48 protein-coding genes (2 of these 48 only partly in view) are annotated in these 57,671 nt (G+C 47.1%); 43 read left to right on the forward strand and 5 right to left on the reverse strand.

All coding sequences use genetic code 11. The annotated features are described in order from the left end of the window. The 14 genes from infB to U1I11_RS04010 all read left to right on the forward strand — a co-directional run. Nucleotides 1-39 carry the end of a translation initiation factor IF-2 gene (infB, locus tag U1I11_RS03945; protein ID WP_322903986.1) on the forward strand. The gene continues 2,535 nt to the left of window position 1, outside the view, so 39 of the gene's 2,574 nt are visible here — the last part of the coding sequence; its start codon lies beyond the left edge, outside the window; it ends in the stop codon at nucleotides 37-39. Between the two features lie 14 nt (nucleotides 40-53). After that, nucleotides 54-416, forward strand: coding sequence for a 30S ribosome-binding factor RbfA (gene rbfA / locus U1I11_RS03950; RefSeq protein ID WP_322903987.1), 363 nt, complete (start codon nucleotides 54-56; stop codon nucleotides 414-416). A gap of 18 nt (nucleotides 417-434) precedes the next feature. Beyond that, the gene (locus U1I11_RS03955; RefSeq protein WP_322903988.1) at nucleotides 435-1,412 is read left to right on the forward strand and encodes a DHH family phosphoesterase; all 978 of its coding nucleotides are present in this window, start codon (nucleotides 435-437) and stop codon (nucleotides 1,410-1,412) included. After that, a complete protein-coding gene (gene truB, locus U1I11_RS03960) occupies nucleotides 1,409-2,398 on the forward strand; it encodes a tRNA pseudouridine(55) synthase TruB (RefSeq protein WP_322903989.1) in 990 nt (329 codons plus the stop codon). Before U1I11_RS03955 ends, truB begins: the two co-directional genes overlap by 4 nt. 127 nt (nucleotides 2,399-2,525) lie before the next feature. After that, nucleotides 2,526-3,464: a bifunctional riboflavin kinase/FAD synthetase gene (locus tag U1I11_RS03965; protein WP_322903990.1), complete on the forward strand. Its 939-nt coding sequence runs from the start codon at nucleotides 2,526-2,528 to the stop codon at nucleotides 3,462-3,464. Nucleotides 3,465-3,616: 152 nt separating this feature from the next. Continuing rightward, nucleotides 3,617-3,886: a 30S ribosomal protein S15 gene (gene rpsO / locus U1I11_RS03970; RefSeq protein WP_322903991.1), complete on the forward strand. Its 270-nt coding sequence runs from the start codon at nucleotides 3,617-3,619 to the stop codon at nucleotides 3,884-3,886. A gap of 173 nt (nucleotides 3,887-4,059) precedes the next feature. Then, nucleotides 4,060-6,168 (forward strand): polyribonucleotide nucleotidyltransferase, encoded by a 2,109-nt coding sequence (gene pnp, locus U1I11_RS03975; RefSeq protein ID WP_322903993.1) that lies wholly within the window; start codon nucleotides 4,060-4,062, stop codon nucleotides 6,166-6,168. A 483-nt stretch (nucleotides 6,169-6,651) separates the two neighbouring features. Continuing rightward, a complete protein-coding gene (locus U1I11_RS03980) occupies nucleotides 6,652-7,908 on the forward strand; it encodes a M16 family metallopeptidase (protein WP_322903995.1) in 1,257 nt (418 codons plus the stop codon). Beyond that, nucleotides 7,895-8,353, forward strand: a complete 459-nt coding sequence (dut, locus tag U1I11_RS03985) for a dUTP diphosphatase (RefSeq protein WP_322903997.1) — start codon at nucleotides 7,895-7,897, stop codon at nucleotides 8,351-8,353. The genes U1I11_RS03980 and dut overlap by 14 nt, the downstream gene beginning before the upstream one ends. A gap of 306 nt (nucleotides 8,354-8,659) precedes the next feature. Beyond that, nucleotides 8,660-9,706 carry an aspartate-semialdehyde dehydrogenase gene (locus U1I11_RS03990; RefSeq protein ID WP_322903998.1) on the forward strand — a complete coding sequence of 349 codons (1,047 nt, stop codon included), beginning with the start codon at nucleotides 8,660-8,662 and terminating at the stop codon, nucleotides 9,704-9,706. Between the two features lie 15 nt (nucleotides 9,707-9,721). Next, a complete protein-coding gene (gene dapG, locus U1I11_RS03995) occupies nucleotides 9,722-10,963 on the forward strand; it encodes an aspartate kinase (RefSeq protein WP_322904000.1) in 1,242 nt (413 codons plus the stop codon). Between the two features lie 48 nt (nucleotides 10,964-11,011). Continuing rightward, entirely contained in the window at nucleotides 11,012-11,887 is an 876-nt protein-coding gene (gene dapA, locus U1I11_RS04000) for a 4-hydroxy-tetrahydrodipicolinate synthase (protein WP_322904002.1), read from the forward strand. Nucleotides 11,888-12,478: 591 nt separating this feature from the next. Beyond that, nucleotides 12,479-14,161 carry a ribonuclease J gene (locus U1I11_RS04005; protein ID WP_322904003.1) on the forward strand — a complete coding sequence of 561 codons (1,683 nt, stop codon included), beginning with the start codon at nucleotides 12,479-12,481 and terminating at the stop codon, nucleotides 14,159-14,161. 213 nt (nucleotides 14,162-14,374) lie between these two features. Beyond that, nucleotides 14,375-17,290, forward strand: a complete 2,916-nt coding sequence (locus U1I11_RS04010) for an FtsK/SpoIIIE family DNA translocase (RefSeq protein ID WP_322904004.1) — start codon at nucleotides 14,375-14,377, stop codon at nucleotides 17,288-17,290. Nucleotides 17,291-17,693: 403 nt separating this feature from the next. Here U1I11_RS04010 and U1I11_RS04015 read toward each other — a convergent pair whose 3' ends face one another. Beyond that, complete coding sequence (locus tag U1I11_RS04015; RefSeq protein WP_322904006.1) at nucleotides 17,694-18,779, reverse strand: stalk domain-containing protein; 1,086 nt, start codon at nucleotides 18,777-18,779, stop codon at nucleotides 17,694-17,696. Nucleotides 18,780-19,402: 623 nt separating this feature from the next. On the opposite strand from U1I11_RS04015, the gene yfmF reads away from it, so the two are divergent. The 24 genes from yfmF to U1I11_RS04135 all read left to right on the forward strand — a co-directional run bounded on the left by yfmF (nucleotide 19,403) and on the right by U1I11_RS04135 (nucleotide 44,596). Continuing rightward, nucleotides 19,403-20,683, forward strand: coding sequence for an EF-P 5-aminopentanol modification-associated protein YfmF (gene yfmF, locus U1I11_RS04020; protein WP_416235582.1), 1,281 nt, complete (start codon nucleotides 19,403-19,405; stop codon nucleotides 20,681-20,683). Nucleotides 20,684-20,686: 3 nt separating this feature from the next. Continuing rightward, nucleotides 20,687-21,970: an EF-P 5-aminopentanol modification-associated protein YfmH gene (gene yfmH, locus U1I11_RS04025; RefSeq protein ID WP_322904008.1), complete on the forward strand. Its 1,284-nt coding sequence runs from the start codon at nucleotides 20,687-20,689 to the stop codon at nucleotides 21,968-21,970. Further along, a complete protein-coding gene (gene ymfI, locus U1I11_RS04030) occupies nucleotides 21,967-22,740 on the forward strand; it encodes an elongation factor P 5-aminopentanone reductase (RefSeq protein WP_322904010.1) in 774 nt (257 codons plus the stop codon). The genes yfmH and ymfI overlap by 4 nt, the downstream gene beginning before the upstream one ends. Nucleotides 22,741-23,112: 372 nt before the next feature. Further along, nucleotides 23,113-23,886, forward strand: coding sequence for a DUF3388 domain-containing protein (locus tag U1I11_RS04035; RefSeq protein WP_322904497.1), 774 nt, complete (start codon nucleotides 23,113-23,115; stop codon nucleotides 23,884-23,886). Nucleotides 23,887-23,944: 58 nt separating this feature from the next. Beyond that, complete coding sequence (locus U1I11_RS04040) at nucleotides 23,945-25,060, forward strand: helix-turn-helix domain-containing protein (RefSeq protein ID WP_322904012.1); 1,116 nt, start codon at nucleotides 23,945-23,947, stop codon at nucleotides 25,058-25,060. 320 nt (nucleotides 25,061-25,380) lie between these two features. Continuing rightward, on the forward strand, nucleotides 25,381-25,872 hold the full coding sequence (locus U1I11_RS04045; RefSeq protein ID WP_322904014.1) for a YajQ family cyclic di-GMP-binding protein: 492 nt from the start codon (nucleotides 25,381-25,383) through the stop codon (nucleotides 25,870-25,872). A 132-nt stretch (nucleotides 25,873-26,004) separates the two neighbouring features. Next, nucleotides 26,005-26,595 carry a CDP-diacylglycerol--glycerol-3-phosphate 3-phosphatidyltransferase gene (gene pgsA / locus U1I11_RS04050; protein WP_322904016.1) on the forward strand — a complete coding sequence of 197 codons (591 nt, stop codon included), beginning with the start codon at nucleotides 26,005-26,007 and terminating at the stop codon, nucleotides 26,593-26,595. A gap of 161 nt (nucleotides 26,596-26,756) precedes the next feature. Then, complete coding sequence (locus U1I11_RS04055; protein WP_322904018.1) at nucleotides 26,757-28,049, forward strand: competence/damage-inducible protein A; 1,293 nt, start codon at nucleotides 26,757-26,759, stop codon at nucleotides 28,047-28,049. A 553-nt stretch (nucleotides 28,050-28,602) separates the two neighbouring features. Then, nucleotides 28,603-29,670, forward strand: a complete 1,068-nt coding sequence (gene recA, locus U1I11_RS04060; RefSeq protein WP_322904020.1) for a recombinase RecA — start codon at nucleotides 28,603-28,605, stop codon at nucleotides 29,668-29,670. Between the two features lie 321 nt (nucleotides 29,671-29,991). After that, nucleotides 29,992-30,798 (forward strand): regulatory protein RecX, encoded by an 807-nt coding sequence (locus tag U1I11_RS04065; protein ID WP_322904022.1) that lies wholly within the window; start codon nucleotides 29,992-29,994, stop codon nucleotides 30,796-30,798. 602 nt (nucleotides 30,799-31,400) lie between these two features. Then, nucleotides 31,401-32,942 carry a ribonuclease Y gene (gene rny / locus U1I11_RS04070; RefSeq protein ID WP_322904024.1) on the forward strand — a complete coding sequence of 514 codons (1,542 nt, stop codon included), beginning with the start codon at nucleotides 31,401-31,403 and terminating at the stop codon, nucleotides 32,940-32,942. A gap of 64 nt (nucleotides 32,943-33,006) precedes the next feature. Then, complete coding sequence (locus U1I11_RS04075) at nucleotides 33,007-33,801, forward strand: TIGR00282 family metallophosphoesterase (protein WP_322904499.1); 795 nt, start codon at nucleotides 33,007-33,009, stop codon at nucleotides 33,799-33,801. 299 nt (nucleotides 33,802-34,100) lie between these two features. Beyond that, nucleotides 34,101-34,361, forward strand: a complete 261-nt coding sequence (locus U1I11_RS04080; protein ID WP_017813748.1) for a stage V sporulation protein S — start codon at nucleotides 34,101-34,103, stop codon at nucleotides 34,359-34,361. A 299-nt stretch (nucleotides 34,362-34,660) separates the two neighbouring features. Then, nucleotides 34,661-35,233 carry a phosphate propanoyltransferase gene (pduL, locus tag U1I11_RS04085; protein ID WP_322904030.1) on the forward strand — a complete coding sequence of 191 codons (573 nt, stop codon included), beginning with the start codon at nucleotides 34,661-34,663 and terminating at the stop codon, nucleotides 35,231-35,233. A gap of 312 nt (nucleotides 35,234-35,545) precedes the next feature. Further along, nucleotides 35,546-36,250 carry a L,D-transpeptidase family protein gene (locus tag U1I11_RS04090; protein ID WP_322904032.1) on the forward strand — a complete coding sequence of 235 codons (705 nt, stop codon included), beginning with the start codon at nucleotides 35,546-35,548 and terminating at the stop codon, nucleotides 36,248-36,250. 225 nt (nucleotides 36,251-36,475) lie between these two features. Then, the gene (locus U1I11_RS04095) at nucleotides 36,476-36,610 is read left to right on the forward strand and encodes a hypothetical protein (RefSeq protein WP_322904034.1); all 135 of its coding nucleotides are present in this window, start codon (nucleotides 36,476-36,478) and stop codon (nucleotides 36,608-36,610) included. Nucleotides 36,611-36,659: 49 nt separating this feature from the next. After that, nucleotides 36,660-38,210 carry a tRNA (N6-isopentenyl adenosine(37)-C2)-methylthiotransferase MiaB gene (gene miaB / locus U1I11_RS04100; protein ID WP_322904036.1) on the forward strand — a complete coding sequence of 517 codons (1,551 nt, stop codon included), beginning with the start codon at nucleotides 36,660-36,662 and terminating at the stop codon, nucleotides 38,208-38,210. 41 nt (nucleotides 38,211-38,251) lie between these two features. Then, on the forward strand, nucleotides 38,252-38,719 hold the full coding sequence (locus U1I11_RS04105; RefSeq protein ID WP_416235444.1) for a YlbF/YmcA family competence regulator: 468 nt from the start codon (nucleotides 38,252-38,254) through the stop codon (nucleotides 38,717-38,719). A gap of 171 nt (nucleotides 38,720-38,890) precedes the next feature. Beyond that, complete coding sequence (locus U1I11_RS04110; protein ID WP_322904038.1) at nucleotides 38,891-39,928, forward strand: GNAT family N-acetyltransferase; 1,038 nt, start codon at nucleotides 38,891-38,893, stop codon at nucleotides 39,926-39,928. A gap of 106 nt (nucleotides 39,929-40,034) precedes the next feature. Then, nucleotides 40,035-40,445, forward strand: coding sequence for a PaaI family thioesterase (locus U1I11_RS04115; RefSeq protein WP_322904040.1), 411 nt, complete (start codon nucleotides 40,035-40,037; stop codon nucleotides 40,443-40,445). 126 nt (nucleotides 40,446-40,571) lie between these two features. Further along, nucleotides 40,572-41,345, forward strand: coding sequence for an NUDIX domain-containing protein (locus U1I11_RS04120; RefSeq protein WP_322904042.1), 774 nt, complete (start codon nucleotides 40,572-40,574; stop codon nucleotides 41,343-41,345). Nucleotides 41,346-41,405: 60 nt separating this feature from the next. Then, the gene (locus U1I11_RS04125) at nucleotides 41,406-41,948 is read left to right on the forward strand and encodes a cysteine hydrolase family protein (RefSeq protein ID WP_322904045.1); all 543 of its coding nucleotides are present in this window, start codon (nucleotides 41,406-41,408) and stop codon (nucleotides 41,946-41,948) included. 99 nt (nucleotides 41,949-42,047) lie between these two features. Then, a complete protein-coding gene (locus U1I11_RS04130) occupies nucleotides 42,048-43,502 on the forward strand; it encodes a nicotinate phosphoribosyltransferase (RefSeq protein WP_322904047.1) in 1,455 nt (484 codons plus the stop codon). 89 nt (nucleotides 43,503-43,591) lie between these two features. Continuing rightward, nucleotides 43,592-44,596 carry an acrylyl-CoA reductase family protein gene (locus tag U1I11_RS04135; RefSeq protein WP_322904049.1) on the forward strand — a complete coding sequence of 335 codons (1,005 nt, stop codon included), beginning with the start codon at nucleotides 43,592-43,594 and terminating at the stop codon, nucleotides 44,594-44,596. Between the two features lie 320 nt (nucleotides 44,597-44,916). Here the strand turns inward: U1I11_RS04135 and U1I11_RS04140 are convergent, their stop codons facing one another. Continuing rightward, nucleotides 44,917-45,429, reverse strand: a complete 513-nt coding sequence (locus U1I11_RS04140; protein WP_416235594.1) for a MogA/MoaB family molybdenum cofactor biosynthesis protein — start codon at nucleotides 45,427-45,429, stop codon at nucleotides 44,917-44,919. Between the two features lie 400 nt (nucleotides 45,430-45,829). On the opposite strand from U1I11_RS04140, the gene U1I11_RS04145 reads away from it, so the two are divergent. The 4 genes from U1I11_RS04145 (at nucleotide 45,830) to U1I11_RS04160 (ending at nucleotide 51,541) form a co-directional block, all read left to right on the forward strand. Beyond that, nucleotides 45,830-47,038, forward strand: a complete 1,209-nt coding sequence (locus U1I11_RS04145) for a CobW family GTP-binding protein (RefSeq protein ID WP_416235583.1) — start codon at nucleotides 45,830-45,832, stop codon at nucleotides 47,036-47,038. Nucleotides 47,039-47,189: 151 nt separating this feature from the next. Next, nucleotides 47,190-47,537 (forward strand): four-helix bundle copper-binding protein, encoded by a 348-nt coding sequence (locus U1I11_RS04150; RefSeq protein ID WP_322904053.1) that lies wholly within the window; start codon nucleotides 47,190-47,192, stop codon nucleotides 47,535-47,537. Nucleotides 47,538-48,682: 1,145 nt separating this feature from the next. Next, nucleotides 48,683-50,407: an arginine--tRNA ligase gene (gene argS / locus U1I11_RS04155; RefSeq protein ID WP_416235595.1), complete on the forward strand. Its 1,725-nt coding sequence runs from the start codon at nucleotides 48,683-48,685 to the stop codon at nucleotides 50,405-50,407. Between the two features lie 207 nt (nucleotides 50,408-50,614). Next, complete coding sequence (locus U1I11_RS04160; RefSeq protein ID WP_322904056.1) at nucleotides 50,615-51,541, forward strand: S-layer homology domain-containing protein; 927 nt, start codon at nucleotides 50,615-50,617, stop codon at nucleotides 51,539-51,541. Between the two features lie 167 nt (nucleotides 51,542-51,708). Here the strand turns inward: U1I11_RS04160 and U1I11_RS04165 are convergent, their stop codons facing one another. Beyond that, nucleotides 51,709-52,908, reverse strand: a complete 1,200-nt coding sequence (locus tag U1I11_RS04165; protein ID WP_322904058.1) for an AI-2E family transporter — start codon at nucleotides 52,906-52,908, stop codon at nucleotides 51,709-51,711. Between the two features lie 384 nt (nucleotides 52,909-53,292). On the opposite strand from U1I11_RS04165, the gene U1I11_RS04170 reads away from it, so the two are divergent. Further along, a complete protein-coding gene (locus tag U1I11_RS04170) occupies nucleotides 53,293-54,564 on the forward strand; it encodes a methyl-accepting chemotaxis protein (protein ID WP_322904059.1) in 1,272 nt (423 codons plus the stop codon). A 542-nt stretch (nucleotides 54,565-55,106) separates the two neighbouring features. Here the strand turns inward: U1I11_RS04170 and U1I11_RS04175 are convergent. Beyond that, nucleotides 55,107-57,218 (reverse strand): ABC transporter ATP-binding protein, encoded by a 2,112-nt coding sequence (locus tag U1I11_RS04175; RefSeq protein ID WP_322904503.1) that lies wholly within the window; start codon nucleotides 57,216-57,218, stop codon nucleotides 55,107-55,109. A 32-nt stretch (nucleotides 57,219-57,250) separates the two neighbouring features. Next, nucleotides 57,251-57,671, reverse strand: partial view of an ABC transporter ATP-binding protein gene (locus U1I11_RS04180; RefSeq protein WP_322904505.1) — the 3' portion only. Its footprint extends 1,334 nt past the window's final position; only the last 421 of its 1,755 coding nucleotides appear in the window; its start codon lies off the right edge, out of view — the gene reads right to left on this strand; it ends in the stop codon at nucleotides 57,251-57,253.

A 57,671-nucleotide genomic window follows, 5' to 3' on the forward strand; every position in this document is an offset into this window, starting at 1 on the left:
ATCGAAGCCTTCATTATGGAAGCTGTAGAGCGCAAATAACGAGGTGAAAAACAATGGCTAAGATCAGAACCGGACGGGTAGGCGAACAGATCAAAAAAGAGCTGAGCTTGCTCATCCAAAATGAACTTAAAGACCCACGTATCGGTTTCGTGACCGTTACCGGTGTGGATGTAACAAATGACCTGTCACAAGCTGAGGTATACTTGAGCGTGCTAGGTGATGAAGAACAAAAAACAGGTTCACTCAAAGGGATTGAAAAAGCAAGCGGATTTTTGCGCTCCGAGCTCGGCAAGCGCATCCGATTGCGTCATACGCCTGAACTGTTGTTCAAGATTGACGAATCGATTGCTTACGGCAACCGGATCGATCAACTGATTAACCAGATTCATCGTGAAGATTCCGACAAAAACGAGTAAGCCTTAAAGGAGACGGCAATGCAGACCTATGAACAGGCGCTTCTGGATGCAAAAGCATTTATAGAGGAGCATGATAATTTTCTGGTGGTTTCGCATATTCAGCCGGACGGAGACGCAGTCAGTTCCACGGTAGCCGTGGGCTGGCTGCTGTCTTGTCTCGGCAAGCAATTTACACTCGTAAACGAAGGCCCCATTCCGAAGCGGATGAGCTATCTTACGCTATCCGGCGACATTATTAATATGGTGGAAGATGGCGGCAAGCGTCAATATGAATACGTAATCTGTGTCGACTGTGCGGATTTCAAACGTGTCGGTCTCGTCAAAGACTGGATGTCCGAAACGGCAGCGATTTTGAATATCGATCATCATCCAACCAATGACCGCTATGGTGCGGTAAATGTGGTGAAAGACGATGCAGCAGCGACTGCGGAAGTGTTGTATGACTGGATCAATCGGTTTGACGTGAACTGGACGTGTGCAGCGGCGGAAGCGATCTATACCGGTCTATTAACCGATACAGGCGGGTTCCGTTATTCAAGCACATCGCCAAAGGTGATGGAAATTTCCTCACGTTTGCTGGAACTGGGCGTGAACGGGCCTGAGCTGGCGGAAACGCTGCTGGAAGAAGTAACATTGCCGCAAGTGAAAGTGCTGGCGCTCGCATTGTCCACGCTAGAGCTGGAAGCCGCAGGCAAAATCGCCCATGTATACGTCACACCCGAGCATATGATTCAAACCGCAGCGGAAAATGAAGACCTGGAAGGCATTGTTAATTATCCGCGCAATATTCAAGGCGTGGAGGTCGGTATCTTTTTCAAAGTGATCGACGACAATGCGGTCAAAGCAAGCCTTCGTTCTGCAGGACGCATTGATGTTGCCGCCGTTGCCCAGCATTTTGGTGGCGGCGGACATATCAAAGCGGCAGGCTGTCGTCTGGAAGGCAGTCTGGCAGAGGTAAAACAACAAGTCGTGTCGTATATAAAGGAGCTTTTATGAACGAATTTGACGGTGTGCTGGCGGTACATAAGCCAGCAGGCTTCACTTCCCACGATGTAGTTGCCAAAATCCGGCGCATCGTGCGGATGAAGCGGATTGGGCATACCGGTACGCTTGATCCGGCGGTTACTGGTGTGCTGCCGCTTTGTTTAGGTCGCTCCACACGCATCGTGGAATATTTACAAGAAATGCCGAAGGAATATGTCGCTGTGCTGCGTTTTGGCATTGCGACCGATACCGAGGATTTGACTGGCGAGGTGACCGAGCAGATCGAGCGCGCCGACATTGCACGTGAGCAGGTGGAAATGGTACTACGCACGATGACCGGAACGATCTCACAAGTGCCGCCGATGTATTCGGCAGTCAAAGTAGATGGTAAACGTCTGTATGAGCTAGCGCGTGAAGGCAAAACAGTAGAGCGCAAAGCGCGTGAAGTGACGATTCATGAGCTGGAAATGAGTGGCTGGAAGCCTGGCGATCATCCGGAAGTGACATTTCGGGTGCTCTGCTCCAAAGGAACGTATATCCGTACATTGTGCGTCGATATCGGGCGTGCGCTAGGCGTGCCATCGACGATGGTACAACTCGTGCGTACTGAATCGGCAGGTATCCGTCTGCAACAATGCCTGACATTTGAGCAAATCGAGCAACTAGTCGAACAGGGCGAGCTGGAAGCACATCTGCTTCCAGCAGATCAAGCGATGTCGAATATGCCTTCTTTTACCGTCGATGCCGCAGTGTACAAACATACGCTGCAAGGCAAATCTATCGATAGCAAGTGTATTCGTCCATACATCGCTTCCAGGGACGCTATAACAGCGGATACGCTGTCTGCATCTACCACTGCTCCAGAGCGTGCTGAACAGGCTACAGCCGATGCAGAGAAGCTTTTGAAACTGTACGCACCTGAAGGTGAGTTTATCGGGATTTTCCGTCATGACGAACAGAGCGAACGGATCGTGCCTGTAAAGGTGTTTTTGCCGTAATCATAGTGAAATGCAGGCAATTGAGCTAATGTACATGTATAGGCAGCGACGGCAACAGTCTGCACATTGTCAAAGCGTGCGGACTGCCATGTATGAATCCATTTGTAGAAATGCGGGTGATATCACAGTGAACATCGTAAGATTGGCTTATCCTTGGCTGGAAAACGGCATACAAAGCGAGGCAAACCCGCAGGTGATGGTCATCGGGCAATTTGACGGCGTTCATCTCGGTCATACTAGTGTGATCGATTATGGCATTCGTCTGGCACGGCGTCTTGGCATTGCCGCAGCGGTAATGACCTTTGATCCGAATCCGAAGGAAGTGTTAGGCAAGGGAGATTATGAAGGCTATTTGACGCCGCTTTCGATCAAGGAAGAAATTTTGCGCGGAATGGGCGTCGACACGCTGTATGTGGCGGAATTTAATCATGCTTTTGCAGCGGTTACACCGGAGCAATTTTATGAACAGATGTTAGTGCCACTGCATGTACATACAGTGGTCGTCGGCTTTGACTTTCATTTTGGACATCGCGGTGCAGGTACGCCGGAATTGCTCCGTCAGCTTGGGCGCGATACACTGTTGGTGGAGACGGTTCCCGCTTTTAGGCAAGGGGACAAAAAGGTCAGCAGTTCAGCGATTCGTGCAGCGCTACGTGAAGGCGCTGTGGCGCATGCGGCAGAGCTGCTCGGCAGACCGTATCAAATTCGCGGTACCGTCATCGACGGTGACAAACGCGGACGCACGATCGGCTTCCCGACCGCCAATCTGGAACTGAACGAACGTTATGTCGTGCCACGTCCAGGCGTATATGCCGTCCGTGTGCTCGCAGCAGGCGTCTGGCGCGCCGGTGTGATGAATATCGGCTTTAAACCGACATTCCAGACCGGTGAGACCCGACCGAGCTTTGAAGCACATATACTGGACTTTCAAGGTGATCTGTACGGTCAGCAGCTAGCGGTGGAGTTGATCGACTACATTAGAGCAGAGCGGAAATTTGGCTCGATCGATGAACTGGTGGCACAGATTACGCGTGATGCCGAAGCGGCACGGCAAATTCTTTTATAATGGCATTGCTATTTGACATTTAGCTGTGCTATACTGATCAACGTTGCTGTTTCGTAGGATCGGCAATGCAACCTTAGCTTGGTTACACGAGTTTCACCGCCGGTAACGAGGCTAACGGTTATTTTAATGAAACTATTAAGGAGGTGAATAGGATGGCACTTACTCAAGAACGCAAGCATCAACTGATCGAGGAGTACAGAACTCACGAGTCCGATACAGGGTCTCCAGAGGTACAAATCGCTATCCTGACTGAAAACATCGTGAACCTGCAGGATCATTTCCGCAGCCACAAAAAGGATCATCATTCCCGTCGTGGTCTGCTCAAAATGGTAGGTCAACGTCGTAAGCTTCTCGCTTACCTCAAGAAAACCGATGTTAGCCGTTACGGTGCGCTGATCGAAAGACTCGGTCTGCGTCGCTAAAACTAAAATGCAATTCCAAAGCAGCCTGGTTGTTCAGCCGTATGGTCTTTTCGGAGCCAACGGCGGCGGCCGGGTTGCTTTTTGTAAGTACACATATTTTTCGCTTTTCATTTTCGGCAGGGAATTGGAAGCTGATTATAGAATAGTAGGATGACCTAAAAAGGAGGAATTTCATGGAACAGCGCGTTGAAATGCAGCTCGGAGGCAGAACTCTCGTACTGGAAACTGGCCGTCTGGCTAAACAGGCGAATGCAGCAGTAATGGTACGATACGGTGACACTGCGGTGCTTTGTACCGTAACCGCATCTTCCGAACCGAAAGATTTGGACTTTTTCCCACTTACCGTAAACTATGAAGAAAAGCTGTATGCCGTAGGTAAAATTCCCGGTGGATTTATTAAGCGTGAAGGCAGACCGAGCGAAAAGGCGATTTTGGCAAGCCGTCTGACTGACCGTCCGATCCGTCCACTGTTTCCGGAAGGTTTCCGGAACGATGTACAGGTAGCCAACTATGTGATGAGCGTAGAGCAGGATTGCGAACCGCAAATCGCTGCGATGATCGGTACTTCCGCTGCACTGAGCATTTCCGATGTTCCGTTTGACGGTCCAATCGGTGGCGTAGCTGTAGGCCGTGTAGATGGCGAATTTGTCATTAACCCGACCGTTGCGCAACAAGAAGTGAGTGAAATGTACCTCGTTGTTGCCGGTACACGCGATGCGATTATGATGGTGGAAGCGGAAGCGAATGAGCTGCCGGAAGAAATTATGCTGGAAGCTATTATGTTCGGTCATTCCGAAATTCAAAATATTATCGCTACGATCGAGGAACTGACTGCGTTAGCAGGCAAGCCGAAGATGGCAGTGAAACTGCATACAGTCGATGCCGATGTGAACACAGCGGTGCGTGCATTTGCCGAAGCACGTCTAGTCGATGCATTGAAAATTGCTGAGAAACAAGCTCGTCAGGAAGCGATTGACGTCGTGAACAACGATGCGGTTGCTCATTTTGCAGAGCAATATGCTGAAACACCTGACTTGATGGATGATGTCAAAGAAGTGCTGCACGATATTGTCAAAGAAGAAGTGCGTCGTCTGATCACCCATGATAAAGTGCGTCCAGACGGACGTAAGCTGGAGGAGATTCGTCCGATCGAATGTGATGCGAATCTGCTGCCACGTACACACGGTTCCGGTCTGTTTACCCGTGGTCAAACACAAGTACTGAGCATTTGTACATTAGGCGCACTCGGTGATGTACAGATTCTCGACGGTATCGCACCAGAAGAATCGAAACGCTTTATGCACCATTATAACTTCCCGCCATTCAGTGTTGGTGAAGCTCGTCCGCTGCGTCCTCCAGGTCGTCGCGAAATCGGTCACGGTGCGCTCGGTGAGCGGGCAATGTCCAAAGTTATTCCTTCGGAAAAAGAATTCCCATACACGATTCGCGTCGTATCCGAAGTGATTGAATCGAATGGTTCGACGTCGCAAGCAAGTATTTGCGCAAGCATACTGGCGATGATGGACGCTGGCGTTCCGATCAAAGCACCTGTAGCAGGGATTGCAATGGGTCTGATCAAAGACGGTGAGCATGTATCGATTTTGAGCGATATTCAAGGGATGGAAGATCATCTGGGCGATATGGACTTCAAAGTAGCTGGTACAGCTGAAGGCGTAACGGCAATCCAGATGGATATTAAAATCAACGGTATCGATCGTCAGATTTTGTCCGAAGCGTTGTCACAAGCACGCGAAGGCCGTCTGCACATCTTGGGTAAAATGAATGAACTTTTGGACAAACCAAGAACAAGCCTGTCCAAATATGCACCTAAAATCGTCATCATCAACATCAATCCAGACAAAATCCGCGACGTTATCGGTCCTGGCGGCAAAATCATCAACAAAATCATCGATGAAACCGGCGTCAAAATCGATATCGAGCAAGATGGTCGCGTATTTATCGGTTCTTCGGATGAAGAAATGATTCAAAAAGCGCAAAAAATGATCGAAGACCTCGTACGTGAAGTGCTCGTTGGCGAAACGTATCTCGGTAAAGTAAAACGAATCGAGAAATTCGGCGCATTCGTTGAACTGATCCCTGGCAAAGATGGTCTCGTACACATTTCCCAGCTCTCCAACGAACGTGTGGCAAAAGTGGAAGATGTAGTCGCAATCGGTGATATGATCACCGTTAAAGTGACCGAGATCGATGGTCAAGGCCGTGTAAACTTGTCCCGCAAAGTGCTGCTTACAGCTGACGCTGCAGAACAAGCCAAATCGTAAACCAGCTTGTGCCATAAGGCAGAGCGGTGAAGATAGTCATACCGGATCGCTAGGTTGGGCGACGGCTTGAACTATAGCTGTCTCCGTGCCTAACATCCTTAACTTTATAACAATATGAGCAAAAGAGTCAGATTTATTCTGTCTCTTTTTTCATTTTTAGCTGCTTGGAAGTTAGGGCATGTACGCACACTGAGCGTGTCGGGGCATTAGCTAATCCAACATCTTTTTTTTAAATAAACCTATTAATACAAATAATTAACATCCAGAACGACCCAAATTATTTGTATTATAAAAACAAGTTTTTGCAGTTCATAACACTTTCTTTCTATATAAAATACAAGAGTAATCTACTAAAATAGAGCATCAATAAAGCATCACGAACCGACTCCATCCGACAAAACCGTGTCAAACCGCAATCATGCTTGAGCACGGTTGCATATTCTGTTAGGATAGGAATGCATTTATCGATTAGGAGGCCCATCCATGGAACGGATACAATTAAATAACGGTTTGCGAATCGTTATGGAAAAAATGCCGACCTTCCGTTCTGTCACATTTGGAATCTGGATCAAAACCGGTTCCCGTAACGAAAATTTAGTGACAAACGGAATTTCGCATTTTATAGAGCATATGTTATTCAAAGGCACACAGCGTTTTGACGCGAAAAAGATCGCTGAAATCTTCGATGGCATCGGCGGGAATGTGAATGCATTTACGAGCAAGGAATATACATGCTTTTATGCTAAAGTGCTGGACGAGCATTTGGAGATTGCGCTCGATATTTTGTCGGATATGTTTTTCAACTCGCTGCTTGATCCGGAAGAATTAGGGCGCGAGAAAAATGTCATTTTGGAAGAAATCGCTATGTATGAAGACGATCCCGACGATCTGGTGCATGACTTAGCTACGGTCGCGTCATATGGCAATCATCCGCTAGCGTATCCGATTCTCGGTACAGCCGAGCGTCTTGAACCGATGGGACCGGATCAGTTGCGTCTATTTATGAAAGACCGGTATACGGTTGAAAATACAGTCATTAGCGTCGCTGGCAATATCGATGAGCGGCTTGTGCCATTGCTGGAAAAATATTTTGGCGGCTTCGATGTACACGGCGCGGAACAACAACTGATCGCACCCGAATTTAAAGGCGAACTTGTATTCCATAAGAAAAAAACGGAGCAAAATCATATCTGCCTGAACTTCCCAGGTGGTAAAATAGATGATCCACGATATTATGCGATGGTACTGCTCAACAATGCACTCGGCGGCGGGATGAGCTCACGCCTGTTTCAGGAAATTCGCGAAAAGCGCGGACTTGCCTATTCGGTCTACTCGTATTATACCGCTCATGCGGACAGCGGATTGTTCACGATTTATGCAGGCACAACGCCAAAACAGACGAAAGATGTATTCGAACTGACGCATAATTTGCTGCATGATCTGAAACAAAATGGGCTGACCGAGCACGAATTGGAGCAAGGCAAGCAGCAGCTGAAAGGCAGTCTAATCTTAAGTTTGGAAAGCACAAGCAGCTTGATGAACCGTCTGGGCAAAAATGAAATTATGCTGCGTCAGCACGATACGGTCGATGAGACGATCGATTATATCGAGCAGGTGAGCATGGACGATATCCGCTCCGTCATTGACGATATGTTTGCCGAGCCGTATGCGCTGGCGATGGTCGGTACGTCCGATAAAAGCATTGCAAATGTAAGGAGAGATGAACTTGTCCACTACTAGTATTACGGTCGAAATTCAAACTTTACCTAATCACGAAGGATTGGAACTGCCACGCAAAATGTCCGAGCAAGCATCAGGCTACGATCTGTATGCTGCGGTCGAAGCGCCGCTCGTACTGCAACCGGGCGAGCGTGCGCTTGTGCCGACCGGGTTGGCGCTGGCGATGCCTGCCGGGTTAGAAGCGCAAATTCGTCCACGCAGTGGTCTGGCGTTTAAACATGGCATTACATGTTTGAACACACCGGGCACGATCGATGCCGATTATCGCGGCGAGCTCAAAGTGCTACTAATCAATCTCGGTCAGGAAGCATTTGCGATCGCCCGTGGTGAACGGATTGCCCAGATGGTATTCCAGCTTGTGCCGGATACGGAGCTTGTGCAAGTAAGCGAGCTGTCCGAGACGGTGCGCGGAGCGGGCGGTTTCGGTCATACCGGCACCAAATAAGCGGTGACATCAAAGCTGAATGGCAGCGTGATCCAGCTTTCGTTTGGCATGGATGATGTCGGATAAACAGCTGTTAGCGGCGGTGCAAACGAACTAAAGTATCATTGCTTGATATTACCGCATTAAAACTTTTCTGCAAAACAGTTGAAAGAAATAACAGGGAATGATATCATTTCTACAATTATTGCAGGATACTGAAATTCATTTCCGGTCGCTCTGACCGGTGGGAGGGTTGCGGTGGTCTGAATGGGGCCGCCGTTTGTGCATGATGCGCACCCTGCAAAATCGAAGGGGAGAAGATGCTGGATGTCCAATCAATTCTTTAATGTGGCTGTCGTGGGAGCGACAGGAGCAGTAGGTCAACAGATTGTAAGATTGCTGGAGGAGCGCGATTTCCCGGTGAAAACGCTGAAGCTTCTGTCATCGGCGCGTTCGGCTGGCAAGAAGGTTCTGTTTAAAGGTTCGGAAGTTACCGTGGAAGAAGCGACGCCGGATAGCTTTGCCGGTGTGGACATTGCCCTGTTTAGCGCAGGTGGTGATATTAGTAAGGCGCTTGCTCCGCATGCGGTTCGTCATGGCGCTGTATGTATCGATAATACGAATGCTTACCGGATGGACCCGGATACACCGCTGATCGTACCGGAAGTGAATGCGCATCGTATTGCTGATCACAAAGGCATTATCGCCAATCCAAACTGCTCTACGATCCAGATGGTTGCTGCACTGAAGCCTCTGCAAGATCGCTATGGCATCGATCGTATTATCGCGTCGACGTACCAAGCGGTATCCGGTGCTGGTAATCAGGCAATTGAAGAATTGAAACGTCAAAGCCAGGCTGTATTGTCAGGTGAAGACGTACAACCGGACATTTTGCCGGTTGGTGCACTGCCGGTGAAGCATCAGATCGCCTTCAATGCGATTCCTCAAATCGATAAATTTCAGGATAACGGCTATACATTGGAAGAAATGAAAATGGTACGGGAAACGAAAAAAATCATGGAAGATGACTCCATCAAAGTCACTACAACATGCGTACGAATCCCGGTCGTATACGGACATTCGGAGTCGGTATATGTGGAACTCAAACAGGACGCTGATCTGGACGAAGTGAAACAGCTTCTGCAACATGCGCCGGGTATTACACTGGTGGATGATCCATCCAACCAAGCTTACCCGCTGGCAACGGAAGCAGCCGGTCAAAACGACGTATTTGTCGGTCGTTTGCGCCGCGATCTGGACAATCCGCGTGCATTTAACATGTGGATCGTATCGGATAATCTGCTCAAAGGTGCAGCATGGAACGCTGTTCAAATCGCTGAGATCATCGCCGCAAAAACAGCAGTTAATAGCTAACGGAGGCGTGTGGTCATGACGACCTTATTGCAAAAAACAACCAACATACTTGTACAAAAATTTGGCGGTACATCGCTCTCGACGCCAGAAGCGCGTGAGCATGTGCTGCGGCATATTAAACGCGAGCTTGCCCGGCAGGTCAAGCTCGTTGTTGTGGTATCCGCAATGGGTCGCAAAGGCGATCCTTACGCTACCGATACATTGCTGGACAGCACCGCCCAAAATGGCAGTGTTCCGTCCGCACGTGAGCGCGATCTGCTTATGGGCTGTGGAGAGATCATTTCAGCGGTTAATCTGAGCGGCATGCTCGTTCGTGAAGGCATCCCATCTGTTGCTTTAACCGGTGCACAGGCAGGTTTTATTACCGATGATAATTTTGGCAATGCACGCATTTTGACGATTCGTCCGGAGCGTGTTTTGCGTGAATTGGAAGCAGGCAAAGTTGTAATCGTAACCGGTTTCCAAGGTCAGACCGAACAAGGTGATTTGACGACGCTTGGACGCGGTGGTAGCGATACATCCGCAACGGCTCTTGGCGCGGCGTTGCATGCGAATATGGTCGATATTTATACTGATGTTGAAGGCATTTTGACAGCTGATCCACGTATCGTCGAGGATGCTAAGCCGCTTGCTTTTGTCAGCTATAACGAGATTTGCAATATGGCGCACCAAGGTGCCAAAGTGATTCATCCGCGCGCGGTTGAGATTGCGATGCAAGCACAGGTGCCGGTACGTGTTCGTTCCACTTTTGCCGAGACGGAAGGTACGCTTGTTACCCGTCCGGATCAATTTGTCGATTCGCCAGGTGGCGTTGTGGATCGTTTTGTCACCGGGATTACTTATATGAACAATGTAACGCAAATTACCGTGACCGAGCAGGAAGGCATTACTAATCTGTCGCTGCAAGTGTTTGAAGCGATGGCGGATAACCGCATCAGTGTCGATTTTATTAACGTAACCCCGCATGGCGCGGTATATACCGTATTGGATAGTGAAGCAGAGCGTGCAACTGCACTGCTGCAATCGATGGGACTGCAACCGACCAGCTTGAACGGTTGTGCTAAAGTTTCGGTTGTCGGTGGTGGAATTAACGGTGTGCCAGGCATTATGGCACGCATCGTTGCCGCTTTGACCGGACAGGGAATCACCATCCTTCAGTCGGCAGACTCCAATACGACCATCTGGGTGCTTGTCAAGAAAGAAGATATGGTGGCGGCGGTTCGCGCGCTGCATAACCAGTTTGAACTGCACCTATAATCTGACCAAGTTCTGCGGGAAGCATCCCGTATTGAAGGAGGAACAACATTGGTAGACTTCGGAAGACTGATTACGGCGATGGTCACACCTTTTAACGATCAAGATGAGATCGACTGGGATGTAACAGCCCGTTTAATTGATTATTTAATCGAAGAACAAAAGTCTGAATCGCTCGTCATCTGTGGTACGACTGGTGAATCACCGACACTAACGGATGAAGAAAAGCTCGACATGTTCCGTTTTGCGGTCAAACATGCAGCCGGACGATGTAAAATTATCGCCGGCACAGGCAGCAACAATACGAAGCACTCGATCCACCTGACCCGCGAGGCATCCAAGCTGGGGGTGGACGGGCTGCTGCTCGTCGTACCGTATTACAACAAGCCGAATCAGGCAGGTCTGTATCAGCATTTCAAAGCGATTGCCGCAGCGACCGAGCTGCCGGTCATTTTGTACAATGTGCCTGGACGTACTGTAACTTGTCTGTCTTCTGAGACGACATTGCAGCTGGCACAGATTAGCAATATTGTAGCGACCAAAGAATGCGCGTCGATCGATCAAGTAACCGAGATTGCTGCTGGTGCGCCGGAAGGATTCCGCATTTATTCCGGTGAAGATGCGACTGGTTTTGCGGCGATTACAGTCGGTGCGCACGGCATTATTAGCGTCGCCAGTCATGTCGTCGGTCAAAAAATGCACGATATGATCCACTCGTATGTCAATGGAGATGTGACACAAGCCGCGCGCATTAATCAGCAATTGTTGCCATTGTTCAAAGGGCTATTTGCTTGCCCTGACCCGTTGCCCAATCCATCGGCTGTCAAATATGCACTGTGTACACGCGGATACGGTAATGGCGATGTACGTTTGCCGCTGATCGGCCCATCTGAAGCACAGCGTCAATTTATTCAAGCTTTGTTGTAAAAGTCGGTTAGTGAGCAACTGCTGCTTTCCAGTAGATATGCACACTGTACCGTAGCAATGCAGCACAGCGGCATAATTATATAACTTCGTTTGCATACAATGCACTCTTTTATGCACATTCAAACGCCGGCAGGCGGGGTAATGGGCATGGAGGGGTGCATTTTTGCGTATAAAACGATCGTTAAAGCGATAGTATGGAAGGGGTGATTAAGGATTTGCAACCCCCTATTAGCTTAATATGAAAAGGTTTTACTAGCGTGCAAGACGAGGTTTCAAACATGACTTGTGTTTTTGTTTTTTAATCATGTATAATATTCTTAAGTGACTGGGTGCGGTATAAAAAAGTAATATGTATTTGCTGGTAGAATTCTTTGTCAGGCAGAGGTTCGTGACATCGGCAAATCATGCAAGAAGTTGAAACATTCGGATGCTGGTTTCTTGCATACTTGAACTGGCAATTGCCGGTTTGTATTGTTATAGCCAACATATGCGATTTGTTTGATTAGTGATTGTCTATGTAAAAGAAAACCAGGCGATTTTGTTTATAAATATGAAAACGACGTCCAACAATTATAGGAGGTATAGATTCCATTGTCCAAGAAAAACACAAATAACGAAAAACTGACGATCTTTGCGCTGGGCGGCGTCGGTGAAATTGGTAAAAATATGTATGTCATTCAGTATGCAAATGACATTGTCGTAGTCGATTCAGGCTTGAAATTCCCGGAAGAAGATATGCTGGGAATTGATATGGTCATTCCGGATATTTCCTATTTGACTGAAAACCGTGATAAAGTGCGCGGCATTTTGTTAACACACGGTCATGAAGACCATATTGGCGGCTTGCCGTATGTGTTAAAACATCTTAATGTACCTGTCTATGGCACACGCCTGACGATGGGACTCGTTGAAAATAAGCTCAAAGAAGCAAATCTGCTTGGCGAAACGAAACGTATTCTCATTCATGAGGATTCCGAAGTGAAGCTTGGCAACACCATCACTGCTACATTTTTCCGTACCAATCACAGTATTCCGGATTCTGTAGGTGTCTGCCTGGCTACCCCGGAAGGAAACGTTGTGCATACGGGTGACTTTAAGTTTGATCATACACCGGTCAACAATGAATTTGCCAATTTGCAACGTATGGCTGAAATCGGTGCCAAAGGCGTACTCGCTCTGTTATCAGACAGTACGAACGCGGATCGTCCAGGCTATACACCTTCCGAGAAAACGGTTGGAATCGTGCTGGAAGATATTTTCCGCAAGTCTCCACAGCGCGTCGTTGTGGCAACGTTTGCTTCCAACGTACACCGGATTCAGCAGGTCGTTAATGCTGCGGCAGCAACCGGACGCAAAATAACGGTTATCGGACGCAGTATGGTTAATGTCGTAGGCATTGCCAGTGATCTCGGTTATTTGGACATTCCGGATGGCATGCTGATCGAGCCGGAAGAAGTGAACAAAATGGCAGCCGATCGTGTCGTTATTTTGTCGACTGGTAGCCAGGGCGAGCCGATGTCTGCATTGACACGGATGGCACGCTCTACGCATCGTAAAGTTGATATTTTGCCGGGCGATAGCGTTATTATCGCAGCAACACCGGTACCTGGTAATGAAAAATATATCGGTCGTACGATCGATGAACTGTTCCGTCTTGGTGCTAACGTATATTATAGTGGCGCAAACCCTGGTGTTCACGTATCTGGTCACGGTTCACAGGAAGAACTGAAGCTGATGCTCAACCTAATGAAACCGAAATTTTTTATCCCGATCCACGGTGAATACCGGATGCAGCGCAGACATGCGATGCTCGGTGAAGCTACCGGCGTTGATCCAGACAACATCTTTATCGTCGATATCGGGGATACCGTTGAAATTCATAACGGTTCCGCACGCAAAGCCGGCAAAGTCACTTCCGGTAACGTGCTGATCGATGGTTTGGGTGTAGGTGATGTTGGTAATATCGTACTGCGCGATCGTAAGCTGCTGTCGCAAGACGGTATTATGGTCGTTGTGGTGACGCTGAGCAAGCAAAATGGTCAGATCGTATCCGGACCCGACATTATCTCACGCGGATTTGTGTATGTTCGTGAATCGGAAGGACTGCTGGACGAAGCGAACCGCATCGTGACTAGCACATTGCAGCGCCTGATGAGCGAAAACGTAAACGAGTGGGCTTCCCTGAAAACAAGCGTTAAAGACGCGCTTGGCCGTTTCCTGTATGAGCAAACACGCCGCAGACCGATGATTTTGCCAATCATTATGGAAGTGTAAGCATATGACCGATACGGTCAAACTATGCTTTTTGAATAATAGGTAAGGGCAACCAGTCGCCCCTGATTTTCCGCATGGTATATTGGACGGTCCCATGCGGGGAACAGGGGTTTTGTTTTGATGTAGCATTGTTTACTGTTCGCATTATGGCTTGAAAAGGCGAACGCAAATGTGAGCAAATATGCTATAATAACACATCGGAGGTGGTAACAGATGGCTAAACCGAAAGCAACCGAGAAAAAGCGTACACCAGCCAAAACGACCCGGAAGCCCTCGCCATCTGCTGCGCGGAAGCCAGCGCAACCGAAACGAAAAACATCATCAACGAATGCAGGCACATCAACACGTAAACGCAAAGCGAATGCCCCTGCGCTTGGCTTGCTAAAATCTGAAATTTACGGCATTTTGTTGATTACGTTGTCGGTTATTGCTCTGTCACGACAGGCGGCGGTCGGGCAATTTTTGTATTACATAAGTTCGTTTATTTTGGGCAAAGTATATTTTGTATTGCCGCTTGCCGGTATTTATATCGGTTTGATGACGATGTTGCGCCAGCGCTGGGCGAACGGTTGGACTAGTCGTACGAGCGGATTAGTGCTACTTGTATGCGCATTTACGTTAATGAGCATTTTGATCAACGTACCGGAGTCACAGCTTGAAGCGCTACCGGCAAGACAGGCGGCAGGCGGGTATGTAGGTGCAGTACAAATGTGGCTGTTACTCATGTTGTTCGGTGTGACCGTAACGAAGCTGGTGACGGCGGTTATGCTCGTCATTAGCCTTATGCTCATTACCCGTATGTCGCTTGTGCAGCTGATGGAGCACGGACGTGCTATCATAGCACGAATCGGCACCGCTACGCGTCAGCAGTGGCTAGCTTCCCGCGAAGCGATCGCTGAACGGCGCCAGGAGCGTGAGCTGGAACAACAGGCTGCCGAAGCGGAAGCGGCATTGCACGAGGCGGAATCGCTACACGAAGAAGATGACGCGTCTACACGTAGTCAAGGTCTGCTCGCTTGGCTGCGCCGGGAAAGAGGCGCACAATTGGAAGTGGACGATATCGCTGCCGAGGACGCTTTGTCTGCTGAAGCGACTGAGCGCATACGAAGCACGCGTAGCAGAACGTCACGCAAGTCCGAATGGGATGAGACAGCAGCAATAGCGGGGGAACGATATGAAGTGGGTTTTGATACTAAACAGTCTGCTGTAACCGATCCCGCTCACAGCGATATTCATAACGATTTGTTTGATAATGTGCCTGTTGGAGCCGTTTCACCAGCCGCTGGTGAAGCGGGTATAACAGCTGGCACAGGAAGTGCAACGGCAATAGCGACTAGTGTGCTTGATACCGACCGGACACCGATTATTCGTGACTTTTTTGAACAAATTCGTTCGGAGCAATCGGTTCATAGCGATGATGTTACCGAAACAGCAGGGCAATCGGCTAGTGATATAACATTTGTCGAGGCAACGAACGGAAGTGTAGCTCATAATACGGTGTTAGAATTAGAGGCTCGGCAGCCGGTATCGGGCATCGATATCGCTTCGGCACAACAGGATGGAGTCGTACAGCAAGACGCTGAGCGCGTATCTGGCATGATAGATAACGTAGATGCAACTGCTGTTGCTGCGTCTGCTATATCGACAGCACAGCCCGGTACAGCAGCTACCGATGCACTGATAGCGGAAACACCGCCTCCACCGAAGCCGTATCGTTTGCCGCCATTTAGCTTGTTAGCAAAGCCGCAGGTAAACAGCAATGCGGCTGATCAGAACGATTATATGCAAATTGCCCGCAAGCTGGAAACGACGCTGGAAAGCTTTGGCGTGCGCGCAAAAGTGCTGGAAGTTGTGCGCGGGCCTGCTGTAACACGCTATGAAATTCAGCCGGATGTTGGGGTGAAAGTAAGCCGGATTGTTGGCTTGACCGATGATATCGCACTAGCGCTAGCAGCCAAAGATATACGGATGGAAGCGCCCATCCCAGGCAAATCCGCGATCGGGATTGAAGTACCTAACAATGAAGTGGCGATGGTGACGATGCGTGAAGTGATGGAAACGCAAGTGTTCCACGAGTCTGAAGCGCGTCTGTCAATTGCATTTGGACGCGATATTGCCGGGCAGACGATTATCGGCAATCTGGCAAAAATGCCCCATCTGCTCGTTGCCGGAGCGACCGGTTCCGGTAAATCGGTCTGTATTAACGGCATTATTACGAGCATTTTGTACAAAGCTAAACCGGATGAAGTTAAGTTTCTCATGGTCGATCCGAAGATGGTCGAATTGAATATTTACAACGGTATTCCGCATTTGCTCGCACCGGTTGTGACCGATCCGCGTCGTGCTTCACTAGCACTGAAAAAAATCGTCGTCGAAATGGAAAAACGTTACGATCTATTTTCCAAATCAGGCACACGCAATATGGAAGGGTACAACAATCTCGTTAAAGATAATCCGGCTGCCGTATTGCCGTATATTGTCGTCATTGTCGATGAGCTTGCCGATTTGATGATGGTGGCAGCCGGTGATGTGGAAGACGCGATTGCCCGTCTTGCCCAGATGGCACGGGCAGCAGGTATTCATTTGATTATCGCAACCCAGCGTCCATCGGTCGATGTTATTACCGGTGTGATCAAGGCAAATATTCCGTCACGAATCGCCTTTGGCGTATCGTCACAGATTGACTCGCGGACGATTCTCGATATGGGCGGAGCCGAGAAGTTGCTTGGACGTGGTGATATGCTGTTTATGCCGGTTGGTGCTTCAAAGCCGGTACGTGTGCAAGGCGCATTTATGTCGGATCAGGAAGTGGAAGCGATCGTTAATTACTGCCGTGATCAAGGAGAAGCACAGTATAACGAAGATATCGTGCCAGAGATCGATGATGCTGTCACAACGATCGAGGAACAAAAAGATGAACTGTTTGATCAGGCGGTGCAAATTGTCGTTGAAGCTAAACAAGCTTCTGTATCGCTGCTACAACGCCGAATGCGGGTCGGTTATACCCGGGCGGCACGCCTGATCGATTCATTGGAAGCGCACGGTATCGTCGGCCCATACGAAGGCAGCAAGCCGCGCGAAGTGCTTGTATCGCCTGAACAATATCATCAGATCGGTACAGGCAGCTAAAGCGGCACGTAAACAGACGATGTTGTTTATTTGGGCAGGCAAACTTATGTTTATTCGTCTATGTAGAGACAATAGAACATAGGCATTTGTAATCGGTGTTTGAGCTGTGCGGTAGCTCATTGTCTGTTATATAGCAGCATGCTCGCAATTTATGTTTGCATATGATGCTGTCAACGATCGTTAGCTGTTGCTGATGATCTTTCTTTTTTTATCTACCAAATAACAAACACAAATGATCAAACATACAATAGCAATCATGGAACAGCAACAGCAAACAGCAATATAAAACCAATAAACAAACAACACCCTCGTAGACTTTACAAATAAAGCTACGAGGGTGTTGTATACGTTTAGCGTATAGATGGAATCCAGCACGGTGGCATGGCTTATTGACAACGAATAATTAGTTATAACGCTTCAAAATGCTGGAACGGTTGCTGCTGTCGTATACAAAGCCGTAAATCTTTTTGCCCATATTGCTATAAGCGGCATCGATATCGGCAGCGATACTGCTCATCAGGCTCGTGCCTTGATTGTCAGTTAGCAAATTCCAATCGCTTTTGTTCGCATAGACGCGGAATACGATTTCTTCATCGTTATCGTTGGAAAGCTCAATGCTTAGCTTAATATTGCGATAAGTGCCATAATCATTGTTCAAGTTTTTTTGTACAGTAGCGAGATCAACATTCGAACTGATAATGACGCTATTGCTGTTGTTCACTGTAAAGCCCATCAGCTTAGTTGAGTTTTTGTTGTAGACGGTACCGCTAATCGTAGCGGTTTTGAATGTAGTGTTATCATGAATGTCATCTACGATATTTTGCAACAGCGTTCTGCGGCTTGTACTGGATGTATCGTTCCATGTACTTTCGTTAACACGAACCGATACACGAATAGCAGATTGCGTGCCTGTCAGTTCAATCACTGCACCTGTGCCTCTGTAATCGCCATAGCTGGTGTTCAGTGCGGTTTGCAGCTTCGTCATCGTGCTGCTCACATTGCCACTGCTGGAACTGCCATTGTTGGCAAGCTGGTTTTTGAGGGTCGTAATTTGAGAATTCAGGTCACTGACCTGCGCTTGCAGCTGGGAGATCGTTGTATCTTTAGACGTGCTTTGCGTGTTGGCTGTATTTAACTGCAATTGCAAACTTTGAATTTGTGCATTCAACGCATCTACCGTCGATTGCGGCACTTCTGTTTGCGTATCAGCGATCGATACCGCTTTGTCGGTATTGTTCCATGTTACTTTTTTGCCTACCGCATCGCCAAGCACACGCAACGGTACATAAGTTGTACCATTGATCATAAATGGTTCTTGAGTGGCGTCGACGGTTACCTGCTTGTTGTTGTACATCACTTTAATATTGGCATACACCGCTTTAAGCTGTTTGGTAGCGTCAGAAGCGTATGTACTGTTGGCAAAAATCGTTCCGGATACAGCCAGAGCGGACACGGCAGCGATGATCATCGGTTTTTTGTTTAGTTTCATGTTCGTTCATCGGACTCCTTTGTAATCAATTTGGATAGTGTACAATTCGTCTAATTATACTATGTCATTAGACGCGGTACAGAGACAATAGTTTCGCACCAATTTCCTAGAGATACCAATTCAGTCATCATCATGATCTTATGCGTGTACATCATGCCTATACGCCAATTGCAATAAACCGCCACTGTACTGCGGATTGCCTTGCGCATCAACATGCTCATTCGAGTCCTAATATAAGTTGTACCGGACTTGTACTGCAACAGACTAATGAGCTTGCCTACAAGCTTGAATTGAACCCAGAGTCTTGATTCTAACATAAAATACAGGCGGAATGAAATCGGCATTGTAATTGGCATGTAATCGAATAACACGATGATCGCTATCAATAAAGCGATGAATCTCCCTCACTGCAACGGTATAAGGCAGCTTGAACTTACCTTCAACTCTATGTTCAGACTATGAAAATAGACGTAAGACGATCGATGGAATAGACTGGTTTGCTTACCGGGATTGGGGTAGTATAAAATAAACGTTATGATGTATCGCGTATGTCCTCGCTACAATGATAGGACATAATAACGCAATCCGCCACCAAAATTCGTCTTGAAAAAGGGGTTTTGATATTGAATACGATAGCATTTGAACACGGCGAAATTCATGGAATCCGCGTGCATGTTATGCCAACGACGCGGTTTAAAACCTTTGCCATCTCCCTCTATTTGGGCGTGCCATTGGCAGAGGATACGGTAACACCGACAGCGTTAATTCCGTTTATTTTACGCAGAGGTAATGAAACATATCCGGAAACGACACAGTTCCGCGAAGCGCTGGAAGATATGTATGGAGCAGGTTTTGGACTGGATGTGTACAAAAAAGGCGATTACCAGCTTGTGCAACTGCGCATGGATACGATCAACGATGCATTTGTAAGCAGTGATGAGCCGCTGCTGGCGCGCAGTCTCGGTTTTCTCGGTGAAACATTAACCCGTCCGGCGTTGGAAAATGGATCGTTTCGACAAAAATATGTGCAGGCAGAGCGTGAAAATGTACGCAAGCGTCTAGAATCGATTATCGATGACAAAATCCGTTATGCGGCAGAACGCTGCATTCAGGAGATGTGCAAAGACGAGCCGTATCGTTTAAGCCCGCTCGGACGTTTGGATGCGTTAAACGAATTTGATGCTAACAATTTGTACGAATGGTATCAACAATGGCTGTCCACATGCAGTTTTGATCTATACGTCGTTGGTGATACGACGCTGGATGAAGTGCTTGGACTGGTCGCACGTCATTTCCGTCTGGAACGTGGAGCTGTTGCCAGTTATACGCCAGCAACCGCCAAACCTGCCGGTGCTGAGGTGCGTCAAGTCATCGAGCGGATGGAAGTGAGTCAGGGCAAGCTGAATATGGGGCTGCGCAATCCGATTATGTACGATGATGATCGTTATGTAGCAGCGCTGGTAGCAAATGGCATATTGGGCGGCTATCCGCATTCCAAGCTGTTTACGAATGTGCGTGAAAAGGAAAGTCTTGCTTATTATGTCGGCTCGCGTTTTGATCCGTACAAAGGCATGACGACGATTCAATCGGGCATCGAGCTGCAAAATTTTCAAAAGGCGCTTGATATTATTCGCGAGCAGCTTGCCCTGTTACAAGCAGGCGACATTAGCGAAACCGAGATCGCGCAAACAAAAGCGCTGCTGCGCAATGATCTGCTGGAATCGAATGATTCGGCGTACCAGATGATCGGTTATGATTTTAACGGCATTTTCTCTGGTAAGCAGCGTTCGCTCGATGAACTGCTGAAACAGATCGAGGCGGTAACAGCAGCTGAAATTCAAGCGGCAGCGCAATTGCTAGAGCTGGATACGATCTATTTCCTGACGGGTGAAAAGGAGGCATAAGCGATGGAAAGCATACATTATGAACGTCTGCAAGAAACGCTGTATTACGAAAAGCTGGATAACGGGCTGGAAGTTTATGTATTGCCAAAAGAAGGCTTTCAAAAAACATATGCCACCTTTGCTACACGCTACGGCTCGGTAGACAATCATTTTCAGGTGGAAGGCGGTGTGGAAGTACAAGTTCCGGACGGCATTGCCCACTTTTTGGAACATAAAATGTTTGAAGAACCGGATGGTGTAGATGTGTTTTCCAAATTTTCCGCCAACGGTGCGTCGGCTAATGCGTTTACGAGCTTTGAACAGACGGTGTATTTGTTTTCGGCGACCGAGCATATTGGCGCCAACCTCGATACGTTGCTCAACTATGTGCAAAATCCATATTTTACCGAGGACAATGTCGAGAAGGAAAAAGGCATTATCGGACAGGAAATCCAGATGTACAGCGACAATCCGGACTGGCGTGTGTATTACGGCTTGATCGAAGCGATGTATCAAAAGCATCCGGTGCGGATCGATATCGCCGGTACGATCGAATCGATTAGTGCGATCACCAAAGATACGCTGTACACCTGTTATAACACGTTTTATCATCCGTCCAATATGATGGTGTTTGTCGTGGGCGGTGTTGATGCAGCCGAGGTGATCGAGCAGGTGCGTCGCAATCAGACTGCCAAAGGCATTCCGGCACAAGGGCGCATCGATCGTTATTTTGACGATGAGCCTGTCGCTGTTGGCGAGCCGTGGCATGAGGTGAAATTGCCGGTCTCACAGCCGAAGTTTCTAATGGGCTTTAAGGAAAAAGAGGTCGGTCTGGACGGCGAACAGTTGCAGCGTCATACGCTCACAACGAAGCTAATGCTTGATTTGCTGCTCGGTAACAGTACGGCATTGTATCAAAAGCTGTACGATGAAGATTTGATCTCCGATGATTTTGGCTATGATTACTCGGCAACAGCGCAATATGCTTATTCGATGATCGGCGGCGATACGAAAGACCCTGAGCTGCTCGTGAAGCGTCTGAGAACAGAAATCGATGCGCTGGTGGAAACGGGCTTTAGTCAGGCGGCATTTGAGCGTGCGGTCGGCAAACGGATTGGCGGATATTTGCGTTCGCTGAATTCGCCGGAAAGTATCGCGCATGAGTTTATGCGTTATCGTTTTAAAAATAGCGATTTCTTCGCTGTGCTCGGTATGTACGAAGCGCTGACACTGGATGATGTGAATCGCTGCTTGCGCTCGCATATCGATTGGGAACAACTCGCTGTATCGGTCGTTGTCAGCCCATGAGTCATTTGGAATATTCCGCTGGCAGCAAGCCGTTTGCGGAGATGAATGTACTGATTACCGGAGCGAGTCGTGGCATTGGCGCTGCGATTGCGAAACGGTTCGCGCTAGCGGGTATGAATGTCATTATCCATTACCGGAGCTCGCATGAGCAAGCTAATGAAGTTGCTCGTGCGTGTCTGGAATGTGGTGTACGTGTACTGACGGTCGCTGCTGATCTGCGTGAGGTGGAGGAAATTCGCCGCATGCAGAGCAAGCTGGAGCAGCATCGGATGGAGCCGGACATACTGGTAAACAATGCCGGTCTGTCCCATTATGGCATGTTGGCAGATTTGAGCGAGCAGGAGTTTGACGATATTATAGCGGCGAATCTTAAAGCGGTATTCTTTTGCAGCCAGACGTTTATGTCGTATATGATCCGTCAACACTATGGACGCATCATTAACGTATCGAGCATATGGGGAATGACCGGCGCTTCATGCGAGGTGCTGTATTCCGCTAGCAAAGGCGGGGTCAATGCATTTACGAAGGCGCTCGCCAAAGAGCTTGCTCCGTCCGGCGTGACCGTAAATGCCGTCGCTCCGGGTGCAGTGCGTACCGATATGCTGTCTCATTTGCAGCATGAGGAAATTCGGATGCTAGAGGACGATATTCCTGCCGGTCGAATGGCGGAACCGGATGAGATCGCATCGATGGTCTATTTTTTGTCGCTGCCCGAATCGGGTTATATGACCGGACAGGTAGTAAGTCCCAATGGCGGCTGGTTAACGTAGCAGTATGATCGGCAGCAAGTGTTTACAACAACGATAGAAGCTTCTGTGCGATGCGCATATCGAAGCTTCTATTCATTGTCAGCTTCATCTCCAAACGCTCTCTATCATCCCGGCAATCATCGGATTGAAAAGATGATGAAAAAGTTGTTTCCTTTCGCGTCTTGCCTTTCTATTTCATTTTATATATCATTAACATGTTAAAGACTTGAAGCTAAAAGCAGGCTGTAGTCATCATGATGATCAGCTTCTTTTTATTATATGCCGCTGCGAGGCGGTAAGCCGAAGATCAATAATATGGATACAGGTGCCCGTGCGGACAGGTCCGCGCTCAGACGGGAGGAAAGGTTCGAGGTGAACGTGGAAGCAAAACAGATGAATACTGAAGCCAAACAATGGTACTTGGAGTACAGGATACATAAAAATCGTCCTGGCTTGCTTGGAGATGTTGCATCACTACTTGGTATGTTGAATGTGAACATCCGCACGATTAACGGTGTGGAAGGGAAAACACGCGGTATGCTGCTGGAAACCGATGACGATGAAAAGATCATTTTGCTGGGCGATATGCTCGCCAAAGTGACCAATATTACGATTACCGCCTTGCGGCAGCCGAAGCTGGTTGATATTTTGGCTGTACGTCATGGTCGCTATATTGAACGCGATTCTGACGACAAAAAGACATTTCGTTTTACACGCGATGAACTCGGTCTGCTGGTCGATTTCCTCGGTGAAGTGTTTAAGCGTGACGGCAATCAGATTATCGGTCTGCGAGGTATGCCACGCGTCGGCAAAACCGAATCAATCATCGCGGGCAGCGTATGTGCGATGAAGCGCTGGACATTTGTATCGTCGACATTGCTGCGTCAAACGGTACGCAGTCAGCTGTCCGAGGAGGAAATGAACCCAGCCAATATATTTATTATCGACGGAATCGTCAGCACGATTCGTTCCAATGAGCGACATCATCAATTGCTGCAAGATATTATGCAAATGCCAAGCACCAAAGTCATTGAACATCCGGATATTTTTGTCCGTGAATCGGATTATGATTACAGTGATTTTGACATTATTATCGAATTGCGTAATAATCCGGATGAAGAGATCGTCTATGATAAATTTACGGAAACGTATACCGATGATATTTAAGCGCTCGATGTTAAATATGACTTTATGCCATAAAACAATCTAATCAGGAGGTAATCGTATGTCAGATCTGGGTCGCCAATTAAGGGACGCCCGCCTTGCACGAGGCTTATCGCTCGATGACGTGCAGGAAATGACCAAAATACGCAAGCGCTACTTGGAGGCCATCGAAGCGGGTGATTTCAAAGTGCTTCCCGGAAGTTTTTATGTTCGGGCTTTTATTAAAACCTATGCCGAGGCTGTTGGCATCAATCCGGACGAGCTATTGCAGGAGCATCAGGACGTTGTGCCTGAACCGGAAGCAGAACCGGTTATGGAACCGGTCGTACAGCCACGTCGTGCGGCAAGGCGTAATGCGGCGACAGCAAGTCGCAGCGGTAAGCTGCTGTCCACCATTTTGATGTGGACGTTTCCGATTTTAATTATCGTGCTTGTATGGGTGTTTGTAATCAAGCAAAACTCCTCACCGCAAATTGCGGAAAACAAGCCAGCCACCGAGCAACAACAGCAAGGTAACAAAGGCAATACAGGCGGCACAGCCACTACCCCGCCAAGCACGAATACAACGCCAGAGTCATCCGGTGAAGGCAGTACATCGCAGCAGCCAAATGGCGGCGGTGCTCAGCAGGGTGGCGAATCGACATCGCCTGAAAGCACAGGCACAACAGATGGCGAAGCAACCGGTACGCCAGAAGGTACACCGGAAAGTACGCCTGAAGGCGGTACAGGTACAACCGATGCATCCACTGCACCGGTCATCACAGAAGCGGGCAAACAAGGACGTAATACGATTTTTGATGTAAACTATACCGGTTCCGGTACGGTGAAAGTCAATATCGCAGCGACCGGTCAAAGCTGGCTGGAAGTGTACAAATCGGAAAATTCCAGCGGTGAGCGTTTGTTTTTCAACAACACGGAGAGCGGTCAAAATCTATCCTATGATCTTACTGATTCCGGTTTGTACATTAAATCCGGTAACTCGCGCGCAACGAATATTACAATCAACGGTCAGCCGATTACGGATGGCAAAGCAACGTCGCGTATCATCCTGAAGCTGATCAAAGCCGCACCATCCGGTGATGCAGCAGGCACAGCGGCAACAGGTGACGGTACAACGACCGATAGCACGTCGACTTCAGGCACAACCGATTCCGAATCGACTTCCAGCGGTAACTGACAAGCTCGATAAAAGGACATCCCTTGGCTCTGCTTCAGGGCAGAAGCGGATGTCCTTTTGCAAGTTCAGACAGTTGCGGTTACAAACGGACAGACGCGTTTGCATGCTGATCGTGCAGTAGCCGCGCAGTCTGCTTGTCGATAAGATAATTCCCGACAAGCATAACGCTGATTCGATCCTATCCTGTTTGTGGTAAATGTTGACGTTTACGTTGTACACAGCTTGCCGGAGTAACATAGCAGGCATCGCTACCGTTTGCAGTCAATCGTTAGACTTCATAGATACGAACACCTATAATTTTACTAAAGGGGGAAATTTCTGTGGCATCTGAAAGCTCATTCGATATCGTCTCCAAAATGGATATGCAGGAAATGACCAATGCAATTCACCAAACCGAAAAGGAAATTATCGGTCGGTTTGATTTTAAAGGCAGCAAAAGTTCGCTCACACTCGACAAAGAAACACTAGTCGTCGTGTCTGACGATGAATACAAGCTCGGCGCATTAATTGATATTTTACAAACAAAAATGGTCAAACGCGGTTTGCCGATCAAAAATATCGAATACGGCACGGTCGAATCGGCATCGCTCGGCACAGTGCGTCAGCGCCTAAAGCTAAAACAAGGTATCGATCAGGAAAATGCGAAAAAGATCAACATTCTCATTCGCGATTCCAAGCTAAAAGTGAAAAGTCAAATTCAAGGCGATCAGATTCGCATCACCGGTAAAAGTCGTGACGATCTGCAAGCGGTCATTCAATTGCTGCGTAAAGCAGACTTGTCGCTCGATCTGCAATTTACAAACATGAAATAATAATTGCATGTAACTGCTTGGTTACAGGGCTGACGGAGGCTGCACGTTGATGTTGATAAACCAAATAAGCTTGGACGCAGTTACATATCAGCAACTGCATCATATTGCTGCAAACCGTATGGGAGGTGCTCTGTGAATCTGCCAAATCAAATTACGCTTGCCCGGATTGCGCTTGTACCGGTCATGATGTTGTTTCTGCTGGTCAATTTTCCCTTTGGTGAACAGATACTTCAAATCGGCAGTACATTTCAAGTTCAGTATAACGATCTGATCGCTGCGTTTATTTTTATTGTTGCAGCCGCTACAGACGGAATCGATGGGCATATCGCCCGCAGCCGTAATCTGGTCACAAACCTGGGCAAACTGCTCGATCCGCTGGCGGACAAGCTGCTCGTATCGGCGGCATTGATCTCGCTCGTATCGCTTGGTAAATGTGCAGCGTGGATGGCGATCATTATTATTTTTCGTGAGTTTGCGATTACCGGCTTGCGCCAGATTGCACTGCTGGAAGGCGCGGTTGTCGCTGCTAGCAACTGGGGTAAAGCCAAAACGATTACGCAGATTGTTGCGATTGTGGCATTGATGATTAACAACTTCCCGTTTGTGCTGATCGGCTTTCCGTTTGCCGAAATTGCGATCTGGGCAGCTACGATCATTACGCTCTATTCTGGTGTGGACTATTTTATAAAAAATAAACATCTGCTGCACCTGTCTAATTCCTGAATATCGGTCACCGTTTCATGTGCGTGCACAGAGCGGTAAGATATAGGAGAGACTCAGGGAAGGCATAGCAAAAGGCGATAGGGAGCTCTCTATTGCCTTTTGCTGTGAGCAGGCGCATATTGAATAGGTAAGTTTAACGATCGCGAGGAGGAGAACGATTCATGAAAGCAGTCAAAGCAGAAATTATCGCAGTAGGAACCGAGCTGTTGCTCGGTCAAATTACAAACACAAATGCACGCTATCTGTCCCAGCAGTTATCGTATTTGGGCATCGATGTGTATTATCAGACGGTTGTTGGCGATAACTTGAATCGTCTCAAGCAAGCGATTGAGCTGGCATCCAGTCGGGCGGATGTAGTTGTATTTTCCGGTGGAATCGGTCCAACACAGGACGATCTGACCAAAGATGCGCTGGGCGAAGTGTTAGGACGTTCCCTGCATATCCATGCGGAATCGATGCAGATGGTGGAGAAGTTTTTTGAAGGGCGCGACAAGCCGATGACGGAAAACAATCGTCGTCAGGCGATCATTTTGGAGCATAGCTATCCGCTACGGAATGAAATCGGTCTGGCGGTCGGTGTCGCCATTTCGCAGGACGATAAACATTATATCGTCTTGCCGGGCCCGCCCAAAGAATTGCAGCCGATGTTCGAAAATCAAGCGATTCCATGGCTGTTGGAACATGTGTTAACCGATGAGTACCCAATTTATTCCAAAATGCTCAAATTCGCCGGTATCGGTGAATCCGCGTTGGAGGATGCGCTGCTCGATCTGATTAGCGTGCAGACCGATCCGACGATTGCCCCCTATGCCAAAGAAGGTGAAGTAACGATCCGCCTTACGACTAAAGCGCCGGACGAAAAAGAAGCGATGAGCAAGCTCAAAGCGATGGAAGCGCAAATCCGTGCACGCCTACCGGAGTATATGTATGCGGATCAAGACGTTACGATCGAACATCAGATTATCCAGATGATGACAGGCATGAAGCTGACACTTACTGCCGCTGAAAGCTGTACAGGCGGTTTGGTCATGCAAAATCTGACGACGATACCGGGCAGTGCGCTCGTATTTATGGGCGGGATCGTATCGTACTCCAATGAAATGAAGGAGCAGCTGCTGCATGTGCCGCATGAACTGTTGGAAGGCGAAAATGCGCCGGGAGCGGTCAGCGAACAAGTGGCGGAAGTGATGGCAGATCAAGCGCGTCGTTTGCTTGATACCGATTTTGCCGTTGCAGTGACCGGTGTGGCGGGTCCGGGTGCTTCAGAGCGCAAACCGGTTGGGCTCGTATATATTGCGATTGCTGAACGTGATCACGCAACCGAAGTGTTTAAGCTGAATTTGAAAGGAAACCGCGAAGCGATCCGGATTCGTTCCGCCAAAGCTCTAATGTATCGTCTCTGGCTTCGTCTGAAGCAACGTCAGGATGAACAGCTTGCCGCAGCGCAATCTTAATGGGTTAAGGCTTTGAATGGCAAATAGAGCGGTCTGTACGCTTATAGCTCATACAGTCACATGCACTCTTGTAACTAACGATTCGTATCGATAACTGGATATGCTGGCTTATAGCTCATATAGTCGCATGCTCTTTATTGCGGATCGAGTCATTCAGATGAGGATGAGAACAGCAATGTATGATGAAACCCACTATACAGCGTTGTTAGCGCCCGCTATCAGAAGGGCTTGCGGATGGCAAAACCGTGTGCTATGATCATCTCAGACGGAAGAACCGCAGCAATCCCATTGCTGCGGTTTTTTGTTTCCCGGGCGTAAAAAATGGCTTTGTACAGAGCAAATGAGCTTGAAACGATCACGTATTTAAAGCGGCTATAGTAATAGGCAAAAACGGCACGCAAGCGGGAAAATAGCGATACGCTTTAATTACCATTTTTTGTAATAAAGAGACCGTAAACCGCCAAAAAGACGAATATATGTTCGAAAAAAGCTTGGCAAACAGTGAAAAATACGGTATAATTAACTTATAAACATTGAGAAGGATGTGAGCTGATTGTCAGATCGTCGTGCTGCGCTGGATATGGCGCTTCGTCAAATAGAGAAACAATTCGGTAAGGGTTCCGTTATGAAACTTGGTGAATCCACGCATATGCAAGTAGAAGTTGTACCAAGCGGTTCGATCGCTTTGGATATCGCACTCGGAACAGGCGGTATGCCAAGAGGCCGTATCGTTGAAATATATGGTCCTGAGTCTTCAGGTAAGACGACAGTAGCTCTGCACGCGATTGCAGAGGTTCAAAAAGCGGGCGGACAAGCGGCATTTATCGATGCCGAGCATGCATTGGACCCTCAATATGCGAAAAACTTAGGCGTCAACATCGATGAGCTGCTGCTGTCCCAACCGGACACAGGTGAACAAGGTCTGGAAATCGCTGAAGCACTTGTACGTAGTGGTGCAGTAGACATTATCGTTATCGACTCCGTAGCGGCGCTCGTACCAAAAGCGGAAATCGAAGGCGAAATGGGTGATTCTCACGTCGGTTTGCAAGCGCGTCTGATGTCGCAGGCATTGCGCAAACTGTCCGGTGCGATCAGCAAATCCAAAACGATCACGATCTTTATCAACCAGTTGCGTGAAAAAGTGGGCGTGATGTTTGGTAACCCTGAAACAACACCTGGTGGTCGTGCCTTGAAATTTTATTCGACCGTTCGTCTTGACGTACGTCGTATCGAAGCGATCAAAAACGGTAACGATGTTGTCGGTAACCGTACGCGTGTTAAAGTTGTCAAAAACAAAGTTGCTCCTCCTTTTAGACAAGCAGAGATCGATATTATGTACGGTGAAGGTATTTCCAAAGAAGGTAGCTTGATCGATATCGGTACTGAAAAAGATATTATTAACAAAAGTGGTGCTTGGTACTCATATGAAGGTGAACGTATGGGTCAAGGTCGTGAAAATGCGAAGCAATATTTAAAAGAAAATCCTCAAGTTTCGCTCGTCATTGAAAACAAAATCCGTGAGCTGAGCAACTTGACTACACTTGTAGATGCTCCAACTGATGAGCAAAAACGCAAAGAAGAACTCGAAGAACAAGAATTGTTCTCCGAAGCAACAGAATAAGTGCAAGTTAGCTCTTTCTAGTTCGACCGTTCTACAATGAGCAATGGTGGACGAGATAATGTCACATCCAATCATTTCACATCGATTCGTTTCAAATTCAGCAATTCCAAGTTTGGTCCCATATGCCCGGGGCTGCAAACTTTATAAGCATTCCTTTATCGGTTTGTGCCAGCATTCCGATGAAGTAAGCGCCTGTAACGTGACTCACGTGCAGGCGCTTTTTGCACATAATAAGCGTCAATGATTATAAAACACCAATGCAGTCATTACACCGGTTCTGCGCCAGAATATGATGTAACGGCAGAACAGAGAGGAATAAAAATGCCAAACAAATATAGCTGGGGACGCAAACGCAAAGATCACGCAGCATCCAATACAGTCGATGAGAATCAGCATAGCAATGAATCAACTGAGCAAGAGTGGGAACAGGACGATGACATACAAGCCGGCGTCGATCCGCTAGAGCATTTTCCCGAGCAAGAGCCATTGGAAATTACAGGCGTAGAGCAGGCAAAATGGCCACGTCTTCATTATAAGCTGTTTTTTGGCGAGCTAAAATTAGTTGTGCATGAAGACGTAATGATTAAATACCGAATGTTGAAAGGTTATAGCTTTACGAAAGCTGCATTGCGTGACATTATGGCTGCTAACAAGCTACAGTCCGCTTACGCTTCATCGATTCATTATTTAAGCTATCGTTCGCGTACCCGTACCGAAGTGGCACGTAAGTTGGAGGAGAAAGGTCATGATGAGTATGTGATCGAGACGACGCTAGAACGGTTAGAACAGGAGCAACTGATCAATGATCCTCTGTTCGCGGAGCAATGGGCAAGACAGCGCGTGCGCACACAGAAGAAGGGTAAAGTATGGATTCGTCAGGAACTGCGGCAAAAGGGCGTCCAGCCCGGTCATATTGAGCAGGCATTAGGCGAGATTAACGAGGAGGAAGAACTGGTCAGTGCGACGACGCTTGCACGCAAAAAGTGGAACAGCACTTCCGGCGAATGGGTTGATAAAAAGCGGAAAACGATGGCTTATTTGATGCGCCGTGGTTATTCGTCCGATCTTGTGCGGCGTGCACTGGCAGCGATTGAGGAAGATGAGCGGCTGGATAATGAGCAGTCTTAATTTTAAAAGCAGGTCGTCGACCGGTTTGCCTATATGCCTTTCGGTTTATCATTTATGCTAAACAAGCGCGCATCGATTTCGACAATAGTCATACTGCGATAAACAAAACTCATATTAAGCACATATAATAATACAGAACAGTTATACTATTACTGCTGCAAGTGATATACCGATCAGGACGCATCGTTTGTAAATCATCTGTGATTGATCCGAAACAGATTGTTCATAAATTAAATTTCAACCCAACAATAACGAAATTCAACACTTGGCTTGAATGATATACAAGCAGCTGACTGTTCACGTGAAAAGAACAGGAAATGTCAATTGCTTGACAATGTCTTTTGGCAAATAATAAAATGGATGTGTACAGTTTGTCATTTTTACGTCATTTTTTCGCTTATTGACTTCAAATGTGGTGGCTATGGCAGACTTGTACAATCATGCTTGAACTTTTGAAAATGTTTAAGCCCCTTCGTTGGGGAATTGGCGCATGTACCCGCATGAGCGATGAAACGGAATTTAAAGGGACGAAGCATTGCATTACCATCAACATGGTAGTTCCCAAGGAATACCTTGGAGGAATCAGCGAGGAGGTGAACAGAATGAGTTATCTCTGGATCATAATTCTCGTTGTTGCCGCATTATTCTTTGGGTTCGTGATCGGATATTTTATTCGCAAATCTCTTGCAGAAGCTAAAATTTCAAGTGCTGAAACTGCTGCCGCACAGATCGTTGAAAATGCGAAAAAAGAAGCAGAAGCGTTGAAAAAAGAAACAGTTCTGGAAGCGAAAGACGAAATCCACAAATTCAGAGCTGAAGCTGAAAAAGACATTCGTGAGCGTCGGAATGAAAACCAACGGCTGGAAAGACGATTGTTGCAAAAGGAAGAGTCGCTGGATAAAAAGCTGGAATCACTGGAACGCAAAGAAGAACAAGTGGTTAACAAAGAGAAACGTATCGAAGAGACACAGCAACAGATCGAACAGCTATATCAAACTCAGGTAACCGAGTTGGAGCGGATTTCCAATCTGACGATGGAAGATGCACGCAGCATCATTCTGAGCAATGTAGAGCAAGAAGTGCGTCATGAGACAGCACAGATGATCAAAGACATTGAGCAACAGGCGAAAAACGAAGCGGATAAGCGCTCTCGTGAGATCATTACACTCGCTATTCAGCGTTGTGCGGCTGACCACGTAGCGGAGACGACCGTTTCTGTTGTCACCTTGCCTAATGAAGAAATGAAAGGCCGCATTATCGGCCGCGAAGGACGTAACATCCGCGCATTGGAAACATTAACTGGTATTGATCTGATTATCGATGATACACCGGAAGCGGTTATTTTATCCGGATTTGACCCGATCCGTCGTGAAATCGCCCGTACTGCACTGGAAAAACTAGTAGCTGACGGACGTATTCACCCGGCACGGATTGAAGAAATGGTCGATAAATCGCGCCGCGAGGTGGATGAGCGCATTCGTGAATACGGGGAGCAGTCCACATTCGAGGTTGGCGTACACGGTTTGCATCCAGACTTGATCAAAATTCTCGGACGACTCAAATTCCGTACGAGTTATGGTCAAAACGTGCTTAAGCATTCGATGGAAGTCGCTTATCTTACCGGCTTGATGGCAGCCGAGCTTGGTCAGGATGTTACACTGGCGAAGCGCGCAGGTTTGCTGCATGATATCGGTAAGGCACTTGACCATGAAGTGGAAGGTTCACACGTCGAGATTGGCGTCGAGCTGGCGAAGAAATACAAGGAACATCCAGTTGTCATCAACAGTATTGCTTCGCACCACGGCGATACCGAAGCAACGTCGATTATCGCGATGCTCGTCGGCGCAGCGGATGCTCTGTCTGCCGCACGACCTGGCGCACGTCGTGAGACACTGGAAACGTATATCCGTCGTTTGGAAAAGCTCGAAGAAATTTCGGAATCGTTCGATGGTGTCGAAAAATCATATGCGATTCAAGCCGGACGCGAAATTCGCGTGATGGTGCAACCGGATAAGATTGATGATGCCGAAAGTTTCCGCCTCGCTCGGGATATTACGAAAACGATTGAAAATGAACTGGATTACCCGGGACATATTAAAGTCACCGTAATCCGTGAAACACGCGCGGTTGATTACGCAAAATAAAGATTATGCGAAAAGTGACCTGGATACGGGTCACTTTTTGTATTACTGGACGGAGGAGAACATCATCAAAGTTATTTTTATTGGAGATATTGTCGGCAGTACAGGGCGGAAAGCGATTAAGTCAAGCCTTCCTCGGTTAAAATCAAAGTATAACCCGGATATGATTATCGCGAATGCCGAAAATTCCGCCTCCGGGCGCGGCATCACACGCAAAATCGCCAACGAGTTATTTGAACAGGGCGTACATGGTATTACGATGGGCAATCATACATGGGATAATCGCGAAGTGTTTGAGTTTATCGATGACGAAGCGCGGATGGTTCGTCCGGCAAATTTCCCGCCAGATACACCCGGTCGCGGCTATACAGTGATCAAAAACGGCAGCAAACAGTTAGCTATTATCAATTTGCAAGGGCGCACGTTCCTGCCAGCGATCGATTGCCCTTTCCGTAAAGTCGATGAGATTTTGGAAAAACTGAAAGGGACAACGAACGCAATTTTGGTCGATTTTCATGCGGAAGCGACATCCGAGAAAATTGCGATGGGTTGGCATTTGGAAGGTCGTGCATCGATGGTCGTCGGAACGCATACCCATGTACAGAGCAATGACGATAAAATTTTGCCGGGCGGTACAGCTTATCAGACCGATGTAGGCATGGTTGGCTCGTATGAAGGTGTGCTTGGAATGGAACGTGATGCGGTATTGTACAAATTTCAGACGCAATTGCCTGCACGTTTTCAAGTGTGTGAAGGGAAATGGCAATTCCATGCTGTCTATGTCGATATTGATGATACGACCGGCAAAGCGAAAAAGATCGAAAAAATCCGGATGTACGAAGACGAGTGGCATATGGATTAATTGCACATTTCGCGATCGTGATGCTTTATTCTTGAAGCGATGATTCCCAATATGTATGTAAATGTGTATGCAGCATAAGTGTACGTTTTGTACGCTTATCTCTTGCCCACGTATGTCATGCGGCCCTGTTTGCGGAGATGGCATGCAAGTATATTGAATTTTAAAAATATATTTGGTAATTCCAACTATGCGGTTCCAAAAAAGAAGGAAATTGAAACAAATCCTCGAATACTAACTAGACGCATTTCCGATCATTTTTGAAGCCAAGCCATCATTCATTCCTAGGGGAGGTACCTAACATGGAAGTATTAAAAGTGTCAGCAAAATCCAACCCGAATTCAGTAGCCGGAGCCTTGGCAGGAGTGTTGCGCGAACGCGGCGCTGCCGAGCTTCAAGCTATAGGAGCGGGTGCACTGAACCAAGCGATCAAAGCTGTAGCTATTGCCAGAGGATTTGTAGCGCCAAGTGGAGTTGACCTGATTTGCATTCCGGCCTTTACCGACATTGTGATTGATGGAGAAGACAGAACTGCGATGAAGTTAATCGTGGAGCCAAGATAAGCAGTAATGGCGAATGAGCGAATGAGTATAATAACCGCCCCTTCAGAAATGCGTGCACTGCGCATTTTATTAAGCGATATGCAGTGATTTAAGCGGCATATGAGATCAGAATGGCGGAAAACGTAAACTTTTGTGACCTGTATCGCTTTTTTTGCTGAAAGCGTGCAGGTCTTTTTGCTGAGTTGGTTTTCATTTTCATAGTAAACGATGTATAATGGAAGATGTGCGTTTCAGTAAACGTAGTACGTGTATTTTGTTAAAAACGTATATGGATATAATAGTCGAGGAGTGAGCGATCAATGAGTAAAGTAGTACCTGTTGGCGTATCTGCACGCCATATTCATCTGTCCCAAGAGCACATCGAAATTTTGTTTGGTGCGGGCTATGAACTGACTGAATTTAAACCACTATCTCAACCCGGTCAGTTTGCTGCTAACGAAACAGTAGAAGTCGTTGGTTCGAAAGGTTCTTTCCCTAAAGTACGTATTTTGGGCCCGGCACGTCCGGCAACTCAATTGGAAATTTCTTTGACCGATTCGTTTGCAATCGGCGTTAAAGCACCGGTTCGTGAATCCGGTCATATCGAAGGCACACCTGGCATCTTAATCAAAGGACCAGCAGGCGAAGTTGAAGTGCAGACAGGTGTAATTGTAGCTGCTCGCCACATTCACTTCCACACTGCTGATGCTGAAAAATGGGGCATCAATGACCAAGACAAACTGAAAGTTCGTCTGTCTGGCGAGCGCGGTATGGTACTTGAAAACGTAATCGCACGCGTATCCGATTCGTTTGCACTTGATATGCACATCGATACAGACGAAGCGAATGCAGCAGGTGCACGCACTGGCGATACAGCTGAAATTATCGATTAAGCCATTACGATCAACAACAACCGGAACGGTTCGACTTCAGATGTGGGCAGCAGTTATAATTGCTGTCCCGCTGGAAGATCGCAATCTGTTCCGGTTGTTTTTCGTTTAGTTGCTGTGGTAATGATTCATTATTTCTCCGTTTGTTCGTAATGGTTGTAAGCTCTAATAAAATTATAAATTATTGGATAAGTAGTAGTTTGGATGTTTCAACATTGATCCTTGTAGCATAATGATGTAATAGATAGATGTACTAGATGCGAATACGAGATATGACTTATGACTGGCGTAATACGACAACAGGAGGAATTTGCGATGAATCAACGTATTCGTTTCACATTGCTGTTATGGATATTGGTAGGATATATTCCGTTCTCCGGTGAGGCGGAGGCTGCCCGTTCGATCGACGAACCGAAACTGTTTAAGAAATTGGATCAGTTAAATAGCGAGCAGATCATTCTCGTTACTGCGGATCATCACCATTCGATTACTGGTAACTTGTTTGTATATGAGAAACGAAATCAAATGTGGCAGCGCCAATTAGGGCCGTTGCCGGTCGTATTAGGCAATAACGGTCTTGGCAAAAACAAAGAAGGAGATGGCAAAACACCGCTCGGCACGTATACACTTGGTACCGCGTTTGGCAGCAGTACGCAAGCACCGCCAAATTTGAAAATCGACTATCGTACAGCCGATGGTGACGATTATTGGGTCGACACACCGAACTCTCCTGATTACAATAACTGGGTTGCCTATGCGGGCGATCCGCGGGAGCGCTGGTCTTCATTTGAACGGTTAAACCATCCGTTATACGAACATGCGCTCGTCATTGATTACAATACACATCCGGTCGTACCCGACAAAGGCAGTGCGATTTTTATGCATATTTGGCGTGCAGCAAACAAGCCGACAGCAGGCTGTATCGCTATGTCCAAAGATCATTTGCTACGTGTGTTGACTACGATCGATCCTGAATTGTCGCCAAAGATTCGCATCGGTGTGGGCACCGGAATTTATTAATAGTGTGCATTCCACAAAGCCGGCATGCTATCGTTAACGTTAATGTACGGGGCGCATATGATGTGTAATTACAGCATACAGACCATTTTCCCTTTCAATTGGTAGATGTACAATTCCAATCTGTGTCTCTGTTCATTAAGAATGATGATTCCTTGCTTTTTATATACATAGTGCCATGCTATAATTACAGGTGATGCTTTTTTGTTGTACCGATTGTTGTTATAGATGATGAAACGGCAAATCGACGGTGAACAGATGCACAGTCCGTCATTGCCGCTGTCACTCATTGTACATCGGCACAATGGTGGAGCAGCAATGGTCGATAACAAGCAGCTTGTAGCTGCTTTGTATATGGCATAATGATCGGTATGTTCAGGAAATGTTTATGGTGGGGGAGTGACAGCATAGCATGTCAAAACAAACAAAAGATTATTCTAAATATTTTGATTTTTCCGATGCAAAGGTTATATCTGAGGATGAAACTGGCAAAAAGATACGGATTCGTGGACGGGAAATTCATATTATGTCCGAGCCGAACCAGCGCGAGGAAAAAAAGCGTGGTAAACAGGAAGTGCAAGTCATGTACGAAAATGCCGTACCGGAGGAGCTGCGCGAGATCGGTGTTGGCAAACATTATCTTGTATATACATTTGGTTGCCAGATGAATGAGCATGATTCGGAAACGATCAAAGGCATGCTGGAACAAATGGGTTATACGGCAACCGAAAGCCGCGAGCAAGCTGATATTATTTTGCTTAATACGTGTGCGATTCGTGAAAATGCCGAAGATCGTGTATTTGGCGAACTCGGTCATCTGAAAAACCTGAAGCTGGAGCGTCCGGGCTTGTTGCTCGGGGTGTGCGGATGTATGGCACAGGAAGAAGGCGTTGTGAACCGGATTATGCAAAAGCATAATTTTGTCGATATGATTTTTGGTACACACAATATTCACCGTTTGCCACAGCTTGTACAAGGCGCATTATTTAGCAAAGAAATGGTCGTTGAAGTGTGGTCCAAAGAAGGCGATATCGTTGAAAATCTGCCGAAAAAACGGCAAGGGATGCGCGGCTGGGTGAACATTATGTACGGCTGTGATAAATTTTGCACGTATTGCATCGTTCCGTACACACGCGGTAAAGAGCGTAGCCGACTGCCGCAAGATGTAATTGCTGAGGTGCGCGAGCTGGCGCGTCAAGGGTTTAAAGAAATTACATTGCTCGGTCAAAACGTCAATGCGTACGGGAAAGACCTGGAAGGCATGAATTATACATTTGGTGATTTGATGGACGATATTTCCAAAATTGAGATTCCGCGTGTTCGTTTTACGACATCCCATCCGCGCGATTTTGATGAGCGTCTGATCGAAGTGCTTGCCAAAGGCGGCAATCTGGTGGAGCATATTCATTTGCCGGTACAATCGGGCAGCACGGAAGTGCTGAAAAAGATGAGCCGCAAATATAGTCGTGAGCGCTATCTCGAACTGGTGGATAATATTTACAAATCTATTCCGAATGCGGTGCTGACAACCGATATTATTGTTGGCTTTCCTGGCGAGACGGATGAGCAATTTGAAGATACACTGTCACTCGTACGCCAGGTTGGTTTTGATTCAGCGTACACATTCATTTATTCGCCGCGCGAAGGCACACCAGCTGCTTCGATGGAAGACAATGTGCCAATGGAAGTGAAAAAGCAGCGTTTGCAACGTCTGAACGATACGGTTAAACAGTACAGCCGGATCGGCAGCGAGAAATTTCTCGGTCAGATCGTAGAGGTGCTGGTAGAAGGTGCTAGCAAAAACAATGATCAAGTGTTGGCAGGACGTACACGCTCGAACAAGCTGGTGCATTTTGAAGGTTCAGAGGCGTTGATTGGTGAGTTTGTATATGTAAAAATTACCGATTCCAAATCGTTTTATATTAAAGGTGAGCTGGTTGCCGAGCCGGCAGCGATAAGCTAAAGGCAATAAGGCGATCAGCTTGATCTAACGGAAAGGATGTCATTGCCGTGGAGCGACAAGAGCATAACGATCATCAGCAGCTGGCAGCAGACAGCCCGGAGCTGGATACGAGCGGATTGTACATTCGTGAAGATATTATGGAGAAAACGCGGCAGCTTGCCGGTTTGATCTCAAATAGCGAAGAAATTGTTCATTTTCAAAAGGCGGAGCAAATGATTCAGTCGCACGAACGTGTACAAAGCCTTATTTCGCAAATTAAGAAAAAGCAAAAGGAAGTCGTTGCCTTTGAATCGTTGCGCAACGCCAAAATGGTCGCCAAGATTGAAGCGGAAATGGCGGAATTACAGCAGGAAATGGACGATATTCCACTCGTGACCGATTATCAGCAATCACAGGTAGAAATCAATGATCTGCTGCAAATGGTCGTATCTGCTATTTACGATACCGTCTCCGAGAAAATTCAAGTGGAGAGCGGCAAAGATTCTCCTCCGGCGTCCTGCGGGGATTAAACGTTGCATAAAGGTTAACGATTATACAGCAATTATAAACAAGCAGAGGACGCGGAATTTTCATCCGCGTCTTTTTGATCTCAATTTTGCGGCAGTGTTGCGTTATAATGGTCACATTATGTTATTTCGTTGTACAGAAACCGAAATTGAGCAGAGGGAAGTGAGTCGATCATGGAATCGTCCAACTATAATCATCCTTATGTGACCGTCCGTCCTCGTACCGAGCATGAAGCATTACCGATGCCTCTGCTGCTGCTTGCCGATCCTAATCCGGCGGCGATCGATCGCTATGCTTCACTTTGTCGCTGGTGGTTTGCTAATAATAAAACGGAAATTATCGGTGTGTGCGGCGCGCTTCAGCGCAGTGCAGGAGCATGGGAAATTATGAATATGGCGGTATTGCCCATGTATGAAGGTCAGGGAATCGGAAGCAGTCTAATGAAAGCTGTGCTTGCGGGTCTCGATGATGACGATGCGACTGAGATTACCGTATGTACAGGCAATTCCAGTCTCGGTGCGCTTGCCTTTTACCAGAAACATGGCTTTCGGATAGAAGCGATCGAGCCGGATTATTTTGTGCAGCATTATGATGAGCCAATTATAGAACATGGTATTCATTGCCGCGACCGCATCATCTTGTGCAGACGGCATATGATACGTGCGCCTAAGCGTCCGATCGTACTGTCTCATTTTCAGGCAAGCGTGTCGGTACGGATCGCCCAAATACGGGATGCTGGGCCGCTGATTCGGATGAAACGGCGTCTGGATGAACAGACGACCTTTATGTTGTTGGAGCCGGGCGAGCGTATGATGGGTGAAAGCGAACAGCGAGATATGATACGATATGCTTTGCGTAGTGCGAATTCGAATATTTTTCTAGCTGAACATGAAGGTCAGATTATCGGCTACTTGGAAGCGATGGGCGGCAAAGTGACACGCAATCGCCATAGCGTGTATATTGTAGTCGGTGTATTGCAGCAATATGCGAATCGCGGCATTGGGCGCAGACTGTTTCAGACGATGCTGCATTGGGCGGAAGATCGCAGCATTCATCGGCTGGAACTTACGGTACAGTCGACCAATCAACGTGGTATTCATCTGTATCGCTCGCTCGGTTTTCGAATTGAAGGGGTGCAAAAAGAAGCGCTGATCGTAGACGGACAGTATGTCGATCTAATCCAAATGAGTTTGCTTTTGACCAGCCGATGAACATAGGGACGAATGAATCGGAATGTTACAGGTGGATGGCGTATTTACTTTCTAACGGAAGCCGATCCCCAGCATGGAAAGAACATAAATTAGGAGGAAATAGGCAATGACGGAATGGCAGGACATATTAAAAGCGAGTGAGCAAATGTACTGGGGGCTACTAGGCTGCAGATTGGTTGAAAGCCACCATGAATATATTACGATTGCATTGACCGCAACGGAGCGTCATCTCAATCATATGCACATTGTGCATGGCGGGGTAATGATGTCTATGATGGATCAGACGATGGGCATGATCGCAATGGCGGTACAGGGCGGACAGCCATGTGTGACGACGAATATGAATACGCATTTTGTACAGTCGATGGGACAAGGTGAGCTATATGCGACAGCAAGAGTCATTCATCAGTCCGGTCGCACGATGACGTTGCAGGCGGAAATTACGAACGAAGCAGGCGAGACGGGGGCGATTGCAACTGCCACCTTTATCGCTACACGCAGTAAGTCAGGTGCATAGTACATGTTAATATGATTGCTATTGATTGTGATTCATTTGCCGTGGAGTCAAATAAACATTGACCTCACGGCATTAATAGTTCATAATGATATTATCAAAAAGATAAAATGAACAGTGGTGATCATAATGACGGACAATAATAAGCAGCATACGTACGATGTCAAAAAGTATCGTACACCGGATGGCGCTCCCGCCGACATCGTGATGTTTACGCTGACCAAAAAGGAGCGCAAAACATTTACGAAAACATTGCCATTGCGCGAATTAAAAGTCATGCTTATTCGACGCCGTTCGTGGCCGTTTGCTGGCAAATGGGCGTTGCCTGGAGGCTTTTCGCATGATGATGAATCGTTATTTGAAGCCGCCCAGCGTGAGCTGAAAGAAGAAACCGGTGTCGATGCACGTCACTTGGAGTATCTCGGCGTATACAGCAAGCCCGGACGTGATCCGCGCGGCTGGATTATCTCGCATGCTTTTTTTGCACTTGTAGAAGAAGAAATATTGGAAAAACGACGTGCTGCCGATGATGCGGAAGAAGTCGGTTTGTTTACGATTGAGGAAGCGCTCGATGAGCTTGAATTAGGTTTTGACCATCATGATATTATTCGCGATGCGTATATGCGTATTCAGGAACAAATGCTCAGTACGGTAATTGCGAAAAAGTTTTTGCCGCCAGAGTTTACGCTTAGTGAGCTGTACCAGGTGATTAAGGCGGTTGTGCCGGATTTTGAGGAGCCGAATTTTATTCGTAAAATTACGTCTACTCGCAGCCGTAAAGGGATTATTGAAGAAGTGCGCGATGAGGACGGCAATCCGCTCAGCTCCAATCAATATTCACAACGTCCGGCGCAATTGTATCGTTTTACCGGGCTAGTGCCGAGATTGTCGATTTATTCGTAATCGTCGCAGGTGATTCGGTAGGTGTAGGTTCTGATCCATACTCGATAGGGAGGCAAAGCGATGAGAGCGTTGATTGTAATCGATTATACGAATGATTTTGTAGATGGAAAATTGCCTGTAGGACAACCTGGGATTGCGATTGAACATAAAATTGTTGAGTTAACCGAGCAATTTGTCAATCTGGGACATTGGGTCGTGATGGCGGTTGATCTGCATGAGCAGTCTGACCCGTATCATCCGGAAACGAATCTGTTTCCGCCGCATAACATTCGTGGCACTGTAGGTCGTGAGCTATACGGGCGCTTGAAATCGGTCTATGAGCAGCATCGTAATACGATCTATTGGATGGACAAAACGCGGTATAGCGCTTTTGCTGGCACCGATCTGGAATTACGGCTACGTGCGCGCGGCATTACCGATGTGCATTTGATCGGCGTTTGTACAGATATTTGTGTGCTGCATACAGCGGTGGATGCGTACAATAAAGGTTTTAATATTGTCGTCCATGAAGATGCGGTGGCAAGTTTTAATGCGGCAGGACATGAATGGGCGCTTGCACATTTTCGGACAACGATGGGGGCAAAAGTAGTCACAAGTGGTTAAATGTATGGAGGACGATAATTGCCGCACGCTGCAACTTTTAATGTGATGCGATTCACATAAGCTTGCAGCGTGATTATGATTGGATGAGGTGGAACGATAATGAGACAATACGGACTGGCTTTACATACAGACAAATATCAGATCAATATGATGTATGCGCATTGGGTAAACGGTACCCATCATAAGCAGGCGGTATTTGAAGCGTATTTCCGTAAATTGCCGTTTGGTAACGGGTATGCGGTGTTTGCAGGTTTGGAGCGAATCGTCAATTATATTAACAATCTGACCTTTCATGAGGATGAGATCGCTTTTTTGGCGGAGCAGGAAGAACAGTATGATCCTCGTTTTCTGGAACAATTGCGCCAGTTTCGTTTTCATGGCAATCTGTATGCGATGCAGGAAGGGGCGGTCGTATTTGCTGATGAACCGCTTATTCGTGTAGAAGGTACAATTATGGAGGCGCAGCTAGTAGAGACCGCGCTGCTGAACTTTATGAACTACCAAACGCTGATCGCCACCAAAGCATCGCGTATTAAACAAGTAGCTGGCGACGATATATTGTTAGAGTTCGGTACACGTCGTGCCCAAGAAGCAGATGCGGCGATCTGGGGCGCACGCGCCGCTTATCTCGCTGGTTTTCACGGTACATCGAATGTGCTCGCTGGCGCCAGATTCGGCATTCCTGCCAAAGGTACACATGCCCATGCATGGGTGCAAAGTTTTGGCAATGAGCAGGAGGCGTTCGATCGCTATGCAGCTGCATTGCCGGACGGGGTGACATTGCTAGTCGATACGTTTGATACACTTGGCAGCGGTGTGCCGCATGCGATTCGAACCGGTAAAGAGCTGGAAGCACGTGGCAAAAAGATGAGCGCCATTCGCCTCGATAGCGGTGACTTATCGTATTTATCGATTCAGGCGCGTAAAATGCTGGATGAAGCTGGATTGCCCTATGTAAAAATTGTCGCCTCCAACGATCTGGATGAAAATACGATTTTGGACTTAAAAGCACAAGGCGCACGCATCGATATGTGGGGCGTCGGTACACAGCTCATTACCGCGTCAGATCAGCCGTCTTTGGGCGGTGTGTACAAACTGGTCGAGTGTGAAATCGATGGCGTGATGGTGCCAGTTATCAAAATTTCCGCCAATCCGGAAAAAGTGACGACACCAGGCAGCAAAGACGTATATCGCATCATTAGTACAGGCAGCGGCAAAGCGATTGCGGACTATATTTGTTTCCCAGATGAACCGGAGCCACGCGAAGGCAAACGGCTCAAGTTGTTCAATCCGCTGCATCCGTATATTCGTAAATATGTGTCTGATTATGAAGCGGTATCGATGTTACAGCCGATTTTCCAAGCTGGCAAGCAAGTATACGAATTGCCGAAGTTGGAGCAGATTCGTGCGTATCATCGTGCCCAGCTAGAGCAGTTTTGGCCGGAATATTTGCGTAAGCTGAATCCGGAAATTTATCGTGTGAATATTAGTCCAAAAGCATGGGAAATGAAACAGAAGCTAATCGCTGAGCATTTGCCAGCAGAGGAGTCCTAATTAGCAGGCTGTGAGCAAACGCATAGTCGGATAAAGCGTCTACGAGCTATGCTGCTGTTTGCACAGCATGACAGAAAGGATGAGCGAAAGTGGAAGCAACATTTCGTGCGTATGTATTGGAAAAACGCGATCAAGAGGTGCATGGCTCGATTCAAGAGCTGACGATGGAGCAATTGCCGGAAGGTACAGTAACGATTGCTGTACATTACTCCGGTGTCAATTATAAAGATGGGCTTGCCAGCATTGCGAATGGTAAAGTGGTGCAGCGGTATCCATTTGTGCCAGGAATCGATCTGGCGGGAGAAGTGGTAGCATCGCAAGATGAGCGTTATCAACCTGGCGATCTGGTGTTGTGCACAGGATATAAGCTAGGGGTGAGTCATGATGGCGGGTATAGCGAATATGCGCGTGTACCTGGTGATTGGCTTGTACCTTTACGAGCCGGATTGCAGCCAAAAGAAGCGATGATGCTCGGCACAGCAGGTTTTACTGCAGCGATGTCGGTTGATGCGCTGATCGGTGCGGGCATTCAGCCTGCATCTGGCCCGGTGCTGGTGACTGGTGCAACCGGTGGCGTCGGTTCGGTGGCGATCTCGATTTTGAGCAAACTTGGGTATGAGGTACACGCTTCCAGTGGCAAAGCAGAACAATCCGCCTGGCTAAAACAGTTAGGTGCCGCTCATACTGTGACTCGTCAAGAGACAGAAAATCCGATAAAAGGTGCGCTCGGTCAAACGATCTGGGCGGGCATCGTCGACGTGACTGGTGGCGCCGGATTAGGTGAGCGATTGAAGACGGTTGCGTATCGCGGCGCGGTTGCGGTATCCGGTAATACAGCGGGCGTTACGTTCGAAAGTAGTGTGTTTCCGTTTATTTTGCGTGGTGTACAGTTGATTGGCATTGATTCGGTCTATTGTCCGGCAGCGCTACGCTTGAAATTGTGGCATCATCTGGCAACCGATTGGAAGCCGGATACACTGCTACGTCAAGGTGTGACTGAATATCGATTGGATGATGTGCAACAGGCACTGCAAACGGTGTTGGCTGGACAGGCGGTTGGTCGGCAGATTATTCGTATTAGCGATCGATGCTAATGCGTCATCGTATACAACAACCCCCTCGCTGTGCAAGCTGACAGCAAGGGGGTTATTTATTAAGCTTTGGCGCTTCGGACACCATTCGGAGATTTTAGTAGTAGCGAATATGATGAAAATAATATACTTTTCGGCTACTCTGTACCATTTGCCAGATTGCTATGTGTGGTTATATGTTCTAGTAGCTTGTCTCAAATACATTTACAGTTTGTCGATCTAACCATTGCTTGATGATGAATCGGTTAAGGTACGTTCAAACACAATTTCCATTTGAGACAGTCTACTAGTAGTTTGACCAGTTTAAATTCAATGTTTGTTGACTACTTTTTATAAATCTCACGCATCACATGGCGCAGCTCCGGCAAAATAATCCGTTCCATCGCCAGTTTAACCGCGCCGCGTGAGCCTGGCATAGAGAAGACGGCAGTACTACCAATCGTACCCGCGATCGCTCTGCTCAAAATAGCTGCTGAACCGATATCTTCAGCAAAGCTTAAATAACGGAAAATCTCGCCAAAACCAGGCAGTTCTTTAGTCAATAAGCTTTGTACCGCTTCATACGTTACATCGCGAGGGGCAATACCAGTGCCACCAGTGAGCAAAATCGCTTCGATTTCCGGATGTTCGGCATAATTATGCAGCAGTTCACGAATTTGCTCATAGCTGTCTTTAACAATAGTATAGCCGGCGATTTCGTAACTATGTTCTAGCAACAGCGATTGGATCAACTGACCTCCTGTATCGGTGTCTGGCGTACGGGTGTCTGATACGGTAATGACCATACATTTGACCGTGTTGGGGGCTTCTGCCCGGTGTTCATCTACAGAACGCATCATCAACAACTCCTTTGAGACTTGAAGGAACTCGTCACGGGGTATATCCTTCGTTTGCGGTGCTCGATTTTATGGTAACGATTTTATAGGAACGATTTTATATTAACATACTCGGCAGTCGGAAATCACGAGTCGCCTGTAACGGTAATGATTTTGAAAAGATGATGCCGTAATCTGTAAACATAATATGTAAAATAATAGGTACAGGCAAAAGAGCCAATTAGAAGCCCATTCCCTAACGACCGTCTGTTAGTTATAGCGGATAGGCTTCACTGTGCAGATCGGCTATAATAAAAAGATATGGATAAAAGGGCATTTTGCTAATGGGCGAACAACGATTGAGCTTCTTACATGATCATATATCGATGCTGAGCGTAATGATAGAAATGGAGAGATGGAAATGACAGTACCGATTTATATTTTGTCCGGCTTTCTCGGAAGTGGGAAAACGACATTGCTTCAGCATATGTTGGAAAATTGGAAGGCAGACGGCAAAACGCCGGCTGTAGTCATGAATGAAATTGGCGATGTGAATTTGGACGGGATGATGTTGGATGGCGATGTGGCGATGGCGGAGCTGCTGAGCGGCTGTATTTGCTGTTCCAATCGTGCCGATCTGGGCATGGAGCTGTACAATTTGATTCAATCGCAGCAGCCGGATATGATTGTAATCGAGGCGTCTGGTGTAGCTAATCCGGTTGAAATTTTGGACGCAGTGACAGAAATTTCTTTATATCATCGGATGGAGCTGCGCAATTTGATTACCGTCGTTGACGCCAAGCATTTATGGAAATTGTATGAGCAACAGCAAGGCAAAACGTATCGGCTCATGCAAGAACAGATTCGCGCTGCTTCGATCTTGATCGTCAACAAAAGCGATCTAGTACAGCCGGAGCAACTGGAACAAGTCCAAAACATCGCCCGTCGCTGGAATCCATATGCGCCATTGTACATGACAGTACGTTGTGAGTTGGAGCGGGCGTTATATGAACAGACTCATCCGTCGCTTGCGGCAGAAAGTTCACCGCAATACGCAGCCGACATAACAGCAAACCCAACAGCAACTCCACTTGCTACCACAGCGGCGCATGCTGAGGAGCATACACAGACTGGCGATCATAATAACGATGCACATAATGACCATCATCATGGAGACGTTACTAACTATGAGCACTATTCCTGTCAGTTATTTGATGCCCAAAATAAAGCTAATACTGCCGAGTTCACTGTAGCTGAAGCATCTGACACGGCTGCACCGCAGGCGCATACTCATCACGATACACATGAGCACGATCATCATCCATCACTGCATCATTCGCATGCGCATGTGATGGTGTATACGCACTATTTTAACGCACCGATCGATAGCGCAGCGTTTGAACGGCTGATTGCCGATTTGCCATCCGAAGTGTATCGTGCCAAAGGAATTTTGACGTTTAGCGATACGAACAGTCGATTTTTGTTCCAGTATGCGTATAAACAGAGCGATTTTATGAAAATCACGCCGCAAAAACAAGTACCGGATGTGGCGGTATTTATCGGTGAACACTTTGATAAGCGCCATATTCAAGCACAATTATTGCTGCTGGAGCAAGCGACATCATGTTAAGCGATACACCGAGTATTCGACACCGTTTCAAGCACATTAAGTCGAGGGTAATAGTTCAATAATCACCCGGTGCCTGAACTTAGGCGCCCAGGATATGCTGGACGTTCACACAGGGTACTTAATTTGAACTATACTGGAGGTTGTTTATACGATGTCTACACCACATCAATACCGTCCTTACATCGAAGCTTGTGTTGAAGCGATGAATGCTTGTAATCAGTCCTATGTATCCAATCTGAAACAATATGATCTGGAAAAGCTGTGCGATTGCATTCGCATTAACCGCGATTGTGCGGAAGTATGTGCGTTTACGATTCAAGCATTGAGTCAAGGTAACGCATTCGCAGCCGAAATCGCCGGTCTATGTGCTAAAGCATGTGAAGCATGTATCGAAGAATGCTCCAAACATGAACAGACACATTGCCAAGAGTGTGTACAAGCATGCCGTCGTTGTGCAGAGATGTGTCGTGAATTGGAAGGTTCATTCGCGCTCGTATAAAGAGGTTAATCGATCGATAACGATATAAATGTGATCAAACTGTCGCTTAGTACGGAGTATCATTCATAATTATTGCACAAATTATACGAAAATAGCGATTCGTTCAACAATAGCCTGTAGATCGACTGTTGATTATACCGAATCGTAGTAAACATATTCGCCGATAGTGCAAGCAGCTATTTTAGGTAATCTCTATGCCATTTTTTATCTTGCTGCTGCCATTTCAAGCACATTTTATACTTAGAGTTTAAAAATAAGCCATATTGTCGTGTTTCCAACGATCAGGTAAGCACCTGTTCGTCAAAGGCGGATGCCTGCGGAGGAGCGATTATGGCTTTTTTGATGTTAAGTGTTTATTTATGAATGATGCTGATTTGGATTCGTTACAGTGTTATCACATTATAGTTGCAAACGTTTAATGAGCTTGATGCGCTGGCTATACACGTAAAGCTCCATTATATGTTGTTCTGAAATAGATTCGGTATTACTCGAAAAAGCTTGCCTTCTCATTTAGCCAACCGTATAATACAGCTTAATATCTTTCATAACGCTCATTAAATGATCTGTTTGTACAGAAATCATTCACAGTACATCACCGCTTACATAACTTCATATCCAACTCGATGAAAGGGAGAGTATGCGTATTATGGTCTGTTGCAAGCGAGCCGGGGCGGTGGGAGCCGGTAGCAGCCTATTTCGCAGAAGCGCACCCTGGAGAAGGTCTGTCCAACCCGTACTGCGTTCGTTTACTTGCGGAACGTGCATAGACAGACACGGCTAACCTCTGTTAACGGTTTATGAGTGACAATCCGAATGAGCGATTGTATTGTGCCTATAAGCGAGTAGCAAGCAGATAAGTATGCTATAGATCGCTTACATATCGTTCCATATGTGCAAAGTATGCAAATATGGAATGACAGCATAATACAAACGCAATCGGGTTGTACATGGAGTGGCACCACGGGCAAGCTTGAACAGCTCTCGTCTCCGCGTATGCAGCAGCATATGTGGCAGACGGGGGCTTTTTATTTTAGTATGGACGGTAAAATAGAACGGAAAGGAAACGGAATGTACTGGTGACGTTGGCGGCGTAGTAGTAAACATCTTGATGCTCCGTACACATTAATCATTTGGAGGGGAACATGATGATCACGACTTATTCACTTAAACAGCAGGCGGCAGACTGGTTACAGCCGTTAACTGCATTGCCTATCGAGCAATTGATTCAGATGCTAGAAACGCCGCCTTCACCGACGCTAGGCGATCTCGCTTTTCCGTGTTTTACATTGGCAAAAAGCTGGCGGCGTTCACCGATACAGATTGCTGCCGAAATATGCGAACGATTGAATAAGGTAACTGTTCATGTTGCAAGTGCTACAGCCGCCGGTAGTTATGTAAATGTGGCATGGAAGCGGACGCATTATGCTCCACTGCTGCTGGAGTCGATTAGCATGCCAGACTATGGGCAGTTACAGCGTGATCATAAGCTACGCATCATTATCGATATGTCTTCGCCCAATATTGCTAAGCCGTTTGGTGTCGGACATTTACGGTCAACGGTAATCGGGGCGGCATTATACCGGATGTACGCAGCGGCTGGACATGAGCCGGTTAGTGTTAATCATATCGGTGACTGGGGCACACAGTTTGGCAAGCAAATTGTAGCACATTTGCGTTGGAGTGATGCCAAGCAAGCAGCAGTCGATCCGATCGCTGAGGCGTTGCGCGTATATATTAAGTTTCATGAAGAAGCTAAAATGATGCCGGAATTGGAAGACGAGGCGCGTGATTGGTTTCGGCGGTTAGAACAAGGGGATGCGGAAGCGTTAACGTTATGGGATTATTTTGTCAATGTGAGTATGAAATCGCTAAACGGTATATATGAACGGCTAGGTGTAACATTTGATGCGGTGCTGGGCGAGAGCTTTTACAATGATAAAATGCCAGCGGTCGTTGCACAGCTGTCTGCACTTGGACTGCTGGAACAGAGTGAAGGGGCAGAGGTCGTACGGCTGGATGAGCTGGAATTGCCGCCTTGTCTTATTTTAAAATCGGATAGTACGACCATTTACCCGACACGCGATTTGGCGACAGCGATCTATCGGCGTCATGTGATGGCAGGGGATCGGCTCGTCTACGTCGTGGGTGGCGAGCAAACGTTGCATTTTCGCCAAGTGTTTGCTGTTTTGCATAAAATGGGTTATGACTGGGCAGATTATTGTACCCATGTGCCATTTGGTTTGATGAAAATTAACGGTAAAAAAATGTCTACCCGCAAAGGTCAAGTGGTGCTGTTGGAGCAGTTAATGGACGAGGCGGTTGCGCGTGCTGCCGCAATTATTGCTGAGAAAAATCCAACATTGCCTGCACGAGCGCAGATTGCCCAGCAGATTGGAATCGGCGCGATTATTTTCAGTGATTTGAAAAATAACCGTCAAAACGAGATCGATTTTGCGCTGGAAGAAGCGCTTAGTTTTGAAGGGGAGACCGGGCCCTATGTGCAATACGCGTATGCGCGGATTTGCAGTTTGCTCGTGAAAGCAACTTCCGTATCTGAACAGGAAACGGCGGCGAGCGAACAGACCGAGCCTGCGCCGGAAATGTGGAACGATGCTGCATGGGAGTTATTATGTCATCTGAGCAGTTATCGGGAAGTGCTGGAGCGTGCGGTGCAGTTGCAAGAACCGTCGGTCATCGCACGGTATGCGCTCCACACGGCAAGACTGTTCAATCAGTGGTATAGTCGGGATCGGATCGTCGATGCTGATCTACGTGTGAAGACTACACGTATTGCATTGGCGCAATCGACCGGGCGCACATTGGAACGTACGTTAATGCTGCTCGGTATGGCTGCTCCACAGCAGATGTAATTGGCGTGCAACAATTGCCTATACCTAATCGTTTATAAAGTAAGGGTTCATACAGAACCATGATGACGGGAGTGAATGCGCTTGGCATAGCACGGGATGAGCATCGTCCATGCCGTGAGATCGGCAGGCAAAAGTTTCACCGCAGCGGTGTCGAACGCGCATACACAACCGGATCAGTTAAAATTTGTATTTATGGAGGGATATGCAATGTGGAACACAAAACAGAAAGTTGCGGCGACACTGGCGTTGTCCTGTGCCATTGCGGGTGGAGCGACAGCGGCGGCAGCTGTATTTACAGATGTAAAAGGCGCAGACAATCAAGCGATCGTTAGCTCGCTGCAAGACAAAGGAATTATTAATGGCATCACAGCGACTCAATTTAAACCGAATGGAACATTAACGCAAGCACAGGCGATCCAGATGCTTGCCAAAGCATTTGAGTTGAAAAAAGACGGAGCACAAGTTTTGTCTGGCGTTAATCAGCCGTGGTATTCCGCAGCGGTAGCAGCGGCAAAGGCGAACAAGTTGTCGCTGCCAGCTTCGTTTCAGCCATCAGCGGCGGTAAATCGTGAAGATTTTGCGCTCTGGTTATATGAAGCGATCAATACGACAGGACAATATCCGGCAACGAAAATGTTTGTCGTTTTCCAAGATCAGGATCAAATCGATAAACAAGCATCCAATGCGATCCAGACGCTGGTCAATATGAATGTCATTCCACGTTCCAGTGTAGGGCAGAAGTTTGAGCCAAAGACGGAAATTACACGTATGGATGCTGCCGTATGGGTGAATAGTGCCGTACAGATGATCGAGCGCGCACATGGAAATGAAAAGGGCGATACAACAACACCGCCGACAAACGGATCGGAGGGATCACAGTTGGGATATGATCCGCAGTTAAATGTAACAAGCACCAGCGATGGCAAGCAAAAAGTGACACTAACCGTACAGATGCCGAACCCAGGCTACGGTTTGAAAATTAACGATGTGAAGCTGACTGATGACAAGCGTGCAATCATTACGTATTCATTGACACAGCCACAACCGGGCATGATGTATCCACAGGTCATTAGCGAAGGCAAAGCGGAGACGGTCATTCCGGCAGGATACACGGCAGAATTAGCTGGCAAATAAGCGGATGTGGTAAGAGCGGATAAAAATGGGATAGACAAAAAGCAGCCCTTTTACAATCAAGGGCTGCTTTTTTATGCTTAGATAAGCTACGATTGCATTGCAATATGATCGAAATGTCCAGAAGTCGAGCCGATCTGTTCGACGGTCATATCGTTGGAACTTGTGAATTACAACTTTTTCGGTTCCACTTCGATCGGCTGCTCGGTCACCTTTTTCGTTTCATACAGGTCAGAGCTTTTTTTCAGCCAATCGAACAGATGTGTAATTACAACTTTGAGCACTGCATAACCAGGTACGGCAAGCAAAATGCCAACGACACCAAACAGATTGCCAGCAGTCAAAATTACAAAAATAATCGTGATCGGATGCACTTTAAGCGATTTGCCCATAATTTGCGGGGAAATCAGTTTGCCTTCGATCAATTGTACGACCGTCCAAACGATGATCATTTTGAGCAGCATAACCGGTGAAGTGACCAATGCGACTACGAGCGCCGGGGTGATGGCAATCGCCGGGCCGAGATAAGGCACGACACTTGTAAATGAAGCGATAATCGCCAGCACAAGCGCATAATCCAGACCGATAATATTGTAGCCGATATACAGCAAAATTCCGATACAGAAGCTGACGATAATTTGGCCGCGAATGTATGAGCTGATTTTGTCGTTCATTTCGGACAACACTTCGGACGTTTGACCGCGCAGATTGACCGGGATAAATTGCATAATGTATTCGGGCAGACGTTTGCCATCTTTCAGCAAATAGAACAAAATAAACGGCACGATCACGAGCGACAAAACAATTTCTGTCAATGTGCCGAGAAAACCGCCGATACCGGAAAACGTAGACAAAACGCCGGAAGCGCCACTGCTAAACAATGCTTCACCACGCGCAGACAGTGTTTTCAGCAGCTCTTGTGGATCGATATTGAGCGATTGCTGAAATTGCAAAAACACATCGCTGCCGAGCCATTTTTGAATTTGCACGCTTGCCTGATCATATAGCGTCGGAATATTGCTGATCAGCTCCAAAACTTGACTTTTAATGACTGGAATCACGAGGCTAATGACAAGGACGAGCAAACCGATAATAAGAATGTACAGCACAATAATGGAATAAATCCGTTTTACTTTATGTCGTTCCAAAAAGGCGACAAGTGGATTGAATAAGTAAAACAATATACCGCTTAATATAATCGGCAAAATGACCGTTTTAATCAGTACGATAAACGGTGTAAATACATACGGAATTTTGGCAAGCATAAAAATATTAATGGAAATCAAAAATAACACAAGCAAAAAAATTACGAAGCGATTGTTGAGAAAAAATAATTTAAAGCGTTCGCTCCACAGTCTGGCACGTTCCATGAATAGCTTCATTCCTTTCTGAGTCTAATTGTCTATGATCTAAAATGTGATTCCTCTCCTTGCTCATTCCTAGCATAGCGGCAAGCGCTGGATAGAGCAAGTCATCGGCAAAACCAGATGAGTATTACTAACAAAAATGCAATAAAAAGGTAGACAAACAAGGAGAAAAGAGCTAAATTGGATGATAGTTCAAAAGGCTTAAAAAAATGCGTAAACTGTGACTTACATCACAACGATTATTTTAGCTTTTTGCTAAAATTTAAATTAATCAGATTGTGAATGAACAATCGTGTCTATATGGCTGCGGCGTGTTGTATATTCTCGATCATTGCTGTATTTTTCTCTAGTCCACTTTATCCAATATCACGATCTGCGAGGTGCACGATGAAATTGTCTCTTGGTTCCAAGCTGGTGGCAAGCTTTATTGCCGTGTCGATCATTACGTATGGTACAAGCGCTTTCTTTATCTTTTATTTGAAATCTTATTTGGCATCCGGTATGGCAGACTGGATGTATGTATCGCTTGTTTTGCTGCTCGGGATTACATGGAGCGGTATTCTCGGTTATGTCATATCGCGTTTTTTGACCCGTCCGATCGTCCAATTAGCGCAAATTGCCGAGCATGTGTCTGCCGGTGATTTGACCGTTGATATTCCAGAGCGTCGGCAAGAAGATGAGATTAAAGTGTTAAATGATGCTTTTCGTATTATGGTAAACAATATTAAAGAAATCGTTGGTGATATCGCTCGCAATACGAGCACGACGTCACACAATGCGGATTCACTTAGCGGTGCGATTAATGAAGCTGCCCATCAGATTGAATCATTGTCCACGATTGCAGATGATATTTATCAAGGGGTCAAGCGGCAGCAGGAATCTGCTGAAACATCGCTACATACGGCAGAGCATATGCTCGGTTCCTTTCAGCATATGCGTGACAAATCGCATCATATGCTGGCGCTGTCCGGTACGATGGAGCAGTCGGTACAGTCTACGCGTGGCATTTTCGCTTCATTAAAGACAGGTATGGATACGCTATCGAATTCACAAAATCAAGCCGAGCAAACGGTCAAGCTGCTCGACAATCAAGCATCCGATATCGGTGCAGTTAGTGGCACAGTTAAAGAGCTTGCCGAACAGACCCATCTGCTAGCACTCAATGCTTCGATTGAAGCCGCTCATGCTGGTGCACATGGTGCTGGGTTTGCCGTCGTCGCTTCTGAAATTCGCAAGCTAGCAGAGCAAAGCAATGATTCTGCCCAGCGCATTCAGTCGCTAATTACGACCGTGCAAACGCAAATCCATGCCACAGTTGAACTGATTCATAATCAAAATGAGCTTGTCGAGCGTGAGACGACACATACGTCCCAAGTGGAACAAACGTTAAATGAATTCGGCAGCGTTGTAGATGAATTTATAGCAGCCGTACAATTGATGGAAAACTCGATCTCCGAGCAAACCGATCGAGTCGAGCTGACGTATCAGCATGTGCAGCACATCCGTGAGATGGCGGATAAGTTTTATGAAGGCGCTCGCCAGATTTCGATCGCTACCCATGAAGAAACCGCAATTATGGAAGAAATTTCATCTTCATCGGATGAATTAAGCAATATGACATCCCGTTTGCTGGAAAAAACAAAGGTATTTACTGCCTAAGCGATAACGATCGATTCACAATACAAACAGACCGTGTCACCTAGATGGAAGCATGATTGCTGCTACTATCTAGCGTACACGGTCTGTTTCGTTTGGATCGTATGGATTTCCAACACGATCCTGCATGCAGCATATTACAGCTGCATAAGCTGTCCTGCAGGAGCTATAAACAGGGCAGTGAAACGTGGATGAATACAAGCTTCACCCTATACTCTACGGTGCCTGACCTGTTGTAGTATCGTTTAAAACGTTAAAGTTACTCGTTAACAGCTCATTATGATATGCAATCGCTGCTTCCGCCGGGTATGAAGCTGCGGAAGCTATACTATACAAGCTTAGATGAAGCTAAAGTGGTTAAGCTAAGATGGCATAGTGCTATGAGTCTACATATAGAACACATATGCACTAGCATATATGCTCCTGCAAGCAGCAGTCCTGAACTGCCCTGATTATAACGGTGATGCGTACGATGCTGGGGCAGTAGTATCGACACGGCTGCAAACGGATGAACTTATGAACTTACATTCGTTCAGCTTATATGCTTACGTTGTACGTCCGATCAGCCCTGCCGGTACAGGCACTTCACGATCTTCGGGACGCTCGGTGCCGTCCGGGATCGCATTGGAGCCGATGCCGGTCTGCATGCGGTACATTTGACGATAACGACCGTTTATTTCCATCAGTTCGTCATGTGTACCGCGCTCGACAATTTCGCCGCGATGCAGTACCAAAATTTGATCTGCGCTGCGAATAGTGGAGAGGCGATGGGCAACGATAAATGTCGTGCGTCCACGCTTTAGCACTTCCAATGCAGACTGAATGAGCGCTTCGGTTTCCGTATCGATATTGGCAGTCGCTTCATCCAGAATTAGAATTGCCGGATCATAAGCAAGCGCACGGGCAAATGAGATCAATTGGCGTTGTCCTGCCGACAATGTGCTGCCTTTTTCCACGACCGGTTCGTCAAAGCCTTGGGGCAGATCAGCCAGAATCGTTTCGGCGCCTACATCACGCAGCGCTTGTTCCAAACGCTCACGACTGATCGCTTCATTATCCAGACTTACATTAGAAGCGATCGTACCGGTAAACAAATACGGGTCTTGCAAAACGATACCCATATGCTGACGAATCCACTGTTTTGGCAGTTCGCGAATATTTTGACCGTCGATCGTAATCGTGCCTTGTTGTGGATCATAAAAACGGAACAACAAATTGATAATCGAGCTTTTGCCTGAACCGGTATGACCGACAAGCGCGACCGTTTGACCTTGTTTTGCTTCAAAGTCGATCTGTTTGAGCACAGGGTCTTTTTTGTACGCAAATGTTACATCTTTAAATTGTACATTGCCTTTGTAACGTGGCATGGAACCATCGGTTACAGCTTCGCCTTCTTCATCCATCAGTTCGAATACACGACCTGCCGACACCATCGACAGATCAAGCGCAGCAAGCTGATTAACCATACCGGTCATCGGCTGGAACAAGCGTCCAAGCACATCGACAAATGCATATAGCACGCCGAGTGAGATCGCACTGTCAAAACTGCCCAGTGCAGCAGCACCGAAATACCAGAGCACGAGCGCCAATGTTAAGTTGCGCAATACATTCACAAGATTGAACGAGGTCAATGAATTCAGACGCAGCATTTTATTTTGATAAAACATATAGTCATTGTTCAGTTGTTCAAATTCTTCCTGTGTTTGCTTTTGCTTACGGAAAATGCGAATAATCGACATGCCTTGAATCGACTCGTTAATAATCGCATTAATCTCGCTTAGACGTGAGCGGATAATGCGGTTATACTTGGTAGCGATTTTACGATAAATTGCAATCCAGGCGACGAGCAGTGGCACGAGAAATAGACAGATCAGTCCGAGCCGGAAGTCAAGAATGAACAGAGCGACATACACGCCTAGCATATACACTGCGCCAGAGCTAAAGTTGGCGAGCACCGCCACGAACAGGTCTTTGACCGCTTCCGTATCATTCGTTACGCGGGATACGACTTTACCTGCCGGCAAATTATCGAAAAATGGAACCGGCAAACGCTGAATATGGGCATACAGATCGATGCGCAACTGCTGAATGACTTTGTTGGCAGAAGATTGCATCCAGTACGTTTTGCCAAATTCGGTAATTAGCGAAATGAGCAAACAGATAAAATACAGACCGATCAGCTTGTAAATGCTGGGTAGCTCGGGCGTATAAAAGGCAAACAATTCGCTGGACGAGAGCGGCACTGCCGCATAGGAAACTTGTTGCCCTTGTGGGCTGCGGATCGTTAATTTGCCATCCGCATACGTTTTGTCGCCTGTTGTGCTGTCCATCTTGCCATTTACAAAATAGAAGCTGGTGCCATTTTGCACCACATGTGCTTCGGCACCTTTGGTAGCGCCTGCTGCCCATAAGCCTTCACGTTTATAAAATTTGCCATTGTACGCTGCGGCACCGGAATCACCAGCAGCCGTTTCGTAAAAAGGCTGGTCGATCGCAAACATATGATTATCGATAATGTTTTTGGCGATAAAGGGGCCTGCTAATTCGGCACCGACCCCGATTACCAACATAATGAGCGCCACGATAAATGTGTTTTTGGCGCGTAATGCGTACTGATACAATCGCCTCGTAATCGTCTTATTGTCTAGCCGTGTCATCGGCTGTTCATGCAAATCTTGTGTCTCCACGATTAAGACACCTCCTCATCAAGGGACTCCGATACTTGCTGCCGCTCATATTGCTCATAGTACCAGCCTTTGGCTTGCAGCAGTTCGGCATGTGTCCCTTCTTCAATAATTTGTCCTTTGTCCAGTACGACGATATGATCGGCATGTTCGACCGCAGATAAGCGATGCGTAGCGATCAGCGTCGTTTTGCCGGCACGTTCGGTGCGAATATTTTCAATAATACGCGCTTCGGTTCGAGCATCGACCGCTGATAACGCATCATCCAGAATCAAAATTTCCGGATTGGCAATAAAGGCACGTGCTAACGATACACGTTGCTTTTGCCCGCCGGAAAGCGCTACGCCGCGCTCGCCAACAATCGTATCCAAACCTTCAGGAAAAGTATGCAAATCCTGGTCAAAAGCGGCGGTACGGATCGCTGCC

The organism is Paenibacillus campi, from assembly GCF_034659835.1.
Classification (GTDB): domain Bacteria; phylum Bacillota; class Bacilli; order Paenibacillales; family Paenibacillaceae; genus Saccharibacillus; species Saccharibacillus campi.

What these genes read in the sequence shown, in the direction of transcription:
- rbfA (WP_322903987.1), top strand. Translation starts at nt 54, where the DNA reads ATGGCTAAGATCAGAACCGGACGGGTAGGCGAACAGATCAAAAAAGAG.
- U1I11_RS03955 (WP_322903988.1), top strand. Translation starts at nt 435, where the DNA reads ATGCAGACCTATGAACAGGCGCTTCTGGATGCAAAAGCATTTATAGAG.
- truB (WP_322903989.1), top strand. Translation starts at nt 1,409, where the DNA reads ATGAACGAATTTGACGGTGTGCTGGCGGTACATAAGCCAGCAGGCTTC.
- rpsO (WP_322903991.1), top strand. Translation starts at nt 3,617, where the DNA reads ATGGCACTTACTCAAGAACGCAAGCATCAACTGATCGAGGAGTACAGA.
- pnp (WP_322903993.1), top strand. Translation starts at nt 4,060, where the DNA reads ATGGAACAGCGCGTTGAAATGCAGCTCGGAGGCAGAACTCTCGTACTG.
- U1I11_RS03980 (WP_322903995.1), top strand. Translation starts at nt 6,652, where the DNA reads ATGGAACGGATACAATTAAATAACGGTTTGCGAATCGTTATGGAAAAA.
- U1I11_RS03990 (WP_322903998.1), top strand. Translation starts at nt 8,660, where the DNA reads ATGTCCAATCAATTCTTTAATGTGGCTGTCGTGGGAGCGACAGGAGCA.
- dapG (WP_322904000.1), top strand. Translation starts at nt 9,722, where the DNA reads ATGACGACCTTATTGCAAAAAACAACCAACATACTTGTACAAAAATTT.
- U1I11_RS04010 (WP_322904004.1), top strand. Translation starts at nt 14,375, where the DNA reads ATGGCTAAACCGAAAGCAACCGAGAAAAAGCGTACACCAGCCAAAACG.
- U1I11_RS04015 (WP_322904006.1), bottom strand. Translation starts at nt 18,779, where the DNA reads ATGAAACTAAACAAAAAACCGATGATCATCGCTGCCGTGTCCGCTCTG.
- yfmH (WP_322904008.1), top strand. Translation starts at nt 20,687, where the DNA reads ATGGAAAGCATACATTATGAACGTCTGCAAGAAACGCTGTATTACGAA.
- ymfI (WP_322904010.1), top strand. Translation starts at nt 21,967, where the DNA reads ATGAGTCATTTGGAATATTCCGCTGGCAGCAAGCCGTTTGCGGAGATG.
- U1I11_RS04035 (WP_322904497.1), top strand. Translation starts at nt 23,113, where the DNA reads ATGAATACTGAAGCCAAACAATGGTACTTGGAGTACAGGATACATAAA.
- U1I11_RS04040 (WP_322904012.1), top strand. Translation starts at nt 23,945, where the DNA reads ATGTCAGATCTGGGTCGCCAATTAAGGGACGCCCGCCTTGCACGAGGC.
- U1I11_RS04055 (WP_322904018.1), top strand. Translation starts at nt 26,757, where the DNA reads ATGAAAGCAGTCAAAGCAGAAATTATCGCAGTAGGAACCGAGCTGTTG.
- U1I11_RS04065 (WP_322904022.1), top strand. Translation starts at nt 29,992, where the DNA reads ATGCCAAACAAATATAGCTGGGGACGCAAACGCAAAGATCACGCAGCA.
- rny (WP_322904024.1), top strand. Translation starts at nt 31,401, where the DNA reads ATGAGTTATCTCTGGATCATAATTCTCGTTGTTGCCGCATTATTCTTT.
- U1I11_RS04080 (WP_017813748.1), top strand. Translation starts at nt 34,101, where the DNA reads ATGGAAGTATTAAAAGTGTCAGCAAAATCCAACCCGAATTCAGTAGCC.
- pduL (WP_322904030.1), top strand. Translation starts at nt 34,661, where the DNA reads ATGAGTAAAGTAGTACCTGTTGGCGTATCTGCACGCCATATTCATCTG.
- U1I11_RS04090 (WP_322904032.1), top strand. Translation starts at nt 35,546, where the DNA reads ATGAATCAACGTATTCGTTTCACATTGCTGTTATGGATATTGGTAGGA.
- U1I11_RS04095 (WP_322904034.1), top strand. Translation starts at nt 36,476, where the DNA reads ATGATGAAACGGCAAATCGACGGTGAACAGATGCACAGTCCGTCATTG.
- miaB (WP_322904036.1), top strand. Translation starts at nt 36,660, where the DNA reads ATGTCAAAACAAACAAAAGATTATTCTAAATATTTTGATTTTTCCGAT.
- U1I11_RS04110 (WP_322904038.1), top strand. Translation starts at nt 38,891, where the DNA reads ATGGAATCGTCCAACTATAATCATCCTTATGTGACCGTCCGTCCTCGT.
- U1I11_RS04115 (WP_322904040.1), top strand. Translation starts at nt 40,035, where the DNA reads ATGACGGAATGGCAGGACATATTAAAAGCGAGTGAGCAAATGTACTGG.
- U1I11_RS04120 (WP_322904042.1), top strand. Translation starts at nt 40,572, where the DNA reads ATGACGGACAATAATAAGCAGCATACGTACGATGTCAAAAAGTATCGT.
- U1I11_RS04125 (WP_322904045.1), top strand. Translation starts at nt 41,406, where the DNA reads ATGAGAGCGTTGATTGTAATCGATTATACGAATGATTTTGTAGATGGA.
- U1I11_RS04130 (WP_322904047.1), top strand. Translation starts at nt 42,048, where the DNA reads ATGAGACAATACGGACTGGCTTTACATACAGACAAATATCAGATCAAT.
- U1I11_RS04140 (WP_416235594.1), bottom strand. Translation starts at nt 45,429, where the DNA reads ATGCGTTCTGTAGATGAACACCGGGCAGAAGCCCCCAACACGGTCAAA.
- U1I11_RS04145 (WP_416235583.1), top strand. Translation starts at nt 45,830, where the DNA reads ATGACAGTACCGATTTATATTTTGTCCGGCTTTCTCGGAAGTGGGAAA.
- U1I11_RS04150 (WP_322904053.1), top strand. Translation starts at nt 47,190, where the DNA reads ATGTCTACACCACATCAATACCGTCCTTACATCGAAGCTTGTGTTGAA.
- argS (WP_416235595.1), top strand. Translation starts at nt 48,683, where the DNA reads ATGATCACGACTTATTCACTTAAACAGCAGGCGGCAGACTGGTTACAG.
- U1I11_RS04160 (WP_322904056.1), top strand. Translation starts at nt 50,615, where the DNA reads ATGTGGAACACAAAACAGAAAGTTGCGGCGACACTGGCGTTGTCCTGT.
- U1I11_RS04165 (WP_322904058.1), bottom strand. Translation starts at nt 52,908, where the DNA reads ATGGAACGTGCCAGACTGTGGAGCGAACGCTTTAAATTATTTTTTCTC.
- U1I11_RS04170 (WP_322904059.1), top strand. Translation starts at nt 53,293, where the DNA reads ATGAAATTGTCTCTTGGTTCCAAGCTGGTGGCAAGCTTTATTGCCGTG.
- U1I11_RS04175 (WP_322904503.1), bottom strand. Translation starts at nt 57,218, where the DNA reads ATGACACGGCTAGACAATAAGACGATTACGAGGCGATTGTATCAGTAC.